This window comes from Brevibacillus sp. AG162 (assembly GCF_006715575.1).
In the GTDB taxonomy this organism is placed as follows: domain Bacteria; phylum Bacillota; class Bacilli; order Brevibacillales; family Brevibacillaceae; genus Brevibacillus; species Brevibacillus brevis.
This window is the reverse complement of the sequence record NZ_VFNO01000004.1, coordinates 1-57671: the sequence shown is the minus strand read 5'-3', so window position 1 is coordinate 57671 and position 57671 is coordinate 1. Positions and strand designations below refer to the sequence as shown.

Here is a 57671-nt window from a genome sequence, read left to right as displayed (position 1 = left end):
CAGCGGCAGATACACATGCTGACGAATATAATAATATTTTAAGGCATGCAAAGGAATCGGGAGTCCAAGTTGATTTTCGTAAAAATGCACTTGCCTACGAACCTACATACGGAAGCCCAGGACGGTTGATTCTTGACCCGGATGCTTCAATTGGTGCAGTTCGACATGAATACAGACATATGCTAGACGATTTTGATTTAGGTCATCCTGGATTGAGGGTGATTGCAGATAGTGATTTATTTTGGCGTCTTGAATACAGAGGATATATGGAAGAGATAAAAGTAGCTAGGGAAATTCGTGATTATGATGCGGGTAGATTTATCTTGAAAGAAATGAGAGCTAGAAGAAAAGAAATTCTGGGGAGGTAAAGTATGAGTGATGTACAACACGTAATTAACAGCATAAAAAAGAATGACGTTACTGAAGAGGACTTGATCCATTATCTTGATAGTTCAAATATTTTAATTAAGGCAAATGCTATATTTCAAATTGTACGGTTGAAGTTCCATGGTGATATAACTATTGAAAAATTAGTTTGCCTAGCTAAAAAGTTGGACGAAGAACCTAAGGTTATAGGATCATACAATAATGCCATTTTTGCTTTAGCAGCATTAAGTTGGCTAGAAACTGAACAATCATTAGATAGATTTGAGGAAATTGTTAAAAGTATTGAACCAGAGAAGCGTATTCTATTGAGTAAACTTATTGAAGAAAAACCTTATTTATATCTATAAATAAGCTAGGCTGTCGAGAAACCCCCATCCTGATTTCACAGATTGGGCAAAAAAAATTTGACCTTCTTGAATCGCTCCTAACACGTTTTACGAGGGTGGGGAGACATATTTGTACCCCCTAAAATCAAGCACAAAATCCCCCTTTTTTCGGAAGGAGGACTTTCTCTACACTCTGCCTTATTTATATCTATAGCCAAGCTTGAATCGCTCTTGAAGGGTTGACTGTTGCAGCCACAGTATAATGTCCAGAAATGGGCGGCGGCTGTTGTCCTTTAATTGCTATCACTCCTGACCGACAGGCTGCTCTTCTTAATAAAAACGGGAGAATTAAGCCAATTCCCCACGCAGTGGTACGGTATTCAAAGACTACGAAACGCAAATTTGAAGATTAAAGATGTCAGGAATTTACTAGATATTATTGAAAGATAAGGAGAAATATAAATGATGTATGAACATATCATGCGGGTGGGAATGACCATTAATGATAACAAACGAGGATGTATTATTGTAGGAGGAGTTGATCCGACGTTCTCCGCAAACAATACAAAAGTACCAAATACAAGGAATCTAAGTATTGGAATTAGTACTTATTACATGACAATAAAAGCTAACTTTAAGCAACCTCCGATATAACACGAAAACTATGGTTGGAGTTGATAATATACTAAAAAGACAGGTGCTTTCACACCCGCCCATTCTCCTAAACAGTCATATGGTTCCACATCTCCGACTTACTCAACGAAACAGCATCTGCTCCAGCCTTCAACGCTTTGTTGACCTGTTCCATATTCCAAATCAACCCACCCAAAATAATCGGCTGCGACAAATGCTCCTTGATATACGAAATAATAGACGGCGCTATCCCCGGCATGATTTCAATCGCATCTGGCTGGTTTTCCAAGACGTTTTTGATGGTCGTAGAAAGAGAGGTCGAATCGATCAAAAAGACTCGCTGGATCGTCAGCATCCCTTCCTTTTTGGCCGCACGAATCATCGGTCCTTTGGTAGTGACAATGCCCGTTGGTTGGATATAGGTGGACAAGAAACGAAAAGCCTCTTTGTCATTGGACAAGCCATTCATGAGGTCTGTGTGCAAAAAAATCGGCTTGCTCGACTGACGGATGGTTTCGGCTTCCTCCATCAGCTTGGTCAGCTTTCCGTACATCAAAAGGATCGCGCAAGCACGGGATGCCATCGCCTCTCCCAATCTATCCTGTTCGGTTGCCGCGATAACCGGATTCGTTTTCAAAATCGTTTGCATGTCCATGTTACTCGCCTCCTGCCCTCAGTAGCCGTTCCACACTTACCTCAGCGCAGCCAAGCTGCTTTGTCTCTACAACCCAATGACCCGCGAATCCATTGTCTTTTAAAAGTGACAGGATCGATGCAAACGGAATCGTTCCGTCCCCCACTGCCAAATGATCGTCCAGTTTGCCAAAGTTATCACTCAGGTGAAGAGCGGACAAATAAGGAAGTACCTCCTGCAATGCATCGATTGCATATCCCGCACGAATCAAATGGGCATGGCCCACGTCGTACACGATCCCCACACGTGAGGAATTTACATGACGGCATATACGCACGAGATCCTCGACGTTCCACCCCAGCACTTTTGGATAAGGGGGAACATTCTCGACCGTCAGTATCGTTCTAGTCTCTGCGGACAGCTCGGTGGTCAACACGTGGAGTGCCTGACTCGCATTTTCCACACCTCTGGCACGCTCGGTCTCCGCAAGGCGATCTTCTACTTCCCCCGGATGCATCACGACGTGCGTGCAGTCGAGATAACTGGCAATCTCCAGGCAGCGCTTCATGGTGTCCATTGTTTGATCCCGGATTGCCCCTGCGTCCGCCGCCAGATTGCAGCCGCTAATCGGTGCATGAATCGACCAGACAATCCCTCTCTCGTCTCCCAGCTGCTTCAATTCTTTCACTTGCTCCCAGGACCAGTCCAAGAGGTCGGCATGATTCTCTTCACACATAATCTCGATGCCCTTCCAATCATGGTGTAAAAGCTGAAAGATAGCATCACGCAGAGGCTGATTGAATATTGCATAGGTGGATACGGCAAACGAGCTTTTGTCTCTCATTATTCATGACCCTCCCTCTTATTTCACGCCGGAGTGGATGAAGCTGTTGATAAACTGCCGCTGGAACAACAAAAATGCCAGCAACAACGGAAAAATTACCATGACCGTCGCTGCACTTACCTCGGCCCACTGCGCCCCCGTCTCAAACGATTGGGCAAAAATCGCCAGACCGACCGTTAACGGGCGATTTTCCACGGAATTCGTAATTATCAGCGGCCACATGAAGTTGTTCCAATGGTAGCTGACCGAGACCAGCCCAAACGCAATGTAGGTCGGCTTCGCTAACGGAACATACACCCGCCACAGAATCTGGAACCAGGAGCAGCCCTCCATCCTTGCCGCCTCCTCCAGCTCGTGCGGGATTGTCTTGAAGGTTTGTCGCAACAGAAAGACTCCGAAGGCAGAAGCGAAGTACGGCAGCATAATGCCGATTTTGGTATCCAGCAAAGACAAGTCACGCAGGACGTTGTAGTTGGGGAAAATCAAGATATCTGCCGGGACCATGAGCTGGACCAGGAACAGGACAAACAGCACATCCTTTCCCCAAAATTGCAGCTTCGCAAAGGCATAGGCTGCCAGTGTTGCCGTGATGATTTGTGCCACTAAAATACCGGTCACGATCAAAAAGGTATTGATGTAGTACTGGTCAAATGGCGCTGCGTCCCACACCTTCGCAAAGTTATCAAGTGTAAAATCTGCACTGAACGACCACGAAGTCGCCAGCTCCCTCGGGCGAAAGGAAGTCCAGACCGCCCAGAGCAAAGGAAACAGCCAGAGAACGGCCAAGCCGTACATTCCAGCCGTTGTGATTTTGCGAAGCATCTGCCATCCCCCCTTAGTTGTAATGAATCTTTTTATCCATACCAAAAAACTGAAAAGCAGCGACTAACAAGAGCAGCACGACCATGACAATCGTCAATGCCGAGGCCATTCCTTGATCCCAGAAAGAAAACGCCGTCTCGTATATGTAGTACAGCAAGAGATTGCTGGCATTATCCGGTCCGCCTTTGGTCATGATCACCAAATGATCTACCAGCTTGAAAGAGTTGGTGAAGGCGATAATACTGACAAACATCGTCGTTGGCATAAGCAGCGGAAAGGTGATGCGGCGAAAAACCGTCCACGACGATGCCCCTTCCATGGAGGCGGATTCGTATAGCTCCTGTGAAATGTTTTGCAATCCCGCCAAATAAAAGATCATGAAATAGCCCGCTTCCTTCCAAATGACCATGAAGATCATCGCCCACATCACATTTTTCTGATCACCGAGCCAGTTCATGTCGCCTTTTCCGAACCACTCCATCACATGACTAAGCGCTCCGTACTCCGGTGTGTAAATAAACAGCCAGATGTTCGCCACTGCAATCATCGGAACAACTGTCGGGTAAAAATAAGCCGTGCGGATAAAGCTCTTCCCTCGTAATGCCTTGTTGGCGAACAGAGCCATAGCCAGCGCGAGAGCCACACTCGTAGGCACTGTTCCGATGGCAAACCAGATATTATTGGTCAGCACCTTCCAAAACACTTCATCTTCCACCATTTGTTTATAATTATCTATCCCGTTAAAAAACGGCTCTGGAGAACCCAGATCCGCTTGATGAAAACTGAGTATGAACGTTTGTATAACTGGATAGAAGGTAAACAGCAGCAGGAAGATGAGGGAGGGAAGGAGCAAGAGCCAGGCGTACATGTTCACTTTCCATTTTGCGCGTAGTTCCCCCATTGTCGCTCCCCCATTGCCTTGCTTGATTTATTTGTTGAACGGCGCCAGCATCTTGTCCGCTTCTTCCTGCGCTTTTTTCAATGCTTCCGCAGGCTGGGATTGACCAGTGATCACGGATTGCAGCGTGTCGTTCAAGAGCTTTGTCACTTTGCCGTTATTGTGTGTAGACAGCTCAGCATGACCGTATTCCAGCTGGTCGCGAGCCACTGCTGCTGCCGGGAAGTCCTTGACGTATTGCTTCATCGTCTCTTCTTCGTAAGCAGATTTGCGTGTCGCAACATAACCAGTATCAACACTCCACTGAGCAGCGCGCTTAGGCTCGGTCATAAAGCGAATAAACTTCCATGCCGCTGCCTGTTTCTTTTCATCCGTTCCTTTAAACATGTAGAAATTGCCACCACCTGTCGGGCTGCCGTAGTTCTTTTTCGCTGGCAAAAACGCTACGCCAAAATCAAACTTCGCGCTTTTCTTCACGTTCGTCAGGTTCCCTGTCGTGTGGAACATCATCGCCGTTTTGCCTTCCAAGAAATCAGACGGTACTGTCGCCCACTCATTGACGCCTTCAGGCATGACTTGATGCTTTTTGGACAAATCTACCCAAAATTGCAGGGCTTCTACATTTTCTGGCGTATCCAAAAACACTTTTTTCCCATCTTGGGACATCAAATTCTTGCCGTTTTGCAGAGCAAGTGCTTGGAACATCCAATACGTGAAGCTCGAGGAAGGAATCTCGATGCCATAGCGTCCGTCCTTTTTCAATTTGGCAGCGTACGAAACCAGCTCATCCCATGATGTCGGCGGCTTTTCCGGATCAAGACCGACCTCCTTGAACGCGTCCTTGTTGTAATAGAGCACGATGGTGCTGCGTTGGAATGGAATGCTGTATGTCTTGCCGTCTACTTGGGAATTCGCCAAAAAGCCCGGGAAGAAATCATTTACGTATTCGCTGCCGCCATCCTTGGCAATGAAGTCATCCAAAGGAAGGATTGCATCCATGTCCATCATTGTATGCAGCTCAGTTGAGAGCATCACCGCTACGTCGGGAGGAGTCTTGCCCTGTACAGCTGCCTGTACTTTTGTCGTCGTATCCTGATAGCTGCCCGTATAGACTGGCTTGACTGTGATATCTGGGTTTTCTTTGTTAAATTCCGCTGCCATTCCGTCCACGATCTTGGTCAAAGGACCGCCAACCGCAACCGGATAATAGAAGGACAGCTCTGTTTTGCCTGATGAATTGGCTCCTTGAGCCGCGTTGTTCGTGGACGAAGAATTGCCACTGGAGCAACCCGTGATCAGACTCATACTCATGACGACCGCAAACAAGCTTTTGACAACTTTACGCATCGCAGTACCTCTCCCTTTTCTTTTCTCAATTGGTCGTAACCGCTAGATTTTTTCCGGTTTCTGCATCAAACACGTTCACCTGAGCTGGATCAAAACGAACATGCATGGTTTCGCCTCTTTTGCAGTGCCATTGCCCGTTCCATTTGGCCTTCCACAGCTTGTCTCCCACGGTGAATTCCACAATGGTCTCAGAACCGAGAATCTCTACTCCCTGCACGGTGACAGGGAGCTGGCAGGAAGCTTCGGCAGATTGCCCTTCAAGGGCGGGCTGCAGTGACTCCGGACGCAGACCGAGAACGACCGGGGTCTGGTCCTTGATACCGTGAAACATAGGAAGCGGCAAAACATGCTGACCTGCCAGCTCAATCCCTGCCTGATCGCCTGCCCGCCAAATGGCAGGCACCGTATTCATCGGGGGTGCCCCCGTAAACTCCGCCACGAACAAATTCGCTGGATGGTTGTAGACGTCGAGCGGTTTTCCGACTTGCTGAACCTCACCGTCGCGCAGAACCATCATGCGGTCTCCCATCGTCATCGCTTCCACCTGATCGTGCGTCACGTAAATCATCGTGATGCCCAGCTCTTGCTGCAAGCGACGGATTTCCGTACGCATGTGCCCGCGCAGCTTGGCATCCAGGTTGGACAACGGCTCGTCCATCAGGCAGATAGGGTGCTGACTGACGATGGCCCGTCCGAGTGCGACACGCTGTCGCTGTCCCCCGGATAATTCCTTTGGCTTGCGCTGCAAAAGATGCGCGATGCCCAGCATCTCCGCTACACGCTCCAACCGCTTGCCCTGCTCCGCTTTGTCTACTTTTCGAACCTGCAAACCAAACAAAATATTATCTTTTACCGTCAAATGCGGATAAAGTGCGTAATTTTGAAACACCATGGAGATGTTTCGCCCGCTCGGAGGGACTTGGTTCATCGGCTTGCCGCCAATCAACAGCTCTCCCGTGCTGATCTCCTCCAGCCCGGCAATCATGCGCAGTGTGGTTGATTTCCCACAACCAGAAGGCCCTACCAGCACGAAAAATTCTCCTGGCAGAATACGAGCGCTCACTTCATTGACTACCTTCTGGCTCCCATACATCTTGGAAATGCGCCGCAATTCCACTTCAGCCACGACTTTCCCCCCTGAACCTCTCGCTGTTTTTTACGTATCACTCGACTATAACAATTGCTTACTAAGGTAATATTTGGGTATTGTAAAGTTTTTGTGCATAGTCGGTAATAATCCCCCCGACTCCCGCCTCGGTTGCCCGCTTCATATCTGCTTCCTCGTTAACGGTATACACGGTCAAAATGATTCCCCGATGCTTGGCGAAACGGATCAGCTCTGGCGTGACAATCTGATGGTTGATAAAGTATTGGGCATTCAGTTGAACCGCGTCTGTTACCTGCTTTTCGGCATACTGCTCCAGGTGTTCCTTTGGCTTGGTCCCGCTCAAGGTAAAGCCCAGTCCCAATTCCGGATTGAGCTTGGCGAAACGCTCCAATACTTCTGAGCTGAAGCTGCTGACAATCACATCTTCAACCATGTCGTGCTCCTTGATGGCCTTCGCCATTTCCTTTTCGTACCCAATCCCCTTTGCTTCCAGAATGAGCACCGCTTTGCCCTTGGCTGCTTCCAGCAATTCATCCATGGTAGGAATGACAGCATCGGTAATCTCAGGCTGATACCAGGAAGGATTTGCTGGATCGAGCTTGTTCGCGTTCAATTCGCGCAGTTCCTTCAGCGTGAAATCTTTTACCTTCCCTGTCCCGTTGGTGGTACGCTCCAGATCAAAATCGTGGATCAGGACAAGGTGGCCATCCTTTGTTTTGTGGACATCTGTCTCGATGATTTCCACACCCAGCTCCATTGCTTCTTCAAAGGCGTACATCGTGTTTTCCGGCTTTAAGGAAGGGATACCTCGGTGCGCCATGACCATCGGAGGTTGCGTGATGCTTTTCTCTGGGTATGCAGCAAGCAGCTCATGCACCTCTTTTGGATCGTGTGAGACAACCCCCGCCACACCCATCTCGATCATTTCACTCGCTTGACTCTTGTTCGCCCGATCAATTCCCCACACGGACAACCCGCGATTGCGGAAGTAGCGGATGACATCCTCCGTCATCGCAGTTTGCGAGAGAACGATCACATTGGAACGACTGCTCCTGGCTGAGCGTACGAGCTCCTTTTGCTTCTTTTCGTTCAGCTTGCCTTCAATATGCACGAGGGCACCACGGTATTCATTGTTTTTCTCCCGCATCGCTTGGACGATTTCCGGTCGGGAAGACACAATGTGCACATCAGTGAGATTCTCTTTCTGGAGCAGGCGGTCAACCTCCGCTACCAATTTCTTGTCCTCGATATGAATCACCGGGATCGCCTTGCCCTTGATCTGCTCCAGTACCTCGTCCAACAATGTGCCGTCTTGGGTGACGACTCCGTTCTTCCCGGATTTTTTCACCGGAATAAAAATGGAAGACGCTTCTGCTTCTAGAATCGCATCGAGCTCGGACTTCTTGTCGTACATGGCAATCACCGTCGGCGGAAGGACAATTCCCGTCTTAGGTTCAGGGACAATCAGCACGTCGTCTTTCAGATCAGAGACGGGAATCTTGTCTTTTTGGGCATTCGGTCCAAACAACAACTCACCAGGAGTCGGCTTGGGCTGATCGACAAAATCTCTGGACGCATCATTCGTATCCTTTTCCGTCAGGCGTTCCATCGAGTGTCCGCCAGCGACTCCCGGATGAGAGGTGACTCCCGGAACCTTCGCATCCATATAAGCCATCGAATCCACCACATTGTACGCAGGGTCCATCAGAATGACGTGGTCGCCGCCATTGGCCAAATAAATGCTGCCTGTCGCCCAATCCGTCGGCAATAGCTCAGGGACGTCCTTCATGGAATCGAACAATTCAAAATCAGGCGTGACGCCATGGCGTTCCACGATTCCGTCAGCGTAGCGAGAAATGACAATCGTCTGGTAAGGCTCAATCATGGTGCCATCCGGAAACGCATGCATCCCTTCATTTCCTCCACGCTTTTCCTCGTCGCCGATCATGTAGCCACCCAAATCAATTGGATCGTTGGAGATATTGGTAATTTCGATAAACTCGCCTGTGCTTTCATCAAAAAGAGGATCATTGACAACTTCTGTGATGAGCAAGGTTTTGCTCACCGCGCTTTGCGCCATCGCGGGCATACTGCCTGTCACCAGACTTGCTGCCAGTAGTGACCACAACCACTTTTTGCTGCTCTTTCCCAACTCCATCTCCATTGCCTCCTCGTTTTCCTACTCGACTTGCACCATGGCTTCCATCGTCGGAAGGATGTAATCTGGCTGAATCTCTGTGGCTTCCAGTTCGCGACTGGTCGTCACACCTGTCATTACCAGCGCCGTTTTCATACCGCTGTTTTTCCCGAGTAAAATGTCTGTCTCCAAACGGTCGCCTACCATGACGCATCTTTCTGGCTGCACTTGAAGCTGTTGAAAAACCTGATCGGCGTAGTACCGAGACGGCTTGCCAGTCATCGCCCAGACAGAGGCTCCACCGGCCGTTTCAATCGCTCTCGCCAACGCCCATGTATCAGGAATGGCACCCCCTGGCACCGGACATACCGGATCGGGGTTCGCTACGATCAGGTGGGCTCCCTTTCGCACAGCGTCAGCAGCTTGTTGCAGCTTTTCATACGTAAATGCACGGTCCATTCCGACCAATACATGCGTCGCTTCCTCCGCATCTTGCACCTGCTTTATATGAAAGCTCGCAATCTCTTCCTCCAAGGCAGGCTCCCCTACAATCAGGACACGCGCTTGCTCCGCATTCTCTTGAAGATACAATCCCGCCGCATAGGCAGCCGTCATGATTTCTTCCCGCCGGGCAGCCAATCCGAGCTTCTGGAGGCGAGTCTGACAAGCTGTTCTTGTCTGTACCGTCGTGTTGGTCAAAAACATGATTTTCTTCTGCTTCTCCCTCAGTGCAGCAAGTGTCTTTTCCACCCCAGGAAGCAGCTCATTCCCAAGAAAAATCGTTCCATCCAAATCAAAAAAATACGCATCGTACCTATCTGTATCTAGCAAATCCCTTGCTCGCTCCTTTCATTCGAAAAACACAAAAAGCCCTCATACACGGCAATAGCACAAAGAAACAAACCGAACGAACGGTCTTTTTCGAATCTATTGCTGTATGAGGGCTTTCTCCACGTCTCGACCCACTTACAGACGTTATTTATTTGGTTGATAGCTCGATCATAACAAGTCATTGTTAAGGGATTGTTGAGCTACCATTGGTTTTATGTGAACAACGCCAAAACTAACGAGTGATCGTTAGTCAAAAAAAGATTGCAAACTGTCTAAGAAAGAGTAAAATTCTTTGTAAATGATAATGATATTCATTATCAACATATAATCATATAATTATGCACTCATATCAGATGAAGGGATGTCTTTTCATGATTCAAAAATGGAGTTATCCACTTGCCGCAGTTGTTCTCGGTTCCTCCTTGCTCGCCGCTTGTGGAAACGCACAAACACAAACCGAACAGAAAAAACCAGAAGCCGCGCAGCCTGACAAGCCTGCCGCTGCTGATCAGTCTGCGACAGCGAGCACTGCTTCTGCTACTTCTCCTGAGCTGCAAGCCTCTATTGATCAATACCGAAAATGGGTTGTCGACCAAACCGACCAATTCGTAAAAGCAACAGAAAGCTTCACCACCGCCGTCAAAGCAGGCGATCTGGAAAAAGCGAAAAAGGAGTATGCTCCAGCCCGTGCTTACTTTGAGCGAATCGAGCCTATCGCGGAATCTCTCGGCGATTTTGACCCGTGGATCGATGCCCGCGAAGGCGATGTGCCTGATAACGAATGGCGCGGCTATCACAAATTGGAGAAAGCGCTCTGGGAAACCAAATCGGTCGCTGACCAAGGAAAAGTGGCGGATCAGCTGCTGCAAGATGTGAAGCAGCTCCGCGTGAAGGTAGAGAGCGTCGAAATCGACGTGCCTATGCTGGTAACGGGTGCAGTTGAGCTCTTGAACGAAGTATCGACGAGCAAGGTGACTGGTGAGGAAGAACGCTATTCCCATACGGACTTGTACGATTTCGCTGCAAACGTGGAAGGCGCTCACGAAATTTACAAAGTATTGAAGCCTGCTGTTACCGCAAAAGACGCTGCTCTTGCCAGTGAAATTGAAGCTCGCTTCGCTGATTTGGACAAAGCACTCGCACCATACCGCAAAGGCGACGGTTATGTGCTGTACACCGAGTTGAAGGAAGACCAAGTGAAAAAGCTGAGTCAGTCCCTCGACGCATTGGCTGAACCATTGTCCAAAATGGGTACGATCGTAGGAGGCTAACAAGATGAATGACAAGCATCCCGCAAACACCACAGCGAACAAAATCACACGTCGAGAAGCTCTAAAGTTGGCTGGTGTCGGGGGGATTGGACTGCTGTTGGGGGCGACTGGGGTCAATAGCCTTATGCCCTCTCCTTCTAAAAACGAGCAGACAAGTGCCACTCCGACCGGTGCAGATGAGGTCATTCCCTTTTATGGCAAGCATCAGTCCGGGATCATTACACCTATGCAGGATTTTATCTGCATGGGTGCTTTTGATTTGACGACGACCTCGCTAGGGGATGTCCGCACCTTGTTTCAAAGCTGGACACAGGCAGCAGCACGCATGACCGCCGGCAAAAACGTCGATGAGGAGAGCGACAACGCCCTTCTTCCTCCTGTCGACACGGGAGAAGCCATGGGCCTGCGCCCAATGCAATTGACAATCACATTTGGGCTTGGCGCTTCTTTCTTTGACGAGCGCTTTGGTCTGGCAGCCAACCGCCCAGCTCCCTTAGTTGACTTGCCTCGCTTCAACAGCGATGAAATGCGAAAAGAATGGTCAGATGGCGATATTGTCGTGCAGGTCTGTGCCAACGATCCACAGGTCGCCTTCCATGCTCTGCGGAATTTGGCCCGAATCGCTCGAGGCAAAGCTGTCCTCCACTGGCTGCAGGAAGGCTTCCAGCGTACCAGCGCATCCGACCCGACTGGCTCCACACCACGAAATCTGATGGGCTTCAAGGATGGCACGAACAATCCGCAGGTGAACGATCCCGCTACCGCAAATGAAGTCGTCTGGGCTCACACTGCTGAAAGTCCCGCGTGGATGGCAGGCGGCAGCTACATGGTCATGCGCCGAATCCGCATGCGGATCGAGGTATGGGATCGCTCCTCCCTCACCGATCAGGAGAATACGTTTGGTCGCCATCGCATGACGGGTGCTCCACTAGGCAAAGCAAATGAGTTCGACGAGCTGGAGCTGGATCGCAAGGACGCAAAAGGAAAGCCCGTGATTCCTGTGGATTCCCATGTTGCCTTGGCCCATATGGAGGGCAAGGTGAAAATTTTGCGGCGCGGTTACTCCTATTCGAGTGGAATGGATCTCAAGACTGGTCAGCTCGATGCTGGGCTTTTGTTCATTTGCTTCAATCGTGATCCGCGCAAGCAATTCATTCCGATGCAACAAAAGCTCGCATCCGTCGACCTGCTCAATGAATATATCACCCATGTCGGCAGTGGTTTGTACGCCTGTCTCCCTGGTGCAAGTGAGGGCGGATACATCGGGGACACGCTTTTTTAACCAACTACCTGGGATGGAGTGAACACCTTGAAACGCTATCTGTTTATCATTTGTACGTGCATGCTGCTATGGACATCTGCTCTGTCTGCCGCTGTAGCCGCGCCGCTTGTGCCAGAACAGCTCAAGCAAATGATCGCCCTCTCCAGCGATGCCTTGATTAGCAGTGGAGATAGCAACTGGGAAGAAGCAGCTAAAGCGATCAGCAGTATGAAGAGCATCTGGGAGGGCAATTCGGAAGAGAGCTCCGCAGATGCACAAGCATTGACGCAAGCAATCGTGGAAGCAGAGCAAGCCCTTGCCCAAGCAAAGGCGAATCCTGACACTGCAAAAGCAGCCATCTCCAATTTGGCAAAAGCAACGGATCGTTACGTCTCGTCCAAAGAAGAAGGCGGTCAGCCAAAAGAGCGCGCGCACAAGCAAATTGCGGCATTGCTACCGCTCTTGCAAAACAGCATGACAGCCATCACGGAAGGCGATCTGACGAAAGCCAAGCAATCGTACAACAGCTTCGTCACCGGCTGGTACAAGGCAGAGGGTCTTGTTCGAGCGGAAAATGCCACAGTCTACGGCGATATGGAAATCAAAATCAGCAGTGCCCGCATTGCCTTGAATACAGAACCACCCGACCCTAAAAAGAGCGCAGAGAAAGTACAGGCACTTATTACTGCGGTGGACAATTATTTGTCAGGAAAGGCAGTCCAACAGCCCGCTGCGAATCCTTCTTCCGAGCAGCCAACCATCTCGTCTCTACTGACACTCCTTGCATCGGTTGAAACAGATATCGCCAATCAGGATGCAACCGCTGCTTCGGACAAAATGGAGACCTTTATCACCTCTTGGCCCTCTGTAGAAGGCGTAGTCATGACCAAATCGCCAGCTACCTACAGCAGCATCGAAGCCAAGATGGTCGCCGTCCCGACACTCATCCTGTCCAATCCCCCGCAATGGGAAAAGGCGACGGCTCATCTTGCGGAAATGAAGACAGAGCTTGCGCCATTTGCGACAACGTCCTCGTACACCGCTTGGGATGCGGGACTCATCTTGTTCCGCGAAGGACTGGAGGCCATCTTGATCATCGTCTCGCTGCTCACTGTCCTGAACAAGTCAGGCAATGCCGACAAGCGCAAATGGATCTGGTCTGGGTCCATTGCCGGAATCGTAGTTTCCGCCATTCTTGCCGTCATCCTCAGTTTCGTTTTCTCCACCCTCTCCACAGGCAACTCGCGAGAAACGATTGAGGGAGTAACCGGACTGATTGCCGTCTTCTTTATGGTGACGATCGGTGCCTGGTTGCATAAGAAGTCCAATTTGCAGGCATGGAATCAGTTTGTCGAGAAATCGATCGGCTCTTCCTTGGCAACAGGAGCTCTGTGGTCACTCTCATTCACTGCCTTTCTCGCTGTCGCACGCGAAGGAGCAGAAACGATTATCTTTTATATGGGGATGGCCGCTACGATCTCCATGACAGACCTGTTGATCGGTATCGTGAGCGCGATTGTCGTCTTGGCCGTGATTGGCTTTGTCATTATCAAGCTCAGTGCACGCATTCCGGTTCGGCCGTTCTTTTTTGTAGCCAGCCTCTTGCTCTACTACATGGCGTTTAAATTCGTCGGCGTCAGCATCCACGCTTTGCAGGTGACGGGAAGCTTATCTGCACACAGCAGCGATTACTTGTTGTACGCACCGACTCTCGGCATTTATGCGAGCTGGGAAACGACGATCCCGCAATTGATCATACTCGTGATCGTTCTCATCAATTTGTTCCTGTATTCGCGGAAAAAAACAGCCACTCCTATTCCGCGGGTGAACTAACAGAGCTAACTCCAAAAACGCAGCTCCTTCATGAGGGCTGCGTTTTCTTGTAACACCAAAATTATTTTTGGCAATCATTCTTTATCGCAAGTTCACATTTTTTCTGTTATCGTTAAATTTTTATGGGACAAGTTATGTTACCATATTACAGGTGTAACCTTCTTTTTACATTTTTCGTCATTAGAGGGTACAAGATTCGATACTAGGATAGGGGTTAGATATGGGGGCAACATCAAATTCTGTTAAAGTTGACGTCAAAACAACGCCACGCGTTCGACAAAATATGGTCTACCTATTAGTGAAGCAGCTTCGTCCGCATCAATGGACGAAAAACTTGCTTGTCTTTGCTGCCTTGCTATTTTCCTTGCACAAAGTAAGTCCGGATGTCATTGGAAAATCAGTGTTGGCGTTCCTGCTGTTTTGTTTTGTATCCGGCTGTGTCTATATCCTCAATGATTTTGTCGATATCAAAAATGACCGAAATCACCCGGAAAAACAGTTCCGGCCCATGGCTTCTGGTGCATTGCCGCCAGCGCTCGCGTTAGCATTCGGTGCGTTTTTGCTACTGGGTTCCCTTTTTAGTGCTTATTACTTTGACCGATTATTCGCGCTCGTACTGTTTGTTTACTTTGTGCTCAACGTCGCTTACTCGCTGAAGCTGAAGCATGTGGTCATTCTGGACGTCATGATTATCTCAGCCGGTTTTGTTTTGCGTGCCATCGGTGGAAGTCTGATGATCCAAACACCGTTTACGCCGTGGTTTTTGCTCTGTACGATGCTGCTCGCGCTGTTTTTGGCCATCAGCAAACGTCGCCACGAGCTGATTTTGTTGCAGCAGGATAAAGGTACGCATCGCAAAGTGCTCGACAGCTATTCGTCCGAATTGTTGAATCAGCTGAATACGATTGTGACGACCATGACGATCATCAGCTATTCCTTGTTCACTTTTACATCTGGACGCACGATTCACTTGATGTGGACCATTCCACTTGTGATCTTTGGGATTTTCCGTTACCTGTATTTGATCACCGTCGCAGGCCAGGGCGGCAGTCCGGAAAAAGTTTTGTTGCAGGACAAGCCGATTCTCATTACGGTGTTCCTGTATGTCGTCATGGTGGCCGGGATTATTTACGTATTTGAATTTAAATAAGGAAGTTCAAAAAGTTGGACTTTGAACATGAATTTCCTTGCACAGATAGGTTGTGGATCAGGCTATGCCATCAATTGTTCTCATCATCATTTCCGTGGTCCTCAGTGCGTGTGGACAAGTTGCGATGAAGATGGGCGCATCCTCGCTCACCAGTAACAATGACATGCTGCTACTGAAGTTCCTGCACTATTTTACGAACCTGCCGATTATGGTGGGACTTGCGCTTTACGGACTTTCTGCGTTTATTTGGATTGCTGCGCTGGAAAAGGTGCAGCTCTCCTATGCTTATCCCATGGCAGCACTCGGATACGTATTGGTAGCTGTGCTGTCCTTCTTGATCTTCAACGAACCGTTGTCTCTTACACGTATTGTCGGTCTGGCGATTATCGTCGTGGGCGTCGTCGTCATTTCTCAGTCGTAATCATCACGTAGAGGAGTTTTATCATGTTATATGCGGTAGCGCCGTTTATCGGCTGGCTTGTGTCCGGAATAACCAAATTCTTGATTAATTACCTCCGTTTTGGGGCCCGGGCCAAAGAAATGGTCGGGAACGGCGGTTTTCCCAGCACGCACACAACCGTTATGGTCACGACTGTGTTTTTGATTGGTTTGCAGGAGGGCTTTACTCATCCTGCATTCGGGCTGGGTGTGGCTGTGACGTTTATTGTGATCATCGATGCGACTGGGTTGCGCAGAGCGGTAGGAAAACATGCAGAGGCACTCAACAAGCTCGCAAAGGAACATCCTGACGTGTTACCCGCCAAGCCTTTGCGCGAAAGCATGGGACATACCAGATGGGAAATTGCCGGGGGTCTGGTGCTCGGGGTACTGCTTGCGACCGTATTGCATCTGCTGGCAGCGAACCTCCCTACCCTCACTGGCTAGTAGATTCGTAGACAGGAGATTATGTTCATGAATAACCGTACAGCTACGTACTCGTTCCTGCTCGGGACGGCTTTGCTATTGTTTATGGCTACGATTGTGCTTAGCACATCGGTTTTATTTTTGTTCGGCGTATCCGTGACGGCCGCCAGCTTTTGGATTGGCCTCGTTGCGGCTTTGGCTGCGCTGGGCGGGATGGTGTCGGTCTTCGTAAGTTCACGTCGTCGGGCCTGGTTTTTCTCCCTGTTGGCTGGACTGGCGATTGTTTCATGCATCAGCTACTTCATCAGCGCCAATACGTTTGACCTCTCTTTTGACGGACAAACGTATCATCAAGAAGCCATCGTGAAGTTAACAGAAGGCTGGAATCCTATACATGACCAGCCCATCCTCAAGCCTCCTGGTTCAAAAGAAGTCGAGGAGATGGACAATAAAGAGGTTCTCTCGGCCTTTCACCTGTGGATCAATCATTACGCCAAGGGGCCTTGGATGCTCGATGCGGTCATGTACAAATTGACTGGTCAGATTGAGGTCAGCAAAATATTTAACCTGTTGTTGATTGCATCGTCCTTTTTCCTGACACTCGCTGCCATCCGAACCGCTTTCCCAGAGAAAAAAGGGGCGGCGATTGCCTTCGCACTACTCGCAGCGTTCAATCCCGCGGTGATCACGCAATCGACTTCCTTCTATATTGACGGACAGCTTGGCTCGCTCGTGCTCATCATCTGCGCTCTCGGCTATCTGCTGTATAAGCGCTACCATGCTTGGACGCTACTCGCACTATGTGGAGCGCTCATGCTGCTGGCGCAGATCAAATTTACGGCATTGGGGTATGCCGGATTGCTCGGCTTGGCTATTCTCGTGCTCTTCTTTTTCTATAATCGCCGTCAGCACATCAAAAGCATGCTCTTGTGGCTTTCAATTAGTCTGGTTATCACTGTAGGCGTTGTTGGCTACAATCCGTATGTCACCAACACGTTAACAAAGGGACATCCGTTTTATCCGTTGGCGGGCAAAGGTGCCGTTGATATCATGACCTCGAACAGCCCGCATGGTTTCAAAGACAATACCAACGTTGAAAATCTGACTATCTCCTTATTTTCCAAATCGGAGAACATTGCAACACCCCATAGCCCTACATGGAAGTTGCCATTTACGGTCACCTTGAAAGAGCTAGCTGTGTTCTACTCTCCTGACGTCCGTGTAGCCGGATTCGGACCGCTTTTCGGAGGAGCTGTGATTGTCACATGCCTGATTCTCGTCGCCTTGCTTTTGGGGACTCATCGAAAAAAAGCGGCACCTTTCTTGTGGATCAGTCTGGCGCTCTTCGTGACCGTGCTCATTAATCCGGAAAGCTGGTGGGCGCGCTATGTTCCGCAGCTTTGGTTGATTCCGCTCTTGATTGCGCTGGCAGTCTTGGATGTCCAGAAGGGCTTTTTCCGCCATGCGGGCAAGGTTCTTGTCGTCATCTTACTCGCCAATATGGTGATGGTAAATGCTTCTCATATCATTGGACAATCTGGCGCTAATGCATTAGTGAAAAAGCAGCTTGAAGAGATCAAGGCAAGCAACAAAACGCTGGTCGTAGACTTCCACCATTTCAATGCGGTGAAAGTACGTCTGCAAGAAGCGGGCATTCCTTTCGTCGAGCAAAAGCTGGATAAAGGCGAAGATGTCAAAGGATTTATGACTACGCGTGCGGTTTATCTCTTGAAATAAAAGATAGAAGGGGCGTCTCTAAGTCGGGAAATCGACATTGGAGACAGCCCCTTTTTTATTTTTAAGTGGTGTAGTGAACGAGACACCAGCTTTTATAAATGTATAAATGTAAAAATTTTCATAATCTCATTTGGAAAACCATGGTAGAGTTTACTTGTATTGATTATCCAGAAGGGAGTGTGTATCATGCCTGTTGAAACATTCAAAGCAACTGCACATCTACAGAAGGGAATGGTTGTGAAGGCCAGTTCCAGAAATTTCGAGATAACCATCGATGAACCAAAAAGCTTGGGAGGTACGGATACCGGAATGAACCCGGTTGAACTGGTACTCTCCGCATTAGGCGCCTGCCAATCGATCGTTGCCAGAGTATATGCTAGGAAGTTTAATGTTCAACTCGACGATTTTTGGGTGGAAGTTGAAGGCGATCTCGATACGGATGGCTTCATGAACAAATCTGATGTCCGCCGCGGGTATTCCGAGATTCGATACACCTTTCATATCAAAACGGATGCTCCCAGAGAGCAAGTAGAGTCTTTTATGGAGTTTTTGGAACAGACATGCCCCGTTGGAGATACGATTGCCAATCCTGTTACGCTTAAGTTAAGCGGAATTGTTATTGAAAAACCGAGTGAGATAAAGGCGAATGATTAAAATAAGGCTCCCAACCGGGAGCCTTTGTCGTATTTTTGATGTTTACATAAACACAAAGTAAATGACCGCTGCCAGCACCAAACGATAAATCGCAAATGGTGTCAGCTTGATCCGGTTGATCAGCTTCAAGAAGAAACGGATCGACAGAAGCGCGAACACAAACGCGCTAATAAAACCGACGACGAAAAACGGAATGCTGTCCATTGTTATCGCATCCCAGCGCTTCAACAGCGACAAAAAGCTCGCGCCCGCCATGATCGGCACCGCCATAATAAACGTGAAGTCTGCCGCCGCACGATGGCTCATGCCCAACAGTACGCCCCCCGAGATCGTGGAACCCGAACGGGAAAAGCCAGGCCACAGTGAGAAACATTGAATGAGTCCAACCAGCAACGCTTGCTTGTACGTAATTTGGTCAACCGACTCGATCTTGGCACGCTTTGGTCGGAACCAATCCGCAGCCAGCATGAGCAGAGCGCCCAGCACCAGACCGATTACCACGGTCTTCGTAGAGAACAAATACTCATCGATGTAGTCGTCAAACAGAACACCCAGAATCCCCGCTGGAATCAAACCGACAATGACCGTAGCCAAATTCAGTCGAGGTCCTGCTGGAATCTCGCTCTTACCCGCCAGCTTTTTCAAGCCGAGCAAACTCATGAACCGATCCCACATCAAAACGACAACAGCCAAAATTGAGCCGAGCTGAATGACAATCTTGAAGGTATTCGCCACTTCTGGTGAAAACATCTCTTTCGTTTGGAACAAAAAGTCATCCACGATGATCATGTGACCCGTAGAGGAAACCGGGGCAAACTCCGTCAATCCTTCTACTAGCCCCAGCACAATCGCGACAAAAGCTTCCCAGAGACTCAAAAATTCCACGCTCCTATGAATGATGTCCAAAATCATATGTAGCAGCCGCCCTGTAAAAGAGCAGACTACCGCTTCTAGCATTATAACGTTCATCTCTGGTACAAAGTTACATCTTGATAGAAAAACATTCTAGCAAATCCCAGATGGGTGTTATTTCGAAGCGGACAGTCATACCCCTTGCGGGGCGTAGGCCGAAGCGTAGACTGGAAATTCGCTTCTTCCCTCCACCACAGCCACTCATCGATTCACATATTGCAACGTCCCTTCCCCCATGTCACCAAGTCGCCAAAGCGCGATTTTCTCAATGCCCGCTTTCTTCGCAACTGCGACCCATTGAGACAGTGTTACTTCATCAGCATACCAAACCGTGTGCTTTTGACCGTCCTCACCCATATAGTCGAAGTACAAGCTGCCGCTAGCTTCATCCCGCTTTGGCGGCTCGATACTCGAGATGGCAAGGTCCGCTGCCTGCTTTTCCGTCACAGCCGTCACTTTTCCATCACTAGCCCAGTCAAATCCGCCTACAGACAGGGCCATGACCTTGTCACCCGGTACTTTTTTCATTCGATGGGCAAGCTCCTCGATAAATGAATGATCGGCTTTAGGGCCTGGCTCCGTAGTCGTACCATACAAATTGTAAGCCATCATGACGTAGGTAGGACCTATTGGCAATGCCAAGTCTTCAATCGGAGCGCGTGGCTCCAACACAATACGAAGCGACTTCCCTTCCTGCTCCATATGCAGATACAAGGTATGGATAAAAGTAAGGAAGTTGTCCCAGTCTTTCTCGTCAATTCTCTCATAATCGATTTCTAAACCATGAAAGCCATTCTGGATCACGGCATTCTTGATCTCCATAATGTGCTTGGTACGGCTAGCATCTGTCGCCATGAGCCTGCTGACAATCGACGGGTCCTTTTGAACCTGCGTACCATCACTGTTCAAACGATCATTCACAATGGTCAAATCGAGATCAACATAGCTGCCCTGCTTCGATGCTTCCTTGATCGCAGGCATCGCCTTAGTCATGCGGTCAGTAAAATGCAACTTGTCATTTTCATCAAAATACGCCGCGAAGACTTGCACACTGGACAAGCCATCCGTCATCCTGCGGAAATCCTCCAAACCGGATTCCCACTGCCAGTCTACTACCCATGCAGACAATTCTGTCGTGTTGTTTGCTGCACCTACACTCTCCAAGCCCTCGGTATCATTCCATTTCATCATGTACCATACGAGGGTGGCACACACTACTATCAGAAGAGCAGTCAAAATGATCGATCGTTTCTTGATGGTTGACACCTTACACTGATCCCCCTTGTTTCGGATTTTAAAAGGTGTCGATGACCCAGTCCATTGTGGCAGAAAAAGCTTTCTTGATCGAACTGACGACTCCTGCAGCCCCTGTCTGCACATTACTGAACAGCATCTGCTGCTCACCATTTGGCTGCTCCAGGGACCCAATCTGTACGTCCGCAAACACCCCGTCATAAATGTCGTCCTTTTTGTTCACTTCACTATAGGCCGCTTCCAATGCGACACCACCGCTGCTAATGCTTGGATCGATCTGTTGCTTATCCAAGAGCGGTATCTTGTCCACGGAAACACTGAGACGGTCGCCTTGAACAGTCATTTCGAATGGACGCGTATTTTTTATGTTGATCGGGTATTTTTCCAGCTCGGGAGCACCAGACTCGCCTTGCTCTCTCGTATAAACAGAGGCACGGTCGAAGGTCAAATCTTCAGGATTCCAAACCACTTGGCTCAATTCCGTCTTGAAAAGCTCCTGAACCTCTCCTTTTTCCTTCTTCTGCTCGACGCGCAGCTCATTATCATGCAGGACGACCCGTACAAAGCTGTCTTTTTCCCGATCATAGCGCAAATAAATGGACTGCTTGCCGATTACATTCCCTTCCAGCTTGGCAGAAAGCTTGATATCCTTCTGGCTGTTGCTGTTTTTTAAATATAACATGCCAGAGCCAGCAGCTGGAGAGGTCAAGACGATCTGATCCTCCATAAATTGCGCGGCACCACCGAGACGGTCCCACTCTTTGGCCTGCTCTTCATCGCCGCGAACGAAGCGAATCTTCTCGTCGGTGTCTTTTTGGATGCGCATCAACAAATGATTCGTGTACCAGTAAGGTTCTGGCTGCACGCGGGTCAGGTTGTACAGATCGCCCTCGCTGTCGTTGTAGGCGGTTCCTTCCCGGTTAAAGTGCATCGTAAAGTACTTTTTGATATTCGCGTCGTTCGCATCCGCTACCAGGCGATTCATGCCGCCATACAGGGTGTTCGCATGCATGATCATATAGGCACCCGGGACAAAGCCTAATTGCTCCATATACGTATCATTCATCAGCTTGTAGTCTTCGTTGATTCTCGCTTCCATCTTGCTTCTGTCTTCCATCGGGATCATGTTGCTGTCACGAATAAAGTCCATCAAGTAGTGGTTATAGTAGCCCACCTTTGTTTTATTCGATAATTCACTCTCATCCTTCACCCCGATGAAATTGCCCTGATCATCAAATACATTGATATATGTCAATCGATAGCCGTTAGAGCCGAGCTCCCAGAAACCATTTTCCATCATTTTTTTCATGTCCTCGGGCTGGAGGAACTTGTTTTCGCTATTCCCCATCTTGTTTCCGTAAGACAATGCCGTTGCTTTGAAGTTGTACTTCTCCAAGAGCGGCTGGGCAAACAAGCTCGAATCGTTGCGGCCATCTTCAAAGGCCAAGAACAGAGCCTTGTCCGGAAGTGGCTTCTTGTTCTTATAAAAGTCCAAAACATCCTGCTGCGAGATGGTTTGATAGCCTTGATCGTAAAGCGCCTGAAGCTGCTCATCCAATTGCTTCTTGGCTACCAGCTTCGGTGTACCTGAACGGCCTACGCCAAAATAGGAGATAGCGATAAAGCCTTTTTCATTCGTCCAGTTTGCTTTATTCGGTTCCTCGTACTTCTTCCAATCAAAACCGGCATTGTATAACATGACACCCAAGACGACTAAGATAGCGACCTGGATCAGCGTCTTGATAAATTTATTGCGATCTTTTTTCCGATAGTCCAAGACATCACTCGTCGTTTTCCCCATAACTCCTGACACCCTCACTCCCTTTGTCTTTCCCACTTAAAAAGGCAACCCAAAGCCTTTTTTGTTCTTCTTTCGGGCTTCTTTTTTCAATCTCGCTTCGACGTCCTGCGGCGTTTCTCGGGTACCCCAAGTCGATTTCCAGAAGGTCACCCAAGCCACAGGCATCTGCCACAACAGCACCAGCTCATAAAACACACAAAAGACAATCCCGAAAATCCACAGCTTGCTTCTACGGAAAAACAGATGGGCCAAACTCATTAAGAGCGCCATCAACAGCAAGCCCATTAAAAACGTGCCCGGGAAAACGTGATGAACGAGCGGAACGTATACGAGGTTGTACAGTACGATGACGGGAGCAGCGATAGGAACAATCAGACCGATGTAAAAGAAGATCGCCATAAAAGGCTCCTTGCGCCAAATAAAGCCGCTGGCACGCAAAGATTCCCTCAACCACGAACGCTTCCAGCGCATCTGCTGCTTCAAAAATACGTTCATGTCTGACGGCACAATCGTCGAGCAAATCGCAGAATCCTGATAGCCTGTCCGATGTGTTCGCAAAATAAAGTTGGTCATGCTTCGGTCATCGCCAAAAGTGGCAGGCTGCCCGAGAAACTTCTGATTCAGCCATGCTTCGGAATGCTGCAAAATCAATTCCTTGCGATAGCAAGACAGCGGCCCAGACAAGCAGGTCACACTGTCAAACCACGACTCAGCCGCCTTCATGATGCGAAAAGCAATGTAGTAGCGAACCGTTTGCAGCTTGGTGATCGCGTTGGTGAACTTGTTTTCCACATCCGTACGCCCTGCGACACCACCCATTTTCGGGTCTTGGAAAGGCTGTACGAGGTTGCGGATCGCAGTCGGCTCCAAAAAGCTGTCTGAATCAACGAAGACAACCAAATCGTGCTTGGCCATTTCCACACCTTTTACCAAAGCGACCCGTTTCCCGCCGTTTTCCGGAAGAATGTGCTTCTTCACGCGTTCACGGGTCATATAGCGCTCGGCCTCGTTATGAATCATATCGATGACCTTTTGAATCTCTTCTGCCGATCGGTCCGTCGAACGGTCGTCTACTACGATGACCTCCAGCTTATCAATTGGGTAATTTTGATTCACACAACTCAAAATCGTCCGGTGAATCCACTGCTCTTCGTTAAAGCACGGAATAATAATGCTCACGCCCGGTGTATAGTCCGGATTGACGGCAACCTCCCGATAAAGAGCACCGAATAAATACCGTGTCAGCAAAAAGGCAGCAGCAATCAAGCTGTACAAATACAAGTAAATGTTGTATTTGAAATAAATCACGCTCTCCGCACGCATGAGAACGATAAACGCCGCAGCGACAAACAGGGAAGCACTTGCGATATAAATCGCGTATCCCCAGCGCTTTTTACGAAAATACTCGGTCAGCGGTTTGGAAAACTCGAAGGCGAGCATGAACTTCTGACGTCCGTCCTCTTCCTGCGTAAACCGGCGAACGACAGTTGCATCCAGCTTCACGGTTGACTCATAGCCTTCTGGCATCGTACCTGGCGGAATCGTGCAATGGATCATAAACACTTGTCCCACCTGAATGTCTTCCATCTCCGAATCTAGTTCAACTAATAGTCCAGTCGAAGAAATGTCGACGGCTCTGGCCTTGTTTCCATCCTTGACCCGCTGTTTCTTGGTCAATAGCGTCACTGGGAAATCCGCCATATAGCGCAGACTCAGCATCCGAATGCGATTCAAATATTCCGGGTTCTCCAGGTTTCCTGGCTCACTCGTGTCTTTAGCACCGCGGCGGTCCACTTGGACACGAATTTTCTCCGGGTCTGGCACATTCGATAGCACGCGCCTCTCTGTCTTGGAAACCGTCAGTACTTCTTCGATTTTCTCTTTCTTTTTCGGCTTTATTTTCTCTATCAACTGTTTCATCACTGTCGCTCTCTCCCCTCCACTGCCTACAAGCTCCAGTAATGAAATCCACTGTTTTCAAAGTCAGCTTTGGAATAAGTCTCTTTTATATCGATCATGATTTTTGCTTCATTCTTGCCGTACATCGCGGCAAAATCAGCAACTCCCATCTTGGCAAAGGCAGCATGCGGCACCGCTACAACCACCATGTCCAAGTCGTGGAGAGCCTCCATCTCTGACAGCTCGATGCCGTATTCCTCGTATGCCTCCCGGGGATTCACCATCGGGTCTACGACCAGCGGGCTGATCCCGTACTCCTTCAGTTCCTCGATGATGTCCGTCACCTTGGTATTGCGAATATCTGCGCAGTCCTCTTTATAGGACAGGCCTAAAATACCAATCCGTACATTTTGAAGGTCGAGCTTCGAGCGAACGGCCATTTTGATGATCTGTTGGGCGACATATTTCCCCATGCCATCGTTAATATGTCTGGCCGCCAAGATAATGCGGGAGCGATAGCCGCTGTCTTCTGCTTTGTACGTTAAATAGTAAGGGTCGATACCGATGCAATGCCCTCCGACCAAGCCCGGTGTAAAAGGGATAAAGTTCCATTTCGTTCCTGCCGCTCTCAATACGGCTTTCGTCGGGATATCCATCTGATTGAACAGCATCGCCAGCTCATTCATAAACGCTATATTGACATCCCGCTGAGCATTTTCAATGACTTTTGCTGCTTCCGCCACCTTGATGCTTTCCGCTCGATAAACGCCTGCCTTAATCACGAGCTCGTAGACGCTTGCCACGATTCCCAGCGTTTCTTCATCCATCCCCGATACGATCTTTACGATATTCTCTAGGCGATTTACCTTGTCTCCCGGGTTGATGCGTTCAGGTGAATACCCGATCTTGAAGTCTTCCCCACAACGCAAGCCCGACTCCGCCTCCAGGATTGGCAAGCATACATCTTCGGTTGCCCCTGGATAAACGGTTGATTCAAAGACAACGATTGACCCTTTTCTCAACTGTCTGCCAACCATGCGGGATGCACTTTCTACATATTTCAGGTCGGGAACATTCCCGCTTTTGACCGGAGTAGGCACTGCTATAATATAAAACCGTGCTTCTTGCAATCTATTTTCATCTGAAGTGAATTCTATTGCTGCGTCACTCGTTAGCTCCTGATTCACGTCAGCATCATGAAAGTTTCCCTTTTGATAGGCTGCCACTTTCTCTTTGTTTACATCGAAGCCAATCACATCAGCACGCTTGGACAGTGCCACCGCAATCGGCAAGCCTACGTACCCAAGACCGACAACGGCAATTTTTTCTTTCCTCTCCACAATCCCTTCGTACAAATTCATAAGCTGGCTCCCTCTCCCTGTTCTATTTTGGCATTATTGGCCAAACATCTCTGTCATGGGTACAAACGTGTATCCTTTGCTTCTAAGCTGGTCAATTGCGGTCGGTAGCGCCTCTATTGTGTGAATGTCATCGAGCATGTGCAGCAGAATCACGCTTCCGCTCCGTGTCTGCTCCATAATGGCTTTCACGATATCGTCCGCACTCCGTTTCTTGTCGTAATCGGTTGGCGTCACATCATAAATCGTAATATCTTTGTAGCCCGTTGCTGCAATCGCCTTGAGTGTCTGTTCGTCGAACGCCCCTGTTGGCGGTCTGAAATACATCGTCGGCTTCTGCTGAATCGCTTCGGTAATGATCTGATGGGCTTTGACAATCTCTTTTTGCAATTCTTCCGGTGCAATCTTGGTATTTACCGGATGAGAATAGGTGTGGTTGGCTACGTCGTGTCCCGCTTCCGCAATCGCTCTCGCCAGGTTTGGATTTCGCTCTACACCATCTGCGCGAAGGAAAAACGAAGCCTTTACTCCTTTTTTGTCCAGGATATCGAGAATCTTCGTAACTGTTTGATCCGTACCCCAATCATCGAAGGACAAGGCGACCATCTTCTTGTTCGTTTCTTTTCGATAGATGAGATTTGGCTTGGACTCCTGATAAGCCGGATTTATCTTGGCTGCATCAAAACCCGGAATTTCTTGCAGCGGCTTTCGCTCCCCGCCTTGTGCAATCAACTCGTGCAATGGAACGAATCTGTAACCGACATCAGTAGCAGCCTCTGCTAGGAGCCGGATGTTCTGTACGACAGACTTGTTTTCCTCTGTATCCATCGCTATGATGCCGCCGCGATTCATATATTTTCGTAAATAGCGGCTCTTTTCAGCTTCCGTCTCTTTTTGCCAATTGTGCAGGAACAGACTGGATGACACGACGGCTTCTTGTCCATTGTGAGCAGCTACCAATCGAAGATCGTCGTTGTAATCGCCCGACTTCGTTCGGATATACCGCGGTGTTTTGTCCGTCTCTCTTTTGATGACGTCATTGGTCAATTTGATATCTTCGTACATTTTCTCGTAAGGCTGATCCTGCAAATTCGATTGATTCAACGTGTTGTTTTCGATCTCGTGACCTCTAGCGACTATTTGCCGCGCAATGTCCGGCTCTTCCGCTACCCTCATGCCTGGCATGAAAAAAGCTGCCTTGATGTGGTACTTGTCCAACTCATCTAGCAGTCTTTTCATCGTGTCCTTATCTGCCATCCCATTAAAAGTAAGAGCAAGCTGTCTTTGCGTCGTGTAGACCATGGACACTGCCTTGCTCTTTTCCCCTTGGTAACGCTCGATTTTTTCAGGTTTGACTGGTTGCGGGCTGTCATCTGCACTGCTTTCGTTCCCCTGAAACGGTGAGCAGCCTGCCAACCATGCAACTATCGCTACAAGTGAGATCCAGTGGAATAAACGGAAACCACTGACCCCTTTCTTATGACTAATCATGATTGTCCCCTTTTCGTGTAAGAAATGCCCTTTACGCATAAAAAAACGACTATTTCATCTGCGTAACAAGTGAAGTGTAATCAAACACTTTTTGCACAGAAATGAACATAGTCTGTCTCTACACGCTAGCCTAACATAACCGCCTATGCCTAACAACTATATGAAGCGGTTTCATTTATGACAATTTATGGTCCCGGTGACGCTCTCCTTCCGGACGCTGCTTTCAAAAAAAAGACGAGCCACATTGGACTCGTCTTTCATCTGCTATAGCTTGATCGCGATTAATTTTAGTTCGGTCAGTTCCTCGACAGCATACTTGATGCCTTCGCGGCCAAAGCCACTGTCTTTTACACCGCCATACGGCATGTTGTCTACGCGGAACGTCGGAATGTCGTTGATCATCACGCCTCCGACCTCCAGCTCTTCCGCTGCGCGCATAGCTGCGTGAATGTCACTCGTATAGATGCCTGCCTGCAATCCGAATCGGGAGTCATTGACCGCATCAATCGCTTCGTCCATGGTCTCAAACGGAGTAACGACTACGATTGGACCGAATACCTCCTGGCAGGAGACGGCAACATGTGCGCCTACATTCGTCAGAATCGTAGGGGCAAAGAGGTTGTCACTGACAGGCTTACCGCCAGTAACTACATGTGCACCTGCTTCTACTGCTTCCTGTACCCATGCTCCCATGCGTTCATGATCCTTGGCGGAGATCACAGAGGACATGTCTGTCTCTTCGTTCAGCGGATCACCCAGCACGAGCTTTTCTGTGCCAGCCTTAAACTTCTCCAGGAACTCTTCGTACTTGCTCTGGTGTATATAGACGCGTTGCAGCGAGATACACACTTGACCGCTAAAGGAGAAAGCACCCATCACGCAACGATCAATCAGCGCTTGCGTGATTTCCACGTTGTGGTCGATGATCACTGCAGAGTTGGAGCCAAGCTCCAAGGTCACGCGCTTGAGTCCCGCTTTGTTTTTCATGGCGATTCCAACCGCAGGGCTTCCCGTAAAGGTGATCGCGGCAATTCGGCTGTCACTGACCAGCTTTTCACCTACGACTGCGCCTTTTCCAGGCAAAATGTTGAGCGCTCCTGCTGGCAAGCCCGCCTCAGCGAAAATATCGGCCAGGATCAGCGAGCTAAGCGGCGTCTGACTTGCTGGCTTCAGCACGACGGTATTTCCTGCGGCAATTGCAGGCCCGACCTTGTGTGCTACGAGATTGAATGGAAAGTTAAAAGGCGTGATCGCGCCGACTACGCCGATCGGCTTGCGTACCGTAAAAGCAAGACGTCCTTCACCACCCGGTGCTGCATCGAGCGGCACCGTCTCTCCGTGAATGCGCTTCGCTTCTTCTGCGGCGAACTTGTAGGTCTGGATCGTCCGAGCGATTTCTACACGACCTGTGCGAAGTGGCTTGGCGGCTTCCTGTGCGAGGATGACCGCCAGTTCCTCCTTGCGTGCTTCCATAATCGCAACTGCACGCTCCAGAATCAAGGCGCGCTGACTGGCTGGCATTTTCGCCATGACTTTGGCTGCTGCTTTGGCCGCCTTGATTGCCTCGTCGACGTCATGATCTTCTGCCTGAGCGATTTCAGCCAGCAGTTCCCCAGAATAAGGGGAGTAGAGCGGCGCGTATTCTTTTGCTTCTTTCCATTGTCCGTTGATGTAGAGATGCTTTTTCATGAGTATGGAGAACCCCCTCGGGCGTTTTAGTTCGTCACGTATTGGCTTTTCAGAACATCCGTCATAATGTCCAGTGCCTCTTCCAGCTGCTCGTCTGTAATAACCAGTGGAGACAGGAAACGCAGTACGTTGCTGTGGACGCCAGCCGAAAGCACGATGACGCCAGACTCGTAGCAGCCTTTGGTCAAGCCAGCAACGAGCTCTTTCGCTGGTTGTTTGGTTGTTGGATCGATAAATTCTACAGCGCACATCGCACCCAGCCCGCGCACCTCTGCGATCACAGGGAACTCTTTTTGCAACGCATGGAAATGCGCCTTGATCTTGTCCCCGATCACCTGCGCACGACCAGACAAGTCTTCGCGCTCCATTTTCTCAATGACCGCCAATGCGGCTACACAACCGAGCGGGCTTCCTCCATAGGTACCGCCGATCTCACCTGGGTTTGGCGCATCCATGATTTCTGCGCGTCCCGTAACCGCAGAGATGGGCAAGCCTGCCGCGATGGATTTAGACATGGTGATGATATCTGGCTCGATGCCGAAATGGGTAGAAGCAAACATGGCGCCAGTACGACCGAAGCCTGTTTGAATCTCATCGGAAATAAATAGGATTTGATGCTTTTTACAAATGTTGTAGACACCTTGAACGAAGGACACAGGCGGAACGATAAAGCCACCTTCTCCCTGAATTGGTTCCATAATCACGGCAGCCACTTCTTCCGGTGCAACCTCAGTCAAGAGGAAGTCCTCGAACTGACGCACGCAGAATTGCGCGTACTCATCATCTGTCATGGATTTCGGCTTGTTCAGTGGATACGGGAACTGCGCTTTATACGTAGCTGGAGCGAATGGACCCATCTGGAATTTGTACGGCTTCACCTTGGAAGTCAGTGACATGCCCAGAAGCGTACGACCATGGAAGCCGCGGCTAAAGGAAATGATGCCTGGGCGTCCTGTGTATTTGCGGGCGATTTTTACCGCGTTCTCTACTGCTTCTGCCCCGCTGTTTGCGAGCATCGTCTTCTTTTCAAAGCTGCCTGGCGTGATTTGCGTCAGCTTCTCAGCCAAGGCCACATATGGCTCATACATCCCTACATGGAAGCAAGGATGAATGTATTTGTCCAGCTGCGCTTTTAGTGCCTCAACTACTTCCGGTGGGCAGTGTCCGGCATTCAGTGTACCGATCGCTCCGGCAAAATCGATGTACGTATTGCCATCCACATCCGTAACCAATGCACCTGAAGCTGACTCTACAAAAACAGGGGTGTTGTTGCCGACACCTTTTGGAACGAACTGCTTTCTTTTTTCAATCAGAGCCGCTCCCTTTGGACCTGGCACACCAGCAGCTACGTTTACAAATTGACGTTGTTTGGACATATCGTTTCCTCTCCTCGTTCGAGATGGTATTAGTTGGATTGCTTGCTTGTAAACTCAACCACGATATGTAGCAATACCTATGCCAAACGCCAGAGCTTGATGAAATCGCGTTTCCGGCACTCCAAGCACATCGAATTATTCAAAAATGAATCGAAACACTCGGATATTTGATTCATTTTTGAATTAGCTATTCATTTTTGAATCACCTGGTGCGAATCTGATATTTTTGCAGCTTCCGCACGACAGAGGGCTGGCTAATGCCGAGAAAATCCGCGATTTCTCCCGTGGTCCGGCAGTGCTCGGATGCGAAGCGCAGCCATTTTTCCTCAACTTGTTCCAGTGCTTCCCGAAGCGACATCTTGGAAGTAGCCAGACTCGGCTCCATGGCTGCCTGCTCTTCCCCTGCCAGCCTGATTTCCGCGGGCAGATGCTGAGAAGTGATCACATCTTCGTCCGCTGTGACCACCATTCTCTCCAAGACGTTCTCCAGCTCGCGCACATTGCCGGGCCACTCGTACTGCATCAAAGCATGTGTCACGACAGGGTCCAGACGCTTGTCCATTCCGTATCGTTCATTGAGCGAGCGCACGACGCGCTTTAGGAGAGCCGCGATATCCTCTGGCCGATTTCGTAACGGCGGGACGTGGATCGGGACAACATTCAGGCGAAAATACAGGTCCTGCCGGAACTTCCCTTCCTTCACCATCTTCTCCAAATCGCGATTGGTGGCGGCAATCAGACGAAAGTCCACGTCGCGGTACTGCGTGCTCCCAACACGCTGCAGCCGTTTTTCTTGAATCACCTTCAACAGCTTGGCCTGCAAGGTCAGCGGCAGTTCCCCCAGCTCGTCCAAAAGAAGAGTCCCTTGGTTCGCCATCTCGATAATCCCTTGCTTGCCCTGCTTGGCGGCGCCTGTAAACGAACCAGCCTCATAGCCAAACAGCTCGGATTCCAGCAAGCCCTCCGGGATCGAGCCACAGTTGATATCCACGAATTGCCCACCCGCCCGACGGCTATTGCGATGAATTTCTTTCGCGATCACATTTTTCCCGACACCCGATTCCCCGAGGATCAGGACAGTCGAATCGACAGCCGCAACTTTTTTGATGAGTCGCTCAATGGCTTGCATCGGCTGACTCACTGCCACGAAGCCCTCCTGGTGCTTTTCGCGCAGCTCCTCAATCTCGGTTTCAAACTGCTTGAGCTGCTCTGTCAGACCTTCGTAGCGGCGTTTCAATTCCATAATTTCCGTCAGGTCATGGGAATAGCTGATGATCGAATGCATGCTGCCATCCTCGTTCCAGACGGGAAACGCCGTCACCATCAGCTTTCGACCGCCGGGTATTTCCTGCATGATCGTCTGCGGCGTCTTGGCATCCATGACTTTTCGCGTGACAGATGGAGAAAAGACCTTCCTTTTTTCCAGCTCGATGACGTTCTTGCCCAAGAGCTCTTGCTTCGCGATGCCGTACACATCATAGGACGAATCGCCAACCAGCCGGATGTAGCCCTCAGGGTCCGTGATTAACAAATGATCGCGAGACGTTTCAACAATGGCTTCCAATACGCGGCTCATCCACTTCTCCGTGCTCTCTTCTTTCTTCATCTCTTCGCCGCCTCACGTAGGTTATGATTAAAAACATAACATTCACGACTGTTTTATATGAGAGGGACACATTTAAAACCTGCAAAAATCCCCCTAATGTTCATCCATATACCCTTCAACATGCACGTGCCTTTCTTCATTCTAGCAGAAAATGATTTTCACAAAAAATTCATATTCAAAACGACAATTTATAACATTATTTCAAATAATTTTATTACATTAACGATAGAAAAAAGGGAGGCGATACCATCATTAGGATACTCTTAGTTGTTATTCTTGGGCTTTTGGCATTCAGTTTCTTTGATCTTGACATCAACATGGGAATAAACAGAAAGATTACCGTAGGCATTACAGTCGTTTTGGTTTTTTGGATGTCCTATCTTCAATATAAAAATCAAAGGAAAGGCAAATGAATGAAAAGCAAAGAAGCTAGGGGAAACCGTTTCGTTGGAAAGGATGGTAGGAATGACGCCTACAGTCGGAGACATCTACTGTGTTTTTGTCGAGAAGCTGCAAAAGTACACAGCTTGCCAGGTCACATCGATAAAAGAGCCTGGCACGAGTAACGCCAACCTCATCAGTATCCTCGAACTCGACTGGAGCAGCGATACACTGCCTGATGAATCAGAGCTGCATCAGATGAAGCCCTTATATTGCGACTACTTCTTCTGGAACAACGTACTGGAGCACAGCTATGTCGATAATGTCGTGCCTAAAGGCTACATAAAAGTAGGGAATATACCACCTCTCGTGACAGAAGAGACAAGGAGCTACGGCAGTTGGGATGTCGGAGGGAGCCTGTATCGTCAACATAAATGGAATCAAATTCCCGAGGAGCGTCGCCAGCAGTTCAAACAGGCCGCAAATGATGACACGATGATTTCACTGGGCGGGGAGAGCCTGCGCCGATCAACCAACGTCCTTCGTGCCGACATCCTGCGAAGCTTGACGGACATCTCTGAATTGGAAAAGCTGCCTTGCCTGACAAGCATCCATGCAGAGGAGCCTAACGATTCCTTGCTTGCCTTTATTAAAAGCAATCCGTTTATTCGGGAACTACACCTGGAGAAAGCAAGTCGCTCCTCTCTTGATCTGACAGGAAGCCATCTCAGTAAATTCTCTCTCCAAAACGCGGACGGGCTGGAGTCACTGCATCTAAACGATTGTCTAAGAGATCTTATACTGGACAAGGCCATTTCATCCAACCTGTTCATAGAAGCTGAGCAGGATGGGTATTGGCTAACCGCCTCGTTCTCAGATTCGCTGCCGCTTCACCGCGGACTTGACCATCTAGGAGGACTCCATCTGCGCAATGTGACGGAGCTGGACTTGCAGCCACTCGTCCAGCGGTATCCCTCGCTTCAGGACATCCGTCTGTGGGGCAAGCCTGGTACACTCAGCAATGTGGGCAGCATCAAGCACTTGAAGGAGCTACTGACGTTTACGACCTACGATCTGTTTGGCTTCTCCGGGGACGAGTTCCCTTCGCCAGATCAATGTCCCAAGCTCTCTACGCTCTGGATGACAAGCCTGCCAGCAGAAGCAGCCAAAACCATTAAAGCCGCCTACAAAAAAGAAGTGAAAAATGGGCTGGATTTGTCCATCACCAAGCCGCGCAAGCCCGAATGGCTGGCCAATAATTTAACCAATCCGTTTCGCGATTGGGATGGCAGAGAGCACATCTCAAAGGCCCATGCCAACAAGGCTGCCAATCTCTATAAAAAAATGAACACCGCGATCAGCGCGCTCGAAAAGCAAAGCAGCGAAGACGCGACGAATGCGGAAGAAATACAAACTGCTTTGCGTGCATGGGTCAAAGAGTACACAGACACTTTCAACAAAATGGATCGCCGGACTGGCTTTATTGAAACGGTTGAGCGGGAAGAAATTTTCGTTGTGCTCGTTGAGCTGCTTCAGTCGGCAAAACGGAATTTGGCTACTGCGGGTGTGGAAGTAGATGTGGACGAGCTTTTTGCTATTTTTGATCAGACACGTGATTTTTGAGGGAGAAAAAAGACGCCGCCTCTCCTACAGGAAGGCGGCTTTTGGTGCTTAGGCATTCTTTTTGATTACCCACGTACTCATGCAACGCTGTCCGGCTACATTCACCGTTTTGATTGGCTCCAGGAACACGCCTTGCAGTTTTTCCGTCATGCCCACCATCATCCGTTCCTTTACGAGAAAACGGGTGCTTCCGTCTGGCAACAAATAACGTTCATTTCCCAGTGGCTGTACAGCATCCTCAATCCCGATCGAGGAAGCAAGACGCATGAATAGAATGCCTCCTGGCTTCAGTACCCGCCACAGCTCCTCTAGCATCTGGCGAAAATGCTCTTCGTTTTCAGCAAAATGTAGAACGGCATTACTGATGATGAAATCGAAGCTTTCGTTTTCAAAGCTCATGCACTCAATCGGTTCCACACGAGCGCGCTCTGCTGACCAGTTTGGCGCCAATTGCGATGCCACCCGCTGTACAGCCTCAATGGCTTTTGCCGATTGGTCAACCGCGTACACCGAATAGCCATTTCGCAAAAAGTAGACCAAATTCCGCCCCGAACCGCAACCGGCATCGAGTATCTGCATTTCCTCCGTAACCCGTCCCTTTAACAACTGATCAAACAAGTAAATATCCATATCGCCAAACTGCTCGGCCAGATTCATATCTATCACAGCCTTTATCCAATTTTTCTTCAGTGTACCAATTTGCTTGTCATCTTCCAACGATGCCCACTTGGAACGGATTTACAAAATGATAGTTGACACCTGTTGACTACGATTGTAATCTTTAAAAAAGAATCAACGACTACAAATGTAATCGAAGGAGGTAGCTTACTTGGACGAGCAACCGCGAATCTCCGATGCCGAGTGGGAGATTATGAAGGTCATCTGGGCAAAGTCACCCGCTACAGCAGCCGATGTCATCCACGCCCTGCGAGACAACAAGACGTGGAAAGACAACACAATCAAAACCTTGCTCAGCCGCCTCTTGCAAAAGGGCATTCTCACCTATGAGCAGGTCAATCGCGTCTACTATTACTCTCCTATGCTCACTGAGGAAGAATGCAAGCGCCAAGAGCGCCAATCCTTTCTGCAGCGCGTGTACGGCGGGGCCTTAAAGCCCATGCTGGTTCACTTTTTAAAAGAAGAAAAGCTCTCCTCCCAAGAGATTGACGAGCTGAAAAAAATTCTTTCCGAAAAGGAGATATAAGCTGGTGGATTGGCAATGGCTCACACTCACCCTCAATCAAGGCTTTACGTGGACACTGTATAACTCCATCGAGGCCAGTCTTCTTGTGCTCCTGATCTTGCTCTGCCAGCAGCTCGGCAAAAAGCATTTCTCCATCCGCTGGCACCACGCCGTATGGTTCCTGCTTCTCTGGAAGCTCGCGGTTCCTTGGTCGATAGACAGCACGATCAGTTTGTATAACTGGCTGCCTGCTTCGCCTTGGACATCCATACAGGGAGCGCATCCGCCTACGGAACCGATTGTTCTCCCTACAGAGGCTTTGCATCCGCATAAATTTGCCCTCCAACCAGATGCCTCTCTAGCAAACGAAGCGAGCTTTTCCTGGATCAGCCTGCTTTCCCTCATCTGGATCGGCGGTGTCGCCATTTTCGCTGTCACCATGACTCGCAATACATACCGATTGCTCTCTCAGCTAAAAAACGATGTGTTTGTACAGGATGAAGCCATTTTGCGCGTCTTTTCCCAATGCAAAAAACAGATGGGCGTCACCAAGTCCATTCCCCTGCGCATGAGTCACCAGATGACAAGCCCTGCCTTGATGGGCATCTGGCGACCGCAAATATGGCTGCCGGAAAATCTTTTGGACAAGCTCAACGAGCATGATTTGCGCCACATTTTTTTGCATGAGCTGGCACATTGGAAAAGACGAGATATTCCTGTAAACAGCATCATGAGCGTGCTGCTGATCCTCAACTGGTTCAACCCGTTGTTATGGTACGCCGCTTCCCGCATGCGTCAGGATCAGGAAATGGCTTGTGATGCCTTGGCTTTGACTTATTTGCAGGAGACGGAGGTACCTCGCTACGGATACACCATGATCAAAATGCTCGAGCTGAATGCCCGGCCCAAACCAATTCGCTTCACAGCCGGGTTCTCCAGCTCCAAAAAACAGGTGAAAAGGAGAATAGAAATGATTCGTCACTTTCAAAAACGAGCGTATACGTGGACCCTATCTGGTATCGTGGTCGTCTTGGCTTTAGGCGTCTTCACTTTGACTGATGCAAAAAAAGCGCTAGGGAACGAGCAGACCTTTGTCGTCCCCGCAGAAGGTACAATCAAAAGCCCTATTGATCAAACAATAGGCTTGAGAATCGTAAACGAACTGAATACGCCCGTTCAGGCAGCCGCGGCCGGTAAGGTGGTCAAGGCTGAATACGATACACAAACAGGGAAAGGCAACCAGATCATTCTGGAGCATGAAGGCGGGTATCAAACGGTTTATTCACACTTGGAAAAGCTGGAGGTCACCGCTGGAGCTACTGTGACCCAAGGCCAGCTCATCGGTCTGTTGGGAAGTACGGGACGCAGCACGGGACCGCATCTTGCTTTTCAGGTTCTCGAAAATGGTGTACCCGTTGATCCGATGAAGCTGTTGGAGACTTCGCAAACACAGAAGTAACCTCATGATGAAAACCCATCAGGTTAAGATCATCTGATGGGTTTCCATCCAGAAAACTGCCACAATACGAGTGAGAAATGTAGAATTTGGAGGCACACCATGTTGAATATTTTCACGTTTCTTCTAGAATTCGTGCGAGTGGTCATCATCTTATTTGCGGGCTTAGCCCTGCTGTTTTTTCTTGAGTCCAGATTGTTCATGATCACTCTAGAAGGAGCACCGTTCTTCCTTTTATTGTTCGCCAATATGATTCTTATCCTTGTTTTTTACCGAAACAAACTTCAGTTTAGCGGCTGGTACAAAGGGAAAGAAGTAAAGCGTTTGCCTTCCCGAACAAGCAAAGTCCTTATTTTCACCGCTTTTCTAGCAATCATTTCTGCATTTTTCCTATAGCCCAAAATGCTGCTTCGACAGCTCTTTAAACCGTTTGCCGTCAATCTCCTCTTTCGTCAAGACGCCATCCACCCATTGCGTGAAAGAACTGTTCGTCAACGTAACATTGCCTCTCTCTGTCAACTGCGTCAGCAAAGGGCTTTTGTTGAAGGGAGACTGTTCATGACCAACAATAATCGTCTGAATCTCGTTTAATTCCGTTTCATCCGTCACCAGCTTCTGCGAATCAAACGTATAGCCGATTCTCCAGTCCGTATCCTTGTGCCGCAGCTTCATTTCGAGTACATAATCGCCATACTCCGTCTGCTCTTTCTTGATCCGAAACTCACCATTGCGCGAAGAAACGGTCTCTCCGGTTAACGGAACAGGCTTTAACGGCAGGTTCGAACCAAAACCCGTGTCGAGCAAATACGTTTGCCCCTCATATGTAAGCAAAATCGTGGCATGCGTTCGACCAATCGTGTAGTACTCGCCAATGTCCTGCCTGTAAACAACTCCGCGAATCAGATGGGCGTCAAAGCCATTTTCCAGCAAGAAGAAATACAGCATCGGGTTGAGCTCGTAGCAAAGACCGCCTTCGTTTCTGACCAGTATCTTCTCCATGACGGACTCTCTAGAGATTACGCTTGTTCGCTCTTCCATAATGCACAGGTTTTCAAAAGGAATCGCCAATGCTGTCAGATCAAGGAGGCGATCCAATGTCTCGAAGGTAATCGTTTCATTTTCTGGCATACCGATTCTTTTCCGAAATAAGGCATTCAGTTCACTCATGCTTCTTCCCCCTAATTAGGTTCTCCCTCAAGTATACGACACGCTCCAGCACGATTTCCTTATATACCGAGCAGCTTCAGCTTTCGATACAGGGTGCGAAGCCCGATCCCGAGTTCTTCGGCCACCCGCTGCTTTCCTTTCAAATCACTGCCGTGCTTTTGCAGCGAAGCGCGAATGGCGTCCGCTTGTGCATCGGCGACCCTCGCTTTGATAGCTGGACTTGAATGCGAGGGAGCCACTGAAGGACGAGCACGAAGGCGCGGAGGCAAGCTGTCGACAGTCAGTACCGTGTCTTGCTCCATGTTCATGGCGTACTCGATGGCGTTTTCCAGCTCCCGCACATTGCCCGGCCAGTGATAGTGCGTGAGCTGATTGATTGCCTCTCGTGCTATCCCGAAGAAGGTGCGCCCTGCTTGCTCTCCGTACTTCTCCATAAATGAAACGGCCAAGAGCTCGATGTCTTCCTTGCGCTCTGCGAGTGACGGGACGTGTATCGGAATGACGTTCAACCGGTAGTACAAGTCGGCACGAAACGCTTTTTTCTCCACGAGCTCCTCCAGGTTCTGGTTCGTCGCCGCGATGATTCGTACATTGATGGGAAACGACCGCGTGCCGCCGATGCGTTCCACGACCTTTTCCTGCAAGACACGCAGCAGCTTTGCCTGCAACGAGAGTGGCATATCGCCGATCTCATCCAGAAAAAGCGTACCTCCCTCTGCCATTTCGAAGCGCCCTGGCTTTCCTCCCTTTTTGGCTCCGGTAAACGCGCCGTCCTCATAACCGAACAATTCGCTTTCGAACAGATTTTCCGGAATGCTGGCGCAATTGATCGCGACAAACGGGTAGTATGCTCGCGTGCTTGCCTCGTGAATCGCTTTTGCCAGATGCCCTTTGCCTGTCCCTGTTTCGCCGGTAATCAGTACCGTAGAGCTGCTGTTACCGATTTTCATCGCCATTTCTTTGACCTGTTTGATGGCTGGACTGTTTCCCACGATTTGAGCAAGGCTATCCGCTTTGCCAGACGAACGGCTCGGTTGATGATCCATCAAACGCGGAATGGTTAGCGAGCCCCTCTGCACGCGAAGCACGCCGCCAATGAGCTGACTGTTGACGATGATCGGCGTGGCCTCGGTCGGAGCATCCAGCTTGTCAACGAGACAATTGGCAATCGGCAAGGAATGCGCGGCCATCCGTGATAATGACGGCAGCAACATCCGTGAAACCTCCGCAGGCAGCAGTTCATGCTGGGACAGCAGTCTACGCGCGCTGGCGTTCGTGTGAATGACATTGCCATTTCGGTCAAATGTGAAGTACGCATCGGCAACTGTATCCAGCGCTCCCTCCAACAGCCTCATGGAGTCATCAGACGATTCGATCTGTCTGGTCGCATGGGACTGTACAATCGCCGTAATCATCTCGCTGACTTCTGTCAGGATTTGCTGGTATTTCTCTGTATGCTTGGACAGGCGATTTTGACCTTCCTTCGTAAAGGATGTGAGGGAAACGACCCCGATTGCATGATTAGCTACCTTAATAGAAGAGAGCAGCTCTACTTTGGCGGGGCAGCTGTCGAGAAAACGGCATCCTTTGCACATTTCCATGGAGCCGGGTTTGTCTACCACATACTGTCCTTTTGCCAACACGAACTCAATCGAGGGCACATGCACATTTTCGCCTTTTTGTTTCAAGTAGCGCTCTGTACTCACGACCAATAGGCCGCGCTCGTTAATCACCGCAGCATCCACGTTCAATATATCTGAAATGCTTGTAATGACCTTTTCGATGGCTGGTTTGCACAGATCCAACGAAACCATGGATATCCTCCCTGCTTATTGTCCTTGCTTTCTATTTTATGAAACATTTAGACAATTCACAAACATTTTACCCCTGATGTTTGCCAATAATGACAACTCATTGCCACTTTTGTCACTGCCATGACGGTCCAACACGCACGCAGAATCTCGTGAAATCAGCTTTTTTAGCAATCAAGCAAGGAGCATGTAACTCGGCGGGGTTCATTTCGTACTTGGCACAGTGATTGCAATATAAACTTTTCAACTAGGGGGAGTGATCAACCATGGTAAACACGAACGAGGTATTCAATCTGCAAGGAAAGGTAGCCTTGGTGACAGGTGCTGCTTCCGGTATCGGACTTGCAACAGCGAAACGACTGGCGCAATTCGGAGTAAATGTCATGCTGCTTGATATCAACGAAGAGCTCGGAGAAAAGGCGGCACAAGAAATCGTAGCGGCGGGCGGGTCAGCCCGTTATTTTACATGCAATGTCGTTTCCCAACAGGATTGTCGTGAAGTAACCAAAGCGATCGAGGAAGCGTATGGTCGCATCGATATTTTGTTCAACAACGCAGGCGTGATTCGAAGAAAGACAGTCGTCGAGCTGGAAGAGGACGATTGGGATCTGGTCGTCGATGTCTCCTTGAAGGGGGCTTACAACCTCTCGAAATTCGTCATTCCGGTCATGGCGAAAACAGGCGGAGGCAGCATCATTAATACGGGCTCTGGCTGGGGCATCAAGGGCGGTGACAAGGCTGCGGCCTACTGCGCGGCAAAAGCAGGCGTCGTCAACCTGACACGAGCAATGGCGATTGACCACGGTCCGGAAAACATCCGTGTGAATTGTGTGTCACCCGGCGATACCGACACACCTCTATTGCGAGAAGAAGCGCGCCAGCTGGAAAAGGAAGAGGGAGCATTCCTCGTCTCCTCTGCCCAAGGGCGTCCGCTGGAGCGTCTCGGTTCTCCGCAAGATATAGCCAATGCTGTCCTGTTTTTTGCCAGCGACCTGTCATCCTGGGTGACTGGTTCCGTACTGGTCGTCGACGGCGGCGGTTTGGCTTAATGGATCGTTATTCCGACTGAATATTCCAACGAAGAGATGGAGGAACCATGAGATGAGCGTACAGCGTTGTGCCCACCCGTATATTCCGAATTCTGCCCCTGAAGTCAAAGAGAAAATGCTTGCTGAAATCGGCTTTTCCAGCATCGAGGATATCTATGCGGACATTCCCGGGGAGCTCCGCCTAAAGGAAAAAATGAACATCCCGAAAGCATTGACCGAATACGAGCTGGAGCGCCACGTCAACCAACTGATGAACAAAAACAAAACCACAAAAGAAAATATCAGCTTCCTCGGCGCAGGCTGCTGGCCGCATTTTGTTCCCGCTGTCTGTGATGAAATCAACTCCCGTGCGGAGTTTGTCACAGCGTATGCTGGTGAGCCTTATGAAGACAAGGGGCGTTTTCAGGCGTTGTTCGAGTACCAAAGTCTCGTAGCTGAGCTAGTCGATATGGATGTCGTGAACGTTCCGACCTTTGACTGGGCACAGGCTGCTTCTACTGCTCTGCGCATGGCAGCGCGTATCACCAAACGCACAGAGCTACTGGTCTCGAAAAATATCCATCCCGACAAGCTCTTGATCATCAAAAACTATACCTCTCCTGATCTTACCGTCACCTTGATCGATTTTGAGAACGAAACAGGCAGACTTGACCTGAATGATCTAAAAGCAAAGCTAAGTGTAGATACAGCAGCGGTTTACTTCGAAAACCCTACCTTCCTCGGCTCTGTGGAAGTAAACGGACAAATGATTGCGGACTTGGCTCATGCAGCTGGTGCCATTTGCGTAGTCGGCGTCGATCCCATCTCTCTCGGCGTGATGGAATCTCCGGCGAATTACGGCGCGGACATCGTTTGCGGAGATTTGCAGCCGCTTGGCGTACACATGCATTACGGCGGCGGGCAATCCGGCTTTATCGCGACACATGACGATCCGACCTACGTCATGGAATATCCGTCCCGCTTGTTCGGAATCGCTCCGACAGAAGTCGAAGGCGAATACGGCTTCGGAGACGTCGCATACGACCGCACCTCTTTTGCCAAACGTGAAAAAGGCAAGGAGTCCGTCGGAACGCAAACCGCACTATGGGGCATTACCGCAGGCGTGTACCTGGCGACGATGGGACCTGTGGGCATGGAAGAAGTCGGGCAAGGAATCATGCAGCGCTCCCAATACGCAGCCAAGCAGCTCTCTTCTCTTCCTGGGGTCGAGGCCAAATTCGCCGCTCCTTTCTTCAAAGAGTTCGTGATCGACTTCTCGCAAACGGGCAAAACCGTCAAAGACATCAACGCTGCGCTTCTCGCCAAAGGAATTTTCGGCGGTGTGGATTTAACCGAACACTATCCGGAATTGGGTCAATGTGCGCTCTACTGCGTCACGGAGGTTCATACCCAGGAGGATATTGATACACTCGTTGTCGCTATGAAAAGCATTTTGTAAAAACGAAAAAGGAGGAAACCGACCATGAAAACATCCGAAGGAACAATCGACAAAATGAAACGGATTCCGAGAGACCATAAGGTACGCCGCTTCCACCAAGCGAAGTGGGATGAGCCTGTCATTTTCGAGCTGAGCCAGCCTGGCGAGCGTGGCGTCGAGGTACCACCCGTCGAGCCACAAATCGTGGAGACCGTTGGCGATGGCATCTCTCAGCTGCCAGACAGCCTGCGCCGAAAAAAACGACCGAATCTCCCCGAGATCAGTCAGTACCGCGTGATCCGTCATTACTCCCGGATTTCACAAGAGGTTCTGGGGTCGGATTTCAACGTAGAGATTGGGCAAGGCACCTGCACAATGAAATACTCACCGAAAATCAATGAACGCTTCGTGCGCTCGCCGAAAATAGCGGAGCTGCATCCGCTGCAAGACGAGTCCACTGTCCAAGGGATGCTGGAAATGACGTATCAGCTCGATTTGTACCTGCGCGAGATTTCAGGAATGGACAAATTCTCGTTCCAACCGGGCAGCGGCACACAGGCGTTGTTTACCCAAGCCTCTATCGTGCGCAAATACCACGAATCTCGCGGCGAAGGGGAGCAACGCAACGAGTTTATTACCACCCATTTTTCCCACCCATCCCAAGCCGCGACGGCAGCAGTCAAAGGCTTCAAGATCATTTATGTACCTGCTGACGAAAACGGCTACCCTGATCTGGAAGCGCTAAAGGGCCTCGTCTCGGAGCGAACCGCTGCCTTTGCCGTAGCCAATCCAGAGGATACAGGCATTTACAACTCCCGCATCAAGGAGTTCACGGACGTCGTCCACGCCGCAGGGGGGCTGTGCTGCTACGATCAAGCAAACGCCAACGGCTTGCTCGGCATTACCCGCGCGCTGGAAGCAGGCTTTGACATGTGCTTTTTCAACCTGCACAAAACCTTCTCTGTCCCACACGCTTGCGGCGGACCTGCAACAGGTGCCATCGGTGTCACTGCCGAGCTTGCGCAATTCCTGCCAGGACCGATCGTAGACTTCGACGGAGAGCGTTACTTTTATAAGCGTGATTTGAAAAACAGCATCGGGAAAGTCCGCAGCTTTTACGGCGTACCACCTGCTGTTCTGCGCTCCTACGCTTGGGTCCGTGCACTTGGTGCTGACGGCTTGAGGGAAGTTGCCGAAATCGCTTGCCTCAACAACAACTATCTCTATCACAAAATCCTGCAAATCCGCGGTGCGAGCGCGCCCTATATACAAGGCCGACGACTGGAGCAGGTTCGCTATAGCTGGCAGCAGCTAAAAGAAGACACGGGCGTCACGACATACGATGTTCAGCGCCGGATGGTCGACTTTGCCCACCATTACTGGACCAGTCACCACCCATACGTCGTGCCGGAGCCGTTTACGCTGGAACCAACGGAGTCCTATTCCATGGCAGAGCTCGACGAATACGTCGCGGCACTTACGCATATCTCGCAAGAAGCCTATGAGAATCCGGAGATCGTCAAAACAGCGCCGCATAATAGTACAGGTCACCGTGTCCTGGAGTCCGTGCTCGATGATCCTGATCAATGGTGCATCACATGGAGAGCTTATTTGAAAAAGACGGCACAAAATTAGTTCACGTTAGGGGCAGGGCGGCACGTACGCCCTCTCCCTTTTCCTATAGAGGCAGCACACTTTTTCCGTTTCCCAGCTTGGTCGGCAAGACGTATTGCACACCATATCCGTTAGGGGGATTCTCGTATGAGGAAGAAAAGTTTGTTTCCTGTCGCTCTTTTGGTAAGTTCGCTCCTATTCTCCATTTTGGGAGGCTGCGGGTCCAATGTAACAACACCACCTGCCCAAACAAATGCAAGCGCTTCCACCAACTCCTCTACTCCCTCCACTCCACCTGCACAGCCTGCTTCTGAAGTGAAACTCAAACTCGTCCATGAAGGAAAACTCACTTTTGCCATGAGCGGCCTAATTAAACCACTTAACTACAAGGACACGAATGGCGTACTGACCGGATTCGACGTGGAAATCGGCAATGAGATCGCCAAACGGATCGGACTCGAAGCCAATCCGGTGACCAATCCTTGGGAAACCATACTGCAAGGGCTGAAGGGCGGCAAATACGACGCCATTATTGGCAGCATGACGCACACAGAAGAACGTGCCAAACAAGTAGACTTCACAGACCCCTACTACATTTCTGGCGGGCAGATTTTTATTGCGGAAACAAATGAAAGCATCAAAACCAAGGACGATCTAAAAGGCAAAATCATAGGTGTTGTTCAGGCAAGCACGCACAAAGACGCCGCGGAAACCTTGACTGACAAGACAAATGTAAAAGGCTATCCCTCAGATATCTACGCCTTGCAGGATCTCCTCCCAGGTCGGGTTGACGCCGTAATCACAGACCGTGTCGTCGGCACCTCTGCGATCAAGAATCAAGGCCTGAAAATCAAAGCGACAGGCGAGGTTCTGAACAAGGAAAACATCGCGATTGCTGTCACCAAAGACAACCCTGAGCTGACCAAAAAAATCAATGAAGCCATCAAAGCCATGGTTGAAGACGGCACCTACGAGCAAATCAGCATGAAATGGTTCGGATCGAACCTGTTGAAATAACGTGGGAGGTTGAGCAGCCATGGGTTTTGTGACCAGTATCCTTGATATTTTTACGATTCATGGAAAAGCTTTTTTGGAGGCAGCTTGGGTTACCGTTTCACTCACCGCCGTATCCTTGGCGATGGCCTCTGTGATCGGACTCGTTTTCGCCTTTTTCAAAGTATCCGGGATTTTCGTCCTGCAAAAGCTGGCCGACACCTATATCTTCATCGTGCGCGGCATGCCGTTGATCGTCCAGCTCATGTTCCTCTACTACGGGATATCCAGTGTTATCGTGCTCTCTGATTTTACGGCAGGTGCACTCGCGCTTGGCATCCACTCTGGCGCTTACATTGCCGAGATTTTTCGGGGAGCCATCCAATCGATTGACCGCGGTCAGATGGAAGCTGCCCGTTCACTCGGGATGCCGTACAGTCTGGCGATGCGCCGAATTGTTTTGCCACAAGCCTTCAAACGGGCCATTCCGCCGCTTGGCAATCAGTTCATCATCGGGTTAAAAGACTCTTCACTCGTCGCGTACATTGCCGTTACAGAGCTGTTTAACCGTGCCTTGTCTGCACAGGCGGAGAATTTCATGCCTTTTGAAACGTACTTCGTCGTCGGACTGTATTACCTCGCGCTTGTCGCTATCTTTTCCTTTATTTTAAACCGTGTGGAAAAACGTCTCGATACTGGCACAACGCCCGTCAGCACTCCGAAACCAAAAGAGGTGGCAGCATGATCAAGGTACGCAATCTGGCCAAGTCATTCGGGAACCTGCATGTGCTCAAAAACATCACGCTGTCGATTCAAAAATCAGAAGTGGTTGTGTTGATCGGAGCGAGTGGGTCAGGAAAAAGCACGCTACTCAGATGTCTGAACTTTCTGGAAATAAAAGACAAAGGCGATATCGAGATCAACCATCAGGTCATCGATGTCAAAAACAGTGATTTGAACAAAGTACGCGAGCATGTCGGAATGGTTTTTCAGCATTTTAATCTGTTCCCGCATATGACCGTGCTGGAAAACGTGATCGAAGCACCGATCTACGTCAAAAGGAAAACCAAGACGGAAGCAACCGCAAAAGCCATGGAGCTATTAAGCCGCGTCGGACTGACAGACAAAGCAAACGCATATCCCGAGCAGCTCTCCGGCGGGCAGAAGCAGCGTGTCGCGATTGCCCGTGCCCTGGCGATGGAGCCCGATATTATGCTGTTTGATGAGCCTACTTCTGCCTTGGACCCCGAGTTGGTAGGCGAGGTGCTCGCTACCATGAAAGACCTCGCTCGCGATGGCATGACAATGGTCGTCGTCACGCACGAAATGGGCTTTGCCCGCGAGGTAGCTGACCGAGTCATTATGCTAGCGGACGGAGAAATGGTCGAAGAAGCTCATCCCCATGAGCTTTTCACGAATCCAAAGCATGAACGTACCAAACGATTTTTACAACAAATTTTGTAAGCCAAAGACGAGGTGGAACCCATGCTACAAAGCCGTGAATCGATCCTGCAATTGACCGATGAACTAGTCAGCATTGAAAGTATCGTGAACACGACAGGCGAAATCGCCGTTGCTACCCATCTGCACGAGCATCTGAAGTCATTCCCCTATTTTCAAAAGCATCCAGATCAGTTGCTTCTCTCCCGCACAGTCAACGACGAGGTAGAGCGCTACAACGTTCTTGCTTTTGTCAGAGGAACCAAGGAGCCGAGCGCCAAAACCGTTATTTTGATGGGGCACACGGATACGGTCGGCATCGAGGATTACAACCATCTGAAGGACAAAGCCTGCCATCCGACTGCACTCATGGACGCCTTGAAAGATGAACCACTGCCTGCACTGGTGAGTGAGCAGCTGAAGTCAGGTGATTGGCATTTTGGGCGTGGCGTGCTCGATATGAAAAGCGGCGTAGCGAGCCACGTCTACTTGCTGAAGTACTATTCCGAGCACCCGGAAGAGCTGGCGGGCAATCTCCTACTGCTTGCCGAATGCGACGAAGAAGACAGCTCGCATGGCGTCCTCTCCTCCTTGAAGGATTTGAAAAAATGGCGAGAGGAGCAAGGGTTTGATTATATCGCGCTGATCAACTCTGACTTCGTCGCCCCGCGCTACGATGGAGACCCGAATCGCTATATCTATAAAGGAACTGTCGGCAAGCTGCTGCCTTCCTTTTATATCACGGGCTACGAGACACATGCGGGCTCTGCTTTCGAGGGGCTCGATCCCAACTTTATCGCCGCAGAGCTGACCCGTCAGATCAGCTACAATCCTGACCTGTGCGACGAAGCATACGGCGAGACACCTGTCCCTCCTGTATCGTTGAAGCAGACGGACTTCAAGCCGACCTACACGATCCAGACCGCCCTATCGGCGTACGTCTATTACAATTTCTTCATCCATTCCTGGTCTCCGAAGCAAGTCTTGGCGCTACTGAAGGAGCAAGCCGAGATCGCTTTTGAAAACGCACTGACTCTGTTGCGTGAGCGTCACCGCCGCTTCTGTGAGAAGAGCGGTCAAGCTTGGACTCCACTCCCTTGGAAGACGAGAGTTTTGATCTACGAGGATATGAAAAAAGAGCTGATCGCCGAGCATGGGGACGCCTTCCTCTCGCACATGAAGCAGTTTAAAGAGGCGCTTTTGCAAGACAAATCCTTGGATGTACGCATGTTCTCAGCTCGTGTGGTTGAGGAGGAGGTCAAGTGGATGAAGGACAGAAGCCCTGCAATCATTCTGTTCTACTCCTCTCTCTACTCTCCCCGCATCGAGCTCGTTGGCAAAGATGAACGGGAGCAAAACTTGATAGATGCATTGGAGCAAGCCGTTGCAGCTGTCCAGTCTGATTATGCACACCCTATCGTGACGCGCAACTTTTTCCCGTACGTTTGCGATATGAGCTGCGTAGCCCTCTCAGACGATGAGGAAGGCATTCTCGCGATCGAAGAGAACAATCCGAGCTGGGGCAGCAAGCATCACGTCGAGTATCAGGACATTCGAGACATCAATGTACCGTGCATCAACATCGGTCCGTATGGGTACGATGCACATAACCGTTTCGAACGGATGGAGATTACGTATTCTACCGAAGTGGTACCTTCTGTGACGAACGAGATTATCAAGCGACTGTTGAAATAATGAAAACGCCAGCTCCGATTACGACGGGTGCTGGCGTCCTTTTTTTGTTCTCGAATTTTTTCAGAACCGGTTCGGAAACTGCTTGATGATACCCGCTGTCAGCACATCGGCAAACGCGATAATGTGATCCTCACCTTGATCAAATGCAGCAATATCCGATTCCCAGTCCTTTTTCAATCTCGCCTGGAGATTATCATTGAGCAGCTTCAGATGCGTGTACATCATCTCTTTTAGTTCCTTCTCTGTCCAATTGGGGTTGGCGCTGCTTAAGAACTTGGCGATATCATCCGCATTCCGGTGCCATTCCTTGGTGAACTTTTCTACACCAGCCTGATCACCTTTTTTGGCTGCATCAATGATTTTGCCGCCTATCATAATATGCTCCGTCAGCAATTCGGTAAGCTTTTTACCTGCTTGCTCTCCGTAAAATGGCTTCATTGCGTTCCCGATATCCACCTGGTTTTTCAAGAGACGTGCAAGTATGGCGTCTTTGTCTTCCAGCCCTGCCAAGGCGCTGACCATATATTGATGGTCCCATTGCAAATGGTCGATCCAGAGCTTTCTCATATCCCCTTGCAGCTTTACTTCTTTCGGCTTTATACATTCTGCCTGCTGTACATTTCCTTGTGATTCCTTGGCTTCTGCCATGCCCGGCACACCAAGTAAAGCGAGGCACATCAATAACAGCGTTACTTTTTTGAGTAGTAAAGTCATTTATTCCTTCTCCTTTTCTGGTAAATAGTGAATCCCGCTGTTATTTTGAGCAAATTTGGCTTTTTCATGCGTCTAACACATCTGCGCTGCAAATTGACACTTGTCGGAAGCATCCTTATAGTTGTCTTATCAACAGTTGCTCTGACTGCTTAACCTAGGAGGTTTCGCAATGAAATTGGATGAGTATATCGGCGTCATCGTGAAACGAACGGATTTAAAACTGAACAACTATTATCAAAAAGTATGCAACCCGTATAACATCACCATCGATCAGTGGATGATTTTTGTCGTGCTATGGGAAGAAGAAGGTCTGACCCAGAACGAGTTGGCTGAACGCACCTATAAGGATAAAACGAATATCGCGCGGATGCTCTTTCTCATGGAGGAAAGAGGATTTATTCATCGCGAAACAGATAAAAAGGATCGCCGCTCCCTTCGTGTCTATCTGACGGAAAAAGGGCGACTTTTAAAAGACGAGGTCCTTCCTCCCTCCATTGAAGCGTACGAGAAAACCATTGCAGGATTGACCGAAGAAGAAGTGAACCAATTTCGAAGAACACTCAATATCATTTATGAGAACGTGAAAAACTTGTAAAAACAAAACATATTGCAGGATGTCATTTTTTGTATATAATTAGTTGTTGTAGCAACAGTTTTTATAACAACTTTCAAAGCAAAATATATACAAAAAAGGAGTGAAAATGATGAGCACAGAAGGGATTTGGAGCACGCATTACCGGGCATTGACGATTGGGATTATTCTGGTAGTGACTGCTACAGCATTTGAAGGCTTGGCTGTCACGACAATCGCCCCCGCTCTTTCCCGAGAGCTGCAGGGTGAGGATCTTTATGGGTGGGTATTCAGTGCATATTTGTTGGCTCAGTTGATAGGAACCGTGGTCACAGGTCAATTCGTCGATAGAAAAGGGCCTGCCCAGCCTTTTATTGTCACTATCGTGCTCTTTGCTGTTGGCATTGTCGTTGCTGCAATTGCGCCTGATATGCTTACTTTACTGCTTGGGCGAGTGATGCAAGGATTCGGTGCCGGTGCCTTGGTCAATTGCGTGTATACCATGATTACTTTGCGTTACCCCGATTCCCTTCGCCCTCAGATTCTCGCTGTCTTCTCCAGCGCTTATATCCTTCCAGGCCTGTTCGGACCGTATGTCGCCGGGATTATTGCTGAACAGTTGTCCTGGAGATATGTCTTCTGGTTGATCCTTCCCTTTATCTTTCTGTCTGCACTCTTAACCACCCCCTCTTTCCGAGGCTTACAGCCGCCACAAGCAAGCGCGGCAAACAATCGCAGTCTTCTTCTGCCCTTTTTCTTGGCCTTAGGGACTGGTGCCTTGCTTTTTGGACTCGGCAAAATTCCCTCGATCTACGGTTTCCTGCTATCCATCGCAGGTTTGCTTACCCTCAGTGTGCCTTTATATAAGCTGATGCCTGAAGGAACACTCCGCGCACGCCCAGGCTTACCTGCTGTCATCGCATCTCGGGGTCTGTTTGTCGCTGCCTATTACGGCACACAAACGTATCTCGTCCTTGGACTCACTTCGATTTTAGGATTAACCGCTGACAAAGCTGGTTTAGCTGTTGCCTCCGCAGCAATCAGTTGGTCGCTGGCAGCTAATGTACAAGCAAGGCTGGACAAAAAAGACCAAGGGGCTGGTCGAAAAAAACGAATTATCATCGGTCTCGTCATTATGCTCATCGGAGTAGCTGGCACTGTACCGCTGACATTGATTCAACAAGACCTTTTCGGGATCGTGGTCGCGATTTTTAGCCAGATCATTATGGGTTTCGGAATCGGTTTGGCTCACCCGACAAGCGGTGCTATTGCGTTTTCTCTTGCAAAACCTGGTGAAGAAGGAAAAGTATCTGCTGAACTATCTATCGCCGATACGTTCACGCCAGCAATTGTCATTGGAGTGGGAGGAGCCATTGTATCTGTGATGACTGCTTTTGCGTTTTCACTTTCTGTTGGTATTACCGCTTCCCTGCTCCTTCAGACGTTCATCGTCCTACTGGGGCTGGTATCTGCTGCCCGACTGGCGACACGTTCCTTACCTGTTCAAGAAAAAAGGGACACTTTGGGGTAGCCTCACGAAACGGATCGTACGCTTGTGGCAAACGTGACCACACCCCCTGTAGGAAAACCTACAGGGGGTTATTCATCTTATCAGGGCCAATCTCCTGTATACGTATGGTTTCATGGATTTTATGTAAGAAATTGAATTGCCTGACTTAAGGAGGTAGCTGTAATACGGAATCAAAAGCTCCCCCGCTTACCTTTTGAGCCAGTAGTCTTTAACCCTGAGGATCGCCGTATAGAATGACTCGCGCAATGCCGATAAAGTATTCAGATTCCCTAATGATATGATCGAGTATCGTTTTAGCTATCGGATTATTCTTAGCAGCTGAACTATCCATTTTAATCTGACGGCACAGTTCAATAAATTTCATGCTTTCATCTAGGCAGTATGTTACAAGCTGGATCACCTGTTGATGAAGCTGGGCAGGAACATATTGACTGCGAATCACCGATTCTACGTAACTCACGACTTCTTGATGAGTTCCCGTCAGAGCTTGCTCCCATTGTTTTAGCGCTTCCACATATTGGTTCTCCAAATTTGTTAGAGCCTCTCGAATGACAACAGTGTGCTCGCTCTCTTGCATTTTCCAAAATTCCGCTTCATCCAAAATTCGCAGTGGCATTTGCTGACCATAATAAAATTGCATCCCCATCCTCCCCTATTTTAGAATGCTCTCTTCTCACAATATGGGGAAAACGCGAGGGTTATGATTTGGATTACCACAATGCTCCATCCGTGCTGACATTGTATGACCGTAGCTTTGAAGTGGGCGATTCTATTCAGCCCCCTGCTTGTACCGGTTTTGTAATTCCTCGAGGCTTTTGTCTATCTTGTAGAATCGTCTCTCCAGCCGATCCTGGACTACTCTGGGCAATTCATTTTTCAAAATGTGTACAATATAAAACAGGGTTCCGATAATGATGAACATACTCAATATCAAGGTGATTTCTGGCGTAATGATAAAAAAGCAAACACCGCCTATCAAAACCGTCAGTAGAATGTATCCAAACCATCTCCCCATGGCTCACTCCCCCTTTACGATTCATAAACCACCTATATTTTACCAAACCATATAATCACTTGTCCTTGAAAAAAGGGTGCCCCTCGCGTAGTGATACCTACGTGGGAACACCCTGCTCTATTCCATCATGTAACCTTTACCCAATAATCTTGGTCTTTTTCGCATTCTCCATCGACTTTTCAATGATTCCGCTCAGCGGACGCTTCAGCGCGAGCGCCACAAACAGGCTGATACCGATAAAGCCGAATAGTACGAGTATATCCCGGATCGCCGTTTCCCAGAGGATGCCGCCCACTCCTTCACGCAACAGGCTGATCGCATACGTGAAGGGCATGTATGGGTTAAGCGCTTGGAAAAACGGTGAAGTCATGCTGATCGGGAACGTACCGCCCGAGCTGGAAAATTGGAACACCATGAAGATGATCGCGATGCCTTTGCCCACGTTGCCGAAAACGGACACCAGCGTATACGTAATCGTGACGAACACCAGGCTGACCAGCATGCCGAATAACACAAACGGTGCTTTATCCGCTACATAGGCCCCGAGGATGTAAATATCACCGAGCGTAACGAACAACGCCTGAAGCAATCCAATTGTCACAAACGTTCCCAAGCGGCCCAGGTACAACTGATACGGCTTGTACACTCCGTCTGGATTTTCCGCATTCGGCTTCAGCAGAGAAATCAACAAGGTCGCGCCTACCCAGAGAGACAACACACCGTAAAACGGTGACATGGCCGAACCGTAATTCGGAATCGGGTAGAGGCGGTTTTCCTTGATCTGCACGGGACTTGCAAGGAATTCGCTCTCTTTTTTAATGTCGCCGCGCAATAGCTTGGCAAGATCGGCGAAGTGGTTGTTCGCCTCGACCTCTCTCAGCTTGTCAGCCGCCTGCCCAATGGCACTCTCCAGCTTGGGCAGATCATCGCGAACCAATGCGGCAACTCTGTGGACGCCCGCCTCCACCTCCGGGAGCTTGTAGCGCACAAAATCAGCCAGCTTGGTCAAATCCGCCTCCGCCTTGGGCAGATCGTTCTGGACGAATGCCGCTGCCTCGTCGAGCTTTTTCCCGATGGCAGGAAGATTGCTCTTCAGGAATGGAGCTGCTACGCGAATGGCATTTGCAAAAGCATCCGACTTGCTTCTGAGCGTTTGCGCGAGCTCGTGGACCTTCGCCCGTATTTGCGGCATCTCCTGCTGGATTCGTTTCAATTCTGCCAATCCCAGCTCCAAGCCCGTCTTTGTCTCTTGGAGAATCGCTTCGATATCCGGAAGTTTTTCTTGGGCTTTATGCAGTAGATCGGCAGATTCTCCTGTGATCACCTTCAGCCTTTCAATGCCCTCGGATATTTTCGGGACGATTTCGCTATCGTAACGGGACAGGATGTCTCCCAATTCCGCGCTGACGTTTTTCGAGAGCTGATTCAGACTCTCGACCAAGTCTTTCGCAGGCTGCTTACCGTTCTCCAGCGCGCTTGCAATCATGCCGAGAATCTCGATTTGCCGGTTCATTCTGTTCTCAATCGTGCGCAGCCTCTCTGCGAAAGGACTCAATGGCTGTCCGGGAATATAACTGTTTACTTTCTCTACAAGCGATGCGGTATGCCCCAAAACATTCACGGCTCTGGATAACCTGTCTTTCACGGCATTTACCTCACTCGCAGTAGGCAAGCGGTCCGGATTGATTTGCAACAGCTTGTCTGTGAGTTGTGTGAGCGCATCAGATGCTTGCTGGGCTAAGATGAGATTTTGCTTGATCAGCGGTGCAATCGTTTCAAAAGCACCATCATGCTTCATAAAAAAGTCATTGAGCTGATCGGCAACAGCCGCGCCTTTCTCGGTCAGATCAGCGATACGCGGCAGCGCATCTTGAGCAGCCGAAACGATCTCAATGGCCTGACTCGCCTTTTCTGTGGCCGTAGTCACAGCGTTTGCGACTTTATCAAAATTTTGATCCAGCTCTTCAATTCGTCCAACCGCTTGCTCAATCACCGGCAGCTTGTCTTCCATCGCGATAATGACAGACGCCGCCTCATTGATTTTCGGCCAGTTTTGCTGAATTTTGAGCACGGCCTGTCCAGCTTGATTGATCTCCGGGATTCTTTTTTCCACTTCCAGAATGATCTGCGCTTTCTCGTGAATCTCGGGAAGTTTCTTCTCAATCTCCAATACTTTTTGCCCTGCGGCACGAATCTCGGGCAGGCTCTTTTCCAGTTGGAAAACGCCACTCTCGATTTTGCGGATGGTCGGCAATTGCTCTTCAATTTTAATGCCGATCTCTGTAAGCTTCGTCAGCAAGGCTTCACTGACGCTTTCCGTAAAACTCTCGTTGATCTGCTTGGCAATCGCCGAAACACCTGACGAGGTGATTTTGGGAGCGACGGCGTTCACCTTTTCATTGACCGTATAGATCACTTCGGGCTTTTCCAGGTTGCCGTGGACAATTCCCGTGATTTTTGTGGAAAAGTCAGCCGGGATCAGGATGCTGGCATAGTAATCACCCCGCTCTACGCCCCGTCTGGCCTCTTCTTTGTCCACAAAGGTCCACCCTAATTTCTGGTTGTTCTGCAAGCTCTTCACAAGCTCGTCTCCGATGTTGATCTTGTGATCGCCAACCGTGGCTCCCTGATCCTCGCTCGTCACCGCCACCTTGACTCCTTGCGTATTGGCGTAAGGGTCCCATACCGATTTGATGTTGATCCAATCGTATAAGCAAGGGAGGAGAATGATGGCGATGATCAGAAAAATCCCAGTCGGGACCTTGAAAATGTTAATCCAGTCTGTTTTGTAAATCTTCCATATAGACCGCATGTATGTACCACCTGGTAGGAAAGAATGGATGAAGCATGACACTTACATGACAGTTTACCATGAAAGGAAATGGTCGGGAATGAGCTGTCAGTAGTAGCATGAGCTGCTGCACGCCAATTTATGAAGGACAAAAGCGATGGCTTCCTCAATGCGCTGGACTTACGATGTCAAAGCTCCAATCCACATTTTCATACCTTTTTATAAGCTTATTAGCTGTAATCGTGACCGGTTGATTCTCCCTCCCTTTCCCTTTCGGAAAATTATGGATGATAATCGTTCTTGCATGTGGACGCTTGCTGTCCTTGGATTCATCGTTTTTCTCCATGTTGACATTGCCTAATCCAACGGCATCCATTCGATAGTACTCTACCGTGTCCTTGTGGTAGGTGGTCTCTGCCTCAATGATACCGACGTACCCGGATGTACCGGTATCTGGATCAGGATCGGGCTCGATGCGAAACGACTTCAAGACAAACGTATTCCCTTCATTTGTAAAGGTTACGGGCTGCTCGTTGAGCTTTGCAGGTGTAAAAGTCATGAGCAAATCGGATGGTTCTGCCTTCTGGATGTAGAGAGTACGATACGTCAGCTTTTTATTTGGTTCAATCGGACCGTAAAACTCGCCATCCGCCCCGTTTGTATCCATCACAACCTTGCCTGTCTCATCGACGATTTCCCACATGACTATCGCATTCGGTCTGATGGAATCCCAGACTTCTTGGGCGGTGACCTTGTCCGGGTAAAGCGAATTGTGAACCTTCATTCTTGCTTCCGCTTTCGACTTCATACGCGCCTTCACTTGCTCATTCATCTTAGAGGAGAGGATCAGCTTCGATTCCATCGGTGTCAGCACTAGTCTGTCAGCCTCCAAGATATACCCTTGCGGAGAGGTGTATGTTTTCTTAATCGGGATCGTTTGCGTGGCCGATTTGCTTTTTTCCAGAGAGACGGGAATTTTCATATGCCAGTTTCCGTAGGTGGGATTTACCTTCTCTTCGTCTTCTGTAGATGAATCGTCGCGCAAATCCACTCTGTTTACTTTCAGGTTGAGAATCAAATCATTTGGAACGTTCTCCGGTAGATACAACGTCTCTAAGTCGTATGAATGCTGCACTTCCGTTCCGATGTACTTCCCGTTTTTGTCAGACAGAAAAATCCGGTTGTCCTTGTTTTCAAACTCAATCGAAGCTTCCAGCTCCTTCTGTTGTTCCGTGAAAAATCGAATCGACACATACATCTTTAATGGATCGACCAAAATCTCATCTACCAGTACGGTAATGCCTTGATCCGTGACTGTTTGATTCACTTTTTGAGAAAAGCCCAGATCGCCTCCACGCTTCATTTCCACGATAAACGACTCGGAAAAAATTGATTTGACATAGTGAGCGAGCGTCGGAGATGAAACGACACCCACTGTCAGGGCAAGCAGCAATAAGGCTGCAGGAATACCTGCTCTTTGCCATAGACGGTTGCCTGACCATTTTTTTCGGCGGATCGGTCCTTGTTTTTGCTCTTCTACCTGTAAAATTTCCACCATGACTTTCTCGGTGAAAGGTTCCGAGGCAGATACGATCGGCCAAGGTTTACTTAGGTCGGCATCTACTTCGTCTACTTCCTGAAGCAGCATGGACTGACAATGCTCACAACCAGCGATATGGTCCTGAAGCTGTCTTCCCTCTTCATGTGAAAGCTCTCGGTCGACTTGATTGATCAGCCTGACACAATCAGCACATTTCATGAAGCTCCCCCCTTTTCCCCATGAGTTCACGCAGCTTTTTCTTTGCGCGGTACAAGTGAACCTGTACGGTTGTCACCGGCACTTGCATCGTCTCAGCAATTTCTTGATAACTCAGCTCTTCAAAATAACGCAGCGTAAGTACGATCCGGTAATGGGAAGCGAGCTCTTCCATGACAGCGAATAGCTCGTTTTGTTTTTCAAGCGCCAAGTAAAACGACTCCGGATTTTCTTCGCAGATATGAGCCGTATTGGACTCTTGCAAAGGTACGCTCGGATGCTTCTCGACCCTCCGCCATGCTTGCAAACAACAATTGATCGCGATTTTGTTTAACCAAGCTGAAAATGAACGGCTTGCATCGTATTGCTGCAAGCTTTTATACGCATTGACGAATGCTGACTGTGCGAAATCTTCTGCATCCTCTGGGGAATTGCCCATCCGCACGAGTAACGAGCACACCCTGTTTTTGTACTTGTTCACAAGGTGGGCAAAGGCATGCGGGTCGCCTCCCAAGACTTGCTTCACCCACTCTTGATCCTCCTCCATGAACTGTCGCTCCCTTCTATTTCTATCACCAGACATTCCGTTCACTTCTACTGTCCAGCAATCATTCTACCTTTACTATGAAAAGATCGGTTTTTTTCTTACAAGGATGGATAATTTTTTTCCGAATAGAAAAAAGCCATCTTTCTCTCCAAAGTGATATTATCCCCTTTGAGTAGACAGTGTAAAAAGCCCGCTCACCTAACGGTGGGTGGTACACTCTACTTGGAGGGGATTTTCTCATGGCTAAAAAAGGTCAAACATTCAAGCGTTATTCCGAGGAGTTTAAGCTGAGGGCAGTAAACATGTATCAACAGGGAGAGATGGGTTCTAAAGCAATAGCTAAGGAATTAGGGATACCTAGTAAAACACAAGTTCTACAATGGGTCCGAAAGAAGAATAAAGGCGAAGGTTTTGTGGATCAAAGAGGAAAGAATGGTTCTAGTGACACCCCATTTGTTGGTCGTCCAAGAACCAAGTTTGCTACTGTGGAAGAAGAAAGGGACTATCTAAAGGCGCAGGTAGAATACCTAAAAAAGCGCAATCCCAATCTGCATCTGGGGGGAAGGTATGGAAAATAACTCGCTTTACGATCATAGACGAGCTGCGTAAAAAATATCCACTAACGTGGTTGGTAGAAATTGCGCAAGTGTCACGGTCGGGTTTTTACAAATGGCTTAGCACCAAAGGAAAGCCGTCAACAAGAAATGAGTTAGATCAGATTCTGAAAAAGCATATGATGGCGATTCATTTGGAGCATCCATACTATGGTTATCCACGAATGCAGGTAGCATTAA

At 49.2% G+C, this 57671-nt stretch carries 48 protein-coding genes; 22 read left to right on the top strand and 26 right to left on the bottom strand.

The genetic code is table 11. The features are described from left to right. Positions 1 to 371: 371 nt before the first annotated feature. On the top strand, positions 372 to 734 hold the full coding sequence (locus FB479_RS14190; RefSeq protein ID WP_142065741.1) for a hypothetical protein: 363 nt from the start codon (positions 372 to 374) through the stop codon (positions 732 to 734). Positions 735 to 1434: 700 nt separating this feature from the next. On the opposite strand, the gene FB479_RS14185 is transcribed toward FB479_RS14190, so the two are convergent. From FB479_RS14185 to FB479_RS14150, 8 genes are all read right to left on the bottom strand, one after another. Continuing rightward, positions 1435 to 2001 carry a glycerol-3-phosphate responsive antiterminator gene (locus FB479_RS14185; protein ID WP_142065740.1) on the bottom strand — a complete coding sequence of 189 codons (567 nt, stop codon included), beginning with the start codon at positions 1999 to 2001 and terminating at the stop codon, positions 1435 to 1437. Position 2002: 1 nt separating this feature from the next. Further along, on the bottom strand, positions 2003 to 2824 hold the full coding sequence (locus tag FB479_RS14180) for a sugar phosphate isomerase/epimerase family protein (protein ID WP_142065739.1): 822 nt from the start codon (positions 2822 to 2824) through the stop codon (positions 2003 to 2005). 18 nt (positions 2825 to 2842) lie between these two features. Further along, on the bottom strand, positions 2843 to 3646 hold the full coding sequence (locus FB479_RS14175; RefSeq protein WP_106657219.1) for a carbohydrate ABC transporter permease: 804 nt from the start codon (positions 3644 to 3646) through the stop codon (positions 2843 to 2845). Between the two features lie 13 nt (positions 3647 to 3659). Further along, complete coding sequence (locus FB479_RS14170) at positions 3660 to 4547, bottom strand: carbohydrate ABC transporter permease (protein ID WP_007717821.1); 888 nt, start codon at positions 4545 to 4547, stop codon at positions 3660 to 3662. A 27-nt stretch (positions 4548 to 4574) separates the two neighbouring features. Continuing rightward, positions 4575 to 5891 (bottom strand): ABC transporter substrate-binding protein, encoded by a 1317-nt coding sequence (locus FB479_RS14165; protein WP_142065738.1) that lies wholly within the window; start codon positions 5889 to 5891, stop codon positions 4575 to 4577. A 25-nt stretch (positions 5892 to 5916) separates the two neighbouring features. Further along, on the bottom strand, positions 5917 to 7017 hold the full coding sequence (locus tag FB479_RS14160; RefSeq protein ID WP_142065737.1) for an ABC transporter ATP-binding protein: 1101 nt from the start codon (positions 7015 to 7017) through the stop codon (positions 5917 to 5919). 61 nt (positions 7018 to 7078) lie between these two features. Next, positions 7079 to 9157, bottom strand: coding sequence for a glycerophosphodiester phosphodiesterase family protein (locus tag FB479_RS14155; RefSeq protein WP_142065736.1), 2079 nt, complete (start codon positions 9155 to 9157; stop codon positions 7079 to 7081). A gap of 21 nt (positions 9158 to 9178) precedes the next feature. After that, positions 9179 to 9967, bottom strand: a complete 789-nt coding sequence (locus FB479_RS14150) for an HAD-IIA family hydrolase (RefSeq protein ID WP_106657223.1) — start codon at positions 9965 to 9967, stop codon at positions 9179 to 9181. Positions 9968 to 10338: 371 nt separating this feature from the next. On the opposite strand from FB479_RS14150, the gene efeO reads away from it, so the two are divergent. The 8 genes from efeO to FB479_RS14110 all read left to right on the top strand — a co-directional run bounded on the left by efeO (position 10339) and on the right by FB479_RS14110 (position 18737). Next, complete coding sequence (gene efeO, locus FB479_RS14145) at positions 10339 to 11238, top strand: iron uptake system protein EfeO (RefSeq protein ID WP_142065735.1); 900 nt, start codon at positions 10339 to 10341, stop codon at positions 11236 to 11238. Between the two features lie 4 nt (positions 11239 to 11242). After that, positions 11243 to 12520, top strand: a complete 1278-nt coding sequence (gene efeB, locus FB479_RS14140; protein WP_142065734.1) for an iron uptake transporter deferrochelatase/peroxidase subunit — start codon at positions 11243 to 11245, stop codon at positions 12518 to 12520. Positions 12521 to 12547: 27 nt separating this feature from the next. After that, complete coding sequence (locus FB479_RS14135) at positions 12548 to 14332, top strand: FTR1 family iron permease (protein WP_142065733.1); 1785 nt, start codon at positions 12548 to 12550, stop codon at positions 14330 to 14332. Positions 14333 to 14552: 220 nt separating this feature from the next. Next, a complete protein-coding gene (locus FB479_RS14130) occupies positions 14553 to 15482 on the top strand; it encodes a decaprenyl-phosphate phosphoribosyltransferase (RefSeq protein WP_069849938.1) in 930 nt (309 codons plus the stop codon). 64 nt (positions 15483 to 15546) lie between these two features. Next, on the top strand, positions 15547 to 15903 hold the full coding sequence (locus FB479_RS14125) for an SMR family transporter (RefSeq protein WP_142065732.1): 357 nt from the start codon (positions 15547 to 15549) through the stop codon (positions 15901 to 15903). A 23-nt stretch (positions 15904 to 15926) separates the two neighbouring features. Beyond that, positions 15927 to 16367: a divergent PAP2 family protein gene (locus FB479_RS14120; RefSeq protein WP_142065731.1), complete on the top strand. Its 441-nt coding sequence runs from the start codon at positions 15927 to 15929 to the stop codon at positions 16365 to 16367. 27 nt (positions 16368 to 16394) lie between these two features. After that, a complete protein-coding gene (locus tag FB479_RS14115; protein WP_142065730.1) occupies positions 16395 to 18083 on the top strand; it encodes a hypothetical protein in 1689 nt (562 codons plus the stop codon). 186 nt (positions 18084 to 18269) lie between these two features. Further along, positions 18270 to 18737, top strand: a complete 468-nt coding sequence (locus tag FB479_RS14110; RefSeq protein ID WP_142065729.1) for an OsmC family protein — start codon at positions 18270 to 18272, stop codon at positions 18735 to 18737. 42 nt (positions 18738 to 18779) lie between these two features. Here FB479_RS14110 and FB479_RS14105 read toward each other — a convergent pair whose 3' ends face one another. The 9 genes from FB479_RS14105 to FB479_RS14065 form a co-directional block, all read right to left on the bottom strand. Beyond that, a complete protein-coding gene (locus FB479_RS14105; protein ID WP_304488797.1) occupies positions 18780 to 19613 on the bottom strand; it encodes an undecaprenyl-diphosphate phosphatase in 834 nt (277 codons plus the stop codon). Between the two features lie 237 nt (positions 19614 to 19850). Then, complete coding sequence (locus FB479_RS14100) at positions 19851 to 20915, bottom strand: glycosyl hydrolase family 18 protein (RefSeq protein ID WP_142065727.1); 1065 nt, start codon at positions 20913 to 20915, stop codon at positions 19851 to 19853. A gap of 28 nt (positions 20916 to 20943) precedes the next feature. Next, positions 20944 to 22704, bottom strand: coding sequence for a polysaccharide deacetylase family protein (locus FB479_RS14095; RefSeq protein WP_142065726.1), 1761 nt, complete (start codon positions 22702 to 22704; stop codon positions 20944 to 20946). 36 nt (positions 22705 to 22740) lie between these two features. Beyond that, entirely contained in the window at positions 22741 to 24624 is a 1884-nt protein-coding gene (locus tag FB479_RS14090; protein ID WP_142065984.1) for a glycosyltransferase, read from the bottom strand. A gap of 26 nt (positions 24625 to 24650) precedes the next feature. Then, entirely contained in the window at positions 24651 to 25964 is a 1314-nt protein-coding gene (locus tag FB479_RS14085) for a nucleotide sugar dehydrogenase (RefSeq protein ID WP_142065725.1), read from the bottom strand. A 33-nt stretch (positions 25965 to 25997) separates the two neighbouring features. Next, positions 25998 to 27452: a polysaccharide deacetylase family protein gene (locus tag FB479_RS14080; protein WP_142065724.1), complete on the bottom strand. Its 1455-nt coding sequence runs from the start codon at positions 27450 to 27452 to the stop codon at positions 25998 to 26000. Between the two features lie 264 nt (positions 27453 to 27716). Continuing rightward, the gene (locus tag FB479_RS14075; RefSeq protein WP_142065723.1) at positions 27717 to 29141 is read right to left on the bottom strand and encodes an aldehyde dehydrogenase family protein; all 1425 of its coding nucleotides are present in this window, start codon (positions 29139 to 29141) and stop codon (positions 27717 to 27719) included. A 26-nt stretch (positions 29142 to 29167) separates the two neighbouring features. Further along, positions 29168 to 30517 (bottom strand): 4-aminobutyrate--2-oxoglutarate transaminase, encoded by a 1350-nt coding sequence (gene gabT / locus FB479_RS14070; RefSeq protein ID WP_142065722.1) that lies wholly within the window; start codon positions 30515 to 30517, stop codon positions 29168 to 29170. 202 nt (positions 30518 to 30719) lie between these two features. Then, the gene (locus FB479_RS14065; RefSeq protein WP_142065721.1) at positions 30720 to 32123 is read right to left on the bottom strand and encodes a sigma-54 interaction domain-containing protein; all 1404 of its coding nucleotides are present in this window, start codon (positions 32121 to 32123) and stop codon (positions 30720 to 30722) included. A 456-nt stretch (positions 32124 to 32579) separates the two neighbouring features. Here FB479_RS14065 and FB479_RS14060 point away from each other — a divergent pair, with 456 nt between their 5' ends. Continuing rightward, a complete protein-coding gene (locus FB479_RS14060) occupies positions 32580 to 34127 on the top strand; it encodes a hypothetical protein (protein ID WP_255438415.1) in 1548 nt (515 codons plus the stop codon). Between the two features lie 48 nt (positions 34128 to 34175). On the opposite strand, the gene FB479_RS14055 is transcribed toward FB479_RS14060, so the two are convergent. Then, positions 34176 to 34844: a class I SAM-dependent methyltransferase gene (locus FB479_RS14055; RefSeq protein ID WP_142065720.1), complete on the bottom strand. Its 669-nt coding sequence runs from the start codon at positions 34842 to 34844 to the stop codon at positions 34176 to 34178. Between the two features lie 112 nt (positions 34845 to 34956). On the opposite strand from FB479_RS14055, the gene FB479_RS14050 reads away from it, so the two are divergent. Together FB479_RS14050 and FB479_RS14045 are read left to right on the top strand one after the other, a co-directional pair. Further along, positions 34957 to 35331 carry a BlaI/MecI/CopY family transcriptional regulator gene (locus FB479_RS14050; RefSeq protein ID WP_142065719.1) on the top strand — a complete coding sequence of 125 codons (375 nt, stop codon included), beginning with the start codon at positions 34957 to 34959 and terminating at the stop codon, positions 35329 to 35331. Between the two features lie 4 nt (positions 35332 to 35335). Beyond that, the gene (locus FB479_RS14045; protein WP_142065718.1) at positions 35336 to 36769 is read left to right on the top strand and encodes a M23/M56 family metallopeptidase; all 1434 of its coding nucleotides are present in this window, start codon (positions 35336 to 35338) and stop codon (positions 36767 to 36769) included. 387 nt (positions 36770 to 37156) lie between these two features. On the opposite strand, the gene FB479_RS14040 is transcribed toward FB479_RS14045, so the two are convergent. Next, positions 37157 to 37933, bottom strand: coding sequence for an arylamine N-acetyltransferase family protein (locus FB479_RS14040; protein WP_142065717.1), 777 nt, complete (start codon positions 37931 to 37933; stop codon positions 37157 to 37159). 59 nt (positions 37934 to 37992) lie between these two features. Next, a complete protein-coding gene (locus tag FB479_RS14035; protein ID WP_106657246.1) occupies positions 37993 to 39747 on the bottom strand; it encodes a sigma-54 interaction domain-containing protein in 1755 nt (584 codons plus the stop codon). A 263-nt stretch (positions 39748 to 40010) separates the two neighbouring features. Between FB479_RS14035 and FB479_RS14030 the strand changes: the two genes are divergently transcribed. The 7 genes from FB479_RS14030 (at position 40011) to FB479_RS14000 (ending at position 47952) form a co-directional block, all read left to right on the top strand. Then, the gene (locus FB479_RS14030) at positions 40011 to 40793 is read left to right on the top strand and encodes an SDR family NAD(P)-dependent oxidoreductase (protein WP_106657247.1); all 783 of its coding nucleotides are present in this window, start codon (positions 40011 to 40013) and stop codon (positions 40791 to 40793) included. 52 nt (positions 40794 to 40845) lie between these two features. Then, on the top strand, positions 40846 to 42231 hold the full coding sequence (gene gcvPA, locus FB479_RS14025) for an aminomethyl-transferring glycine dehydrogenase subunit GcvPA (protein WP_142065716.1): 1386 nt from the start codon (positions 40846 to 40848) through the stop codon (positions 42229 to 42231). A 24-nt stretch (positions 42232 to 42255) separates the two neighbouring features. Continuing rightward, positions 42256 to 43845, top strand: coding sequence for an aminomethyl-transferring glycine dehydrogenase subunit GcvPB (gene gcvPB, locus FB479_RS14020; protein WP_142065715.1), 1590 nt, complete (start codon positions 42256 to 42258; stop codon positions 43843 to 43845). Between the two features lie 126 nt (positions 43846 to 43971). Beyond that, on the top strand, positions 43972 to 44841 hold the full coding sequence (locus FB479_RS14015) for an ABC transporter substrate-binding protein (RefSeq protein ID WP_142065714.1): 870 nt from the start codon (positions 43972 to 43974) through the stop codon (positions 44839 to 44841). 19 nt (positions 44842 to 44860) lie between these two features. Beyond that, positions 44861 to 45562, top strand: coding sequence for an amino acid ABC transporter permease (locus tag FB479_RS14010; RefSeq protein ID WP_142065713.1), 702 nt, complete (start codon positions 44861 to 44863; stop codon positions 45560 to 45562). Next, entirely contained in the window at positions 45559 to 46281 is a 723-nt protein-coding gene (locus FB479_RS14005; protein WP_142065712.1) for an amino acid ABC transporter ATP-binding protein, read from the top strand. Before FB479_RS14010 ends, FB479_RS14005 begins: the two co-directional genes overlap by 4 nt. Positions 46282 to 46302: 21 nt before the next feature. Next, positions 46303 to 47952 carry a M20/M25/M40 family metallo-hydrolase gene (locus FB479_RS14000; protein WP_142065711.1) on the top strand — a complete coding sequence of 550 codons (1650 nt, stop codon included), beginning with the start codon at positions 46303 to 46305 and terminating at the stop codon, positions 47950 to 47952. Between the two features lie 60 nt (positions 47953 to 48012). Here FB479_RS14000 and FB479_RS13995 read toward each other — a convergent pair whose 3' ends face one another. Beyond that, on the bottom strand, positions 48013 to 48666 hold the full coding sequence (locus tag FB479_RS13995; RefSeq protein ID WP_142065710.1) for a glycosyltransferase: 654 nt from the start codon (positions 48664 to 48666) through the stop codon (positions 48013 to 48015). 169 nt (positions 48667 to 48835) lie between these two features. Between FB479_RS13995 and FB479_RS13990 the strand changes: the two genes are divergently transcribed. Together FB479_RS13990 and FB479_RS13985 are read left to right on the top strand one after the other, a co-directional pair. Further along, positions 48836 to 49261: a MarR family winged helix-turn-helix transcriptional regulator gene (locus FB479_RS13990; RefSeq protein WP_056489008.1), complete on the top strand. Its 426-nt coding sequence runs from the start codon at positions 48836 to 48838 to the stop codon at positions 49259 to 49261. A gap of 109 nt (positions 49262 to 49370) precedes the next feature. Further along, on the top strand, positions 49371 to 50768 hold the full coding sequence (locus FB479_RS13985) for an MFS transporter (protein ID WP_142065982.1): 1398 nt from the start codon (positions 49371 to 49373) through the stop codon (positions 50766 to 50768). Between the two features lie 208 nt (positions 50769 to 50976). Here the strand turns inward: FB479_RS13985 and FB479_RS13980 are convergent, their stop codons facing one another. The 5 genes from FB479_RS13980 to FB479_RS13960 form a co-directional block, all read right to left on the bottom strand. Further along, a complete protein-coding gene (locus FB479_RS13980) occupies positions 50977 to 51408 on the bottom strand; it encodes a DUF2935 domain-containing protein (protein WP_106657256.1) in 432 nt (143 codons plus the stop codon). Between the two features lie 129 nt (positions 51409 to 51537). Further along, the gene (locus FB479_RS13975; RefSeq protein WP_142065709.1) at positions 51538 to 51783 is read right to left on the bottom strand and encodes a hypothetical protein; all 246 of its coding nucleotides are present in this window, start codon (positions 51781 to 51783) and stop codon (positions 51538 to 51540) included. 136 nt (positions 51784 to 51919) lie between these two features. Next, entirely contained in the window at positions 51920 to 54595 is a 2676-nt protein-coding gene (locus FB479_RS13970; protein WP_142065708.1) for a YhgE/Pip domain-containing protein, read from the bottom strand. A gap of 145 nt (positions 54596 to 54740) precedes the next feature. Continuing rightward, positions 54741 to 56333 carry a DUF4179 domain-containing protein gene (locus tag FB479_RS13965; protein ID WP_142065707.1) on the bottom strand — a complete coding sequence of 531 codons (1593 nt, stop codon included), beginning with the start codon at positions 56331 to 56333 and terminating at the stop codon, positions 54741 to 54743. After that, positions 56320 to 56877: an RNA polymerase sigma factor gene (locus FB479_RS13960; RefSeq protein ID WP_142065706.1), complete on the bottom strand. Its 558-nt coding sequence runs from the start codon at positions 56875 to 56877 to the stop codon at positions 56320 to 56322. Before FB479_RS13960 ends, FB479_RS13965 begins: the two co-directional genes overlap by 14 nt. 239 nt (positions 56878 to 57116) lie before the next feature. On the opposite strand from FB479_RS13960, the gene FB479_RS13955 reads away from it, so the two are divergent. Further along, on the top strand, positions 57117 to 57455 hold the full coding sequence (locus FB479_RS13955; protein ID WP_142065705.1) for a helix-turn-helix domain-containing protein: 339 nt from the start codon (positions 57117 to 57119) through the stop codon (positions 57453 to 57455). The last annotated feature ends 216 nt before the right edge of the window (positions 57456 to 57671 follow it).

Coding starts and splice junctions, on each gene's coding strand:
- FB479_RS14190 (WP_142065741.1), top strand. CDS start 372: ATGAGTGATGTACAACACGTAATTAACAGCATAAAAAAGAATGACGTT.
- FB479_RS14185 (WP_142065740.1), bottom strand. CDS start 2,001: ATGGACATGCAAACGATTTTGAAAACGAATCCGGTTATCGCGGCAACC.
- FB479_RS14180 (WP_142065739.1), bottom strand. CDS start 2,824: ATGAGAGACAAAAGCTCGTTTGCCGTATCCACCTATGCAATATTCAAT.
- FB479_RS14175 (WP_106657219.1), bottom strand. CDS start 3,646: ATGCTTCGCAAAATCACAACGGCTGGAATGTACGGCTTGGCCGTTCTC.
- FB479_RS14170 (WP_007717821.1), bottom strand. CDS start 4,547: ATGGGGGAACTACGCGCAAAATGGAAAGTGAACATGTACGCCTGGCTC.
- FB479_RS14165 (WP_142065738.1), bottom strand. CDS start 5,891: ATGCGTAAAGTTGTCAAAAGCTTGTTTGCGGTCGTCATGAGTATGAGT.
- FB479_RS14155 (WP_142065736.1), bottom strand. CDS start 9,157: ATGGAGTTGGGAAAGAGCAGCAAAAAGTGGTTGTGGTCACTACTGGCA.
- efeO (WP_142065735.1), top strand. CDS start 10,339: ATGATTCAAAAATGGAGTTATCCACTTGCCGCAGTTGTTCTCGGTTCC.
- efeB (WP_142065734.1), top strand. CDS start 11,243: ATGAATGACAAGCATCCCGCAAACACCACAGCGAACAAAATCACACGT.
- FB479_RS14130 (WP_069849938.1), top strand. CDS start 14,553: ATGGGGGCAACATCAAATTCTGTTAAAGTTGACGTCAAAACAACGCCA.
- FB479_RS14125 (WP_142065732.1), top strand. CDS start 15,547: ATGCCATCAATTGTTCTCATCATCATTTCCGTGGTCCTCAGTGCGTGT.
- FB479_RS14120 (WP_142065731.1), top strand. CDS start 15,927: ATGTTATATGCGGTAGCGCCGTTTATCGGCTGGCTTGTGTCCGGAATA.
- FB479_RS14115 (WP_142065730.1), top strand. CDS start 16,395: ATGAATAACCGTACAGCTACGTACTCGTTCCTGCTCGGGACGGCTTTG.
- FB479_RS14110 (WP_142065729.1), top strand. CDS start 18,270: ATGCCTGTTGAAACATTCAAAGCAACTGCACATCTACAGAAGGGAATG.
- FB479_RS14095 (WP_142065726.1), bottom strand. CDS start 22,704: ATGGGGAAAACGACGAGTGATGTCTTGGACTATCGGAAAAAAGATCGC.
- FB479_RS14090 (WP_142065984.1), bottom strand. CDS start 24,624: ATGAAACAGTTGATAGAGAAAATAAAGCCGAAAAAGAAAGAGAAAATC.
- FB479_RS14085 (WP_142065725.1), bottom strand. CDS start 25,964: ATGAATTTGTACGAAGGGATTGTGGAGAGGAAAGAAAAAATTGCCGTT.
- FB479_RS14080 (WP_142065724.1), bottom strand. CDS start 27,452: ATGATTAGTCATAAGAAAGGGGTCAGTGGTTTCCGTTTATTCCACTGG.
- FB479_RS14075 (WP_142065723.1), bottom strand. CDS start 29,141: ATGAAAAAGCATCTCTACATCAACGGACAATGGAAAGAAGCAAAAGAA.
- gabT (WP_142065722.1), bottom strand. CDS start 30,517: ATGTCCAAACAACGTCAATTTGTAAACGTAGCTGCTGGTGTGCCAGGT.
- FB479_RS14065 (WP_142065721.1), bottom strand. CDS start 32,123: ATGAAGAAAGAAGAGAGCACGGAGAAGTGGATGAGCCGCGTATTGGAA.
- FB479_RS14060 (WP_255438415.1), top strand. CDS start 32,580: ATGGTAGGAATGACGCCTACAGTCGGAGACATCTACTGTGTTTTTGTC.
- FB479_RS14040 (WP_142065717.1), bottom strand. CDS start 37,933: ATGAGTGAACTGAATGCCTTATTTCGGAAAAGAATCGGTATGCCAGAA.
- FB479_RS14035 (WP_106657246.1), bottom strand. CDS start 39,747: ATGGTTTCGTTGGATCTGTGCAAACCAGCCATCGAAAAGGTCATTACA.
- FB479_RS14030 (WP_106657247.1), top strand. CDS start 40,011: ATGGTAAACACGAACGAGGTATTCAATCTGCAAGGAAAGGTAGCCTTG.
- gcvPA (WP_142065716.1), top strand. CDS start 40,846: ATGAGCGTACAGCGTTGTGCCCACCCGTATATTCCGAATTCTGCCCCT.
- gcvPB (WP_142065715.1), top strand. CDS start 42,256: ATGAAAACATCCGAAGGAACAATCGACAAAATGAAACGGATTCCGAGA.
- FB479_RS14015 (WP_142065714.1), top strand. CDS start 43,972: ATGAGGAAGAAAAGTTTGTTTCCTGTCGCTCTTTTGGTAAGTTCGCTC.
- FB479_RS14010 (WP_142065713.1), top strand. CDS start 44,861: ATGGGTTTTGTGACCAGTATCCTTGATATTTTTACGATTCATGGAAAA.
- FB479_RS14005 (WP_142065712.1), top strand. CDS start 45,559: ATGATCAAGGTACGCAATCTGGCCAAGTCATTCGGGAACCTGCATGTG.
- FB479_RS14000 (WP_142065711.1), top strand. CDS start 46,303: ATGCTACAAAGCCGTGAATCGATCCTGCAATTGACCGATGAACTAGTC.
- FB479_RS13995 (WP_142065710.1), bottom strand. CDS start 48,666: ATGACTTTACTACTCAAAAAAGTAACGCTGTTATTGATGTGCCTCGCT.
- FB479_RS13990 (WP_056489008.1), top strand. CDS start 48,836: ATGAAATTGGATGAGTATATCGGCGTCATCGTGAAACGAACGGATTTA.
- FB479_RS13985 (WP_142065982.1), top strand. CDS start 49,371: ATGAGCACAGAAGGGATTTGGAGCACGCATTACCGGGCATTGACGATT.
- FB479_RS13980 (WP_106657256.1), bottom strand. CDS start 51,408: ATGCAATTTTATTATGGTCAGCAAATGCCACTGCGAATTTTGGATGAA.
- FB479_RS13975 (WP_142065709.1), bottom strand. CDS start 51,783: ATGGGGAGATGGTTTGGATACATTCTACTGACGGTTTTGATAGGCGGT.
- FB479_RS13970 (WP_142065708.1), bottom strand. CDS start 54,595: ATGCGGTCTATATGGAAGATTTACAAAACAGACTGGATTAACATTTTC.
- FB479_RS13965 (WP_142065707.1), bottom strand. CDS start 56,333: ATGAAATGTGCTGATTGTGTCAGGCTGATCAATCAAGTCGACCGAGAG.
- FB479_RS13960 (WP_142065706.1), bottom strand. CDS start 56,877: ATGGAGGAGGATCAAGAGTGGGTGAAGCAAGTCTTGGGAGGCGACCCG.
- FB479_RS13955 (WP_142065705.1), top strand. CDS start 57,117: ATGGCTAAAAAAGGTCAAACATTCAAGCGTTATTCCGAGGAGTTTAAG.